This window comes from Wolbachia endosymbiont (group A) of Pipizella viduata, from assembly GCF_964028555.1.
Lineage (GTDB): Bacteria > Pseudomonadota > Alphaproteobacteria > Rickettsiales > Anaplasmataceae > Wolbachia.
Map to the genome: position 1 here is coordinate 230,686 of NZ_OZ034787.1, position 57,671 is coordinate 288,356.

Here is a 57,671-nt window from a genome sequence, read left to right on the forward strand (position 1 = left end):
CCTTAGCTCAAATAATTGAGAAAAAAGAGAAAATCAAAGATCTTAACAATAATTATAAAGGTGACCAGCTAGGGCGAGAGATATCGAAATTATTGAACGCTGGTTCGCAAAAGGAAAATATAAACTCAAACCCTGTAAGCAAAAAACCACTTGCACCACCAGTACCTCCTAAAAATTATACGGAAAAAGTTACGCAAAATAGAAATAATAATATTATTGAAAGAGGAGGTCGAAGATTCGTATAATTTCTTGCATATCCGGTTCATGGTACATTGTTTCAACTTACACTTCTTTAATCACTGTGCTAAATTATATTGTAAAGCAGCCAAATCAATATAATAGAATGCGCTAAGCTTTAAGCATAGAAACCACTTTATCGTAACTTGGCAATGATTTAATTTCTCCAATTGCAGCTAGAGTGGTTTTTTCATGCTGAGATAACAATTCTTTTGCTGCTTTTTTTACGTTAGCAGTGGTAACTGCACTAATTTTTTCTATTAATTCATTTTTACTGATGTACCTATTATAGTTACCATAGTAGTGCCCCAATGTTTCAGCGCGTGAGCTAACACTTTCGCGTGACATTAAAATTTGGGATTTTATTCGCTCTTTCACTCTATTTACTTCTTCTTCCCTCAGATTATCTGTAGACAGCTTCTTCAACTCTGTCGTCATAGATTTTAAAAGCTTATCTAAGTTACTACTATCTGTGCCAGCAAAAATGGAAAACATCCCTGTATCAGTGTAGCTGGAATTAAATGAATAAACAGAGTAAGCTAATCCCTGCTTTTCCCTTACTTCCTGGAACAGACGTGATGACATTCCGCTCCCTAATATAGAATCAAGCACTTGAAACGTGTGATATTTATCGTCATGGCGAGAAACACTAGGTAGACCAATTAGCAAGTGTACCTGATCTAATTTACGATGTTCTAAATACTCACCACCAGTACAGCTCGCATTTTGGCTTTTTTTCAGCTTTTTAGAATGAATCTTTGAGAGAAAATCTTTGGTTAATGCAATAACTTCTTCATGTTCAACATTTCCTGCAACGGTAAATAGCATATTCTCGCCAAAGTAATGTTCATTTATGTAATTATCTAGATCTCCTCGAGTAAAAGATTTTACAGTATCTTGCGTGCCTAAGATTGACCTGCCAAAAGGTTGATCTTTATAAGCTGCCTCAAAATATTTATCGAAAACAATGTCACTTGGTGAATCATTAGTTTGAAAAATCTCTTGTATTACAACTCCCTTCTCACGTTCCAATTCATCTTCTGGAAATGTTGAATTCATCAATATATCTATTAATATATCAATACCAGTTTTTATGTCTTTCTTGAGGACTTTTGCATAATAGGTGGTGCTTTCCCTACCGGTGCTGGCGTTGAAAACCCCACCTATGTCGTCAAAAGCTTTTGCAATTTCAAACGCAGTTCTTGTCTTCGTTCCTTTGAAAGCCATGTGTTCTAGAAAATGGGATATTCCATTTTGATTTGCACTTTCCGCTCTACTGCCAACACCAACTCGTATGCTTAAAGCTACGGAATCAACATCACGCACCTGCTCAGTTATTATGCGCAGACCATTATCTAATTTTGTTACCTGAGGTGTATTCATCTTATGTATTCTTTTTTAAATTTTCTTCTGCAAAATCCCAATTAATCAAATGGTCAAGGAAAACTTTTATGTAGTCAATTCTACGATTTTGACAATCTAAATAATAGGCGTGCTCCCAGACATCCATAGTGAGTAATGGAACTTGGCCATAAATTAATGGCAAATCTGCATTTGGAGTTTTGGTGATTTTGAGCTTTCCTTTTTCGAGCACTAACCATACCCATCCACTACCAAATTGGCTTACTCCATGATTGGCAAATTCCCCACAAAACTTATCAAAACCACCGATATCATCTTGAATTTTTTTTGCCAGAAAACCATCATCTTTAGGTTTACCACCACCATTCTTCTTCATTGAATTCCAATAAAAAGTGTGGTTCCAAACTTGCGCTGCGTTATTAAATATGGGAACTTTATCGCTATTACCATGCACTTTTGTTATTATTTCCTCAATTTTCACATGTTGATAATCTGTATTTTCAACCAGCTCGTTGAGTTTATTTAAATATCCTTTATGGTGCTTATCATAATGAAAATCTAAGGTTTTTGCAGATATGTAAGGCTCTAAAGCTGTTTTATCATATGGTAATTCAGGTAAAGTAAAACTCATGACAATCTCCTTATTTTTGACCTACTTGGATGGTATTGTAATATGTGCTCTTGTGCAACATATAATTAATAGCTAAAACACTTAGATATCTATTGCATTATTCTAAGTTTTATATCACAATAATGATTATTATATAAGCCATAGAAACGGATTGAATGCAAAAACTTCCTTGACAAACTCCGCCAGCCCCCTTATCATGAAACTGAAGGTATTCAGTTATCTTCATCTGTGCAGATTAAACAGCAAGAAAACAACGTAGTTGGCGTCTTATTTTTAATTTTTTGCACTATGTGCACCTTATGTCTTCACAATATTTCTAGGTTTTTACCTACACAAGCTGAAACGCGCTTATAAGTCGTTTAAGACAGTATAGTACGCCAATTTGCAGGATTAGAGAGTGACAACTAGCTAACGCGGGGTTTCTTTTGCCTTTTTTTTATTTGGTAAATTTCTTAATGTTTGTAGCTAAAGCAATTTAAGAGACCGAAAATGGTGTCATTCCAGCGCGTGACGCTGGAATCTAGTCTTTATTATGCAGCCACTTATTTAAAGTTAAGTTTTCTGGATCCCAGTGTCTAGGCACTGGGATGACACCTTGACGATTTGAAGAATCGTCATCCCGCTACTTGTTAGCGGGATCTATGCTAAGAGATACCGCGAATGAATCGCGGTATGACGGTTAATTATTCCGTGACGGTATGACGGTTGTCAGTAAACCTGAATTACTTTAGCTATGCAATGAGATTTCCTAAAAAACACTTTATAGCTCTTGAGTATAAAAAAAAATTCCTTTAATAATAAGGCATGCTAATCAGGAATTTAATCAAACAAGCGACTAAAGTAGGAAGCAGTGAAAATGCAATACGATATATTGAGTATCTCTATCAATTTGAGAAGTTTAGAAACACATTAAACCTCACTTTATCACTAATAAAGCAAAATAAGCTTTCGTTTGAAATATACCAAGAGGGATTAGTGGATATGGAAGAAGGGGTGTGTAAGACAATCAGGTCTTCCGGTGTAAATAGGTATGTTATTGTGCTGAGAAGGTCAAATCCATACATTATAGTGCATGAACTTTCACATATGGTTGAAAATGAGCTTAACTTGAGCCTAGAGCAGGAATTTCTCCATAAGGTTTACCAGGATATTGAGCAGAATTTAAGGCAAGCAAATGTTCTTGTGCAGAAAATTATTAGCCAAGTTATATTTAAGGAGATACAAGCTTATCAAACTGCAAAGTCACGCGCATCTGAATTGTTTGCACGCTATTTTGAGCTATTTGCTTGGGCACAAGAGGTTTATCCTAAGGATAAAGAATACTTAATTCGCACTCAAGATTTAAACAAAGTGTTCCTTGCTACTGATCAATGGAAAAAGAGCTGCCTGGATCCACAAATGATGGATAGAATAGATAAGGAAATCAAGGAATACAGCAATAAAACCGCCACTAAAGACGTAACCAAAGTGCAAAGCAGTTGGACTAATAAATTTTCTCCTGGGGGCAAAAAAATTAGCTCTATATTTGGAGATGACAATTAGCTTAGTATAGCTATTGCAGGTTTTCCTACGTCATACCGCCGCGGTGCTAACACGTAGCGGAATGACGGTTGTCGGTAAATCTTTTAGCTATAGAAGTTAACTTTGCAGTTAACTTTGCAGTTAACTTCTACAGCGTTTCAAGGTATAGTTTTTATAATAAAGTGCTCGAATATACATGAAAACCATTTTAGCTGTTGAAACAAGCTGCGATGAAACTGCAGTAGCGATTGTAAATAGTGACAAGCAAGTCCTTGCTCACGAAATTCTCTCCCAAGCAGAGCACAAAAAACGCGGTGGGGTGATCCCTGAAATAGCCTCACGTGCTCATATGGAGCATTTAAGTGGTCTAATAAAAAGCGCCGTGGAAAAATCTAACCTTAACTTTTGTGATCTCAATGCAATTGCAGCAACATCAGGACCAGGACTCATAGGTGGATTAATAGTTGGTACAATGATGGCTAAAGCAATTGCACATGTAGCACAAAAACCGTTCATTGCAGTGAATCACTTAGAAGCGCATGCATTAGTTATTAGGTTACTGCATGAGGTGAAATTTCCGTTTTTAGTCCTACTAATATCAGGTGGTCACTGTCAATTTTTAATTGCACAGGATGTAGGTAAATATATTAAACTCGGGGAGAAACTTGATGACTCGTTAGGAGAAGCATTTGATAAAGTTGCTAAGATGCTGGGTTTAAGCTATCCCGGAGGGCCATTAATTGAAAAGTTAGCTAAAAAAGGCAATGGTGCAAGATTTAAACTGCCAAGGGCGATGATAAAACGTTCTGGATGTAACTTTTCGTTTTCTGGAATCAAGACAGCAGTAAAAAACTTAGTGCAGAAACTCGAAATGAGCGAGCAAGATGTGTGTGATGTGTGTGCTTCGTTTCAAGAGTGTATTAGTGACATACTGCTGGACAGGGTTAGTAATGCGATTATTATGGCCGAATCTTTAAATATCAAAATCAATGACTTTGTGATTACCGGCGGAGTTGCAGCAAATAATTTTTTGAGAGAAAAACTGAAAGAACACATAAACTTAAACATATTTTTCCCCCCTAATAATCTATGTACAGACAATGCAGTAATGGTTGGATGGGCAGGAATTGAAAGGTTAAAGAAGAATTATATAGATCCACTTAATTTTGCACCAAGACCTAAGTGGGAGTTAGAAAGTTATTAAAAACTCTCAATTCTGAATTATAGCTAAAGTGACTTAGGTTTACCGACGATTTGAAAAACGACAAATTCGTCATTCCGCTACTCGTTAGCGGAATCTATGCCGAGATACCGCGAATGAATCGCGGTATGACGTAGGGAAAACCTTAGCTATAGGCAATGAAGGAAATATTAACTATACTTCTTTTTACCATTGTTTATATTTCCTATTCACATATATTAATATTTTACTCACTTAAAGTAAGCTAACTGCCGTTATTAATATTTTTGTAATAAAAATTGTATATGGTGCATGTAATTAAATTAAGAGGAAGATTGTGGAAATTACGCCATCAATAAAAAAAGAATTGAAGCAAAGTACTCTATATATTTGCCTAGAAAAATGCAAAAGTGCATTTTGGTTTATCTTTTGGTTTAGTGCGGGAATCAATTTATTAATGTTATTTCTACCACTTTATACCTCTCAAGTGCTTGATCGGGTGATATCAAGCGAAAGTGTATCAACACTAACTATGCTGACAATTATCACTTTATCTGCATTTGCATGTTCTGCAATGCTTGAAACTTGTCGATATTTAGCCATGGCAAAAATAGGTGATTGGATCGATAAAACTGCAACACCAGATCTGATAGTAAGGTCAATCAGGCTAACGTCAGTGCAGAGCTCAACTTCAAGTGGTGAAGCAATACGAGATCTCGGGGTAATAAAAAATTTCATTACAGGAAATGGTATATTCTCACTGTTTGATACTCCATGGTCGTTAATTTACCTTGTTGTGATTTTCATGATACACACCTCCACGGGGTTTATAGCTATTGCTGGAATCATTATATTAGTCTCTATGGCAATATGGAATGAACTTGCCACTAAACGAATATTACAAGAAACTAACGAAGAAACTATACGGAATATCAATGCTATAGATGTTGCAACAAGAAATGCAGAAGTAGTTGAAGCTATGGGCATGTCAGAATTCATAGTCTCTGATTGGTGTAAACGAAATGATCAGAATCGAGCAATGCAAATTAAAGCACAAAATCGCTCTAATGTAATTACTGGAATCACTAAGTTTTTGCGCTCAACTCTGCAAATATCAGTAATTGGAACAGGTGCATTACTTGCAATTACAGCTCATAAAACTGCTGGTAGCATCATCGCTGCTTCAATTTTAATGGGTAGAGTATTAGCACCATTTGACGCTGCGGTTCATACTTGGAAGTTTTTAAATCAGGCTAGAATGTCATATGGAAGGCTACAAAGACTTATATTAACATCGCCAAAAAGAGAGCAAACGATGGCTCTACCAGAACCTGAAGGAAAATTGGAATTTGATAGAGTATTTTTTACTCCTTATGGAAGCAATAAGCCAACAGTAAAAGGAATATCATTTATTATAGAACCAGGGGACGTAGTAGGTGTGATTGGTGCAAGTGCTTCTGGTAAATCCACTATCGCAAAACTAACTGTTGGTGTATGGAAGCCAATATCTGGTGTAGTCAGACTAGATGGCGCTGATGTATATACTTGGAATCGAGAAAATTTTGGTAATTATGTTGGCTACTTACCTCAAGATATTGAGTTATTTAACACTAGTGTCAAAGCTAATATTGCTCGCATGAGACCAGATCCAAATCCTGAAGAAATAATCAAAGCAGCAAAAATTGCAGGAATACATGAACTAATACTAAGCTTACCAAATGGATATGATACAACAATAGGAGGTCCTGGAGGAGTAACGCTCTCTGGCGGCCAAAAACAGCTTCTTGGACTTGCCAGAGCTTTTTATGGTCACACAAAACTTTTAGTACTTGATGAACCAAACGCTAACTTAGATAGCAATGGAGAGGCATGCTTAATTAATGCAATTGGCATTGCAAGAAAGCAAAATACTACTACTGTTATCATCACTCACAAGCTACCGTTATTGTCCGTAGTTGATAAGGTGATCCTCATGTCAGATGGTGTCATTTACGCTATGGGACCAAAAGATGAGATTTTGAGCAAATTAGTTGTTCCATCATCAAATACCACAGAAGATGAGCGCTCTTCAGCAAATGGTTAGTTTACTTACACTAAATTCTGTATCTGAAATAACAACTGTTCCAGTATTACTAGAAATGTTTACCATTAGAAATAATATTACAAGAATAGTAAATAGATTAATAACTCCTATTAATTAAAGTTAATCGGCAGATAGTGTATATTTCTAATTAATGAGTTTTCTTAATTTATTAATTAAATAGCTTAATATTAGTAGTAATTTTATAAAAAAATTATAATATAAATAATGTTGCTGCGAAAATTTATAACAATATTTCCCTCTAACGTTTAATGAATTTCAATAAATTGCCTTTTTAATTCTAGATAAGTATATGCTTTGTTAATATGTTTAGTTCAAAATCCAAAAGTAAGTTTATGCTTTCTATTGGAGAAGAAGGCATAATGTTACTATATTTTAAAAATAATACTTTAAATAAAAGGTATTTTGTTAAGGGCAAAAACGATAAAGCAGTTTCCGATTTAATTTCATGTCTTTCATCAGACAAAAAAGCACCTTTATACCTGGTGCTTAATCATGCAGATCAAAATTACTCGCTACAGTTTATTACAAGGGCAAACAAGATTAGTGCCTATCTATCAGCAAAAACAAAGATGGAGCATTTTTCTCGTAGTAATGACATAAGTTCAGTTTTTTTGGTTGAGAAGCCAAACAAATTCAATCAAAACTGGTGCTATCTTCTTGTTTCATCAAAAGCAAAGCATTTAGTAGAATATTGGTTGAATGTGTTTATTGAGATAGGCTCCAACTTTAAGGGAATATTAATGTTTCCTATAGAAATAAGTAATATAACAAAAAAGATTCTACATAAAGATCCCAATAATTGGAAAATTATAGTTGCTGCAACTAAAACGGGAGGCTATAGACAAGTGGTTCTTAAAGAGAATAAAATGATATTTACGCGTTTAGTACCATTTACTAATGATAATTTACCAGGAATTATTGCTGGTGGAATATATCAGGAAGTGCAAGATACTATTCGATCCTTAACTAAGTTTGGGTTTGAAAAAAATAACCCTATCGACCTTTGCATCATAGTGTCAGAAGATATTAAAGCTAGTTTATCAGTCATAAATTTTTCAGAGAACAGTGTGAACATATTAACTCCATATGAGTTAGGCAAACTATTAGGAGCAGAACTAGCTATAAGTGAAAAAGATAACTTTTGCGATACCATAATTTTGTTTCATAGCTTTAAGAATAAATTAGCAGCTATTTTTAATACAAAGGAAACTAAAGAATTTTATCTATTCAATTATCTTTATTTAAACTCTCCTCAAATTTTTCTATACTTCGCTTTGGTTTTAGTTATAATTAACGCCCTTTGTTTGCTAAATTTGTATTCAAACTTCAGTGTCGCTGATAATTTATCCGCAAAGCAGAGCACCTTAAATAACCAATTAACAAAACTTAGCCAAAGCTATAATGTAAAAAAAATAGATGAAATTTATGATTTTATTAATATCAATAATATTTTATCAAAAATAGAATACTCTCCTCTTACACAAGTTAAGTATGTAGAAAAGTTAAAAGTACCAGGTATAGAGCTTCGATCATTTGAATGGAATTATAATGAGGCAAAAAGTTATATTACCACAACTTTAAGGTTTAATTTTCGATCCGGTAAAAATATTTCCTATCAATACGAGAAACTACGAAAAAATTTAAACGATAATTTTCGTACCTATGACATTAATATTTCTAACTTACCTGCTGCTAAAGGGCAAAATCTATCTATTGATGTTAAAATAGGAGAGGCAATGTAGATTAATGACTATCTCTCAATTAAAAAGAAAAGCTACAATTCAGTTTATATCGTATTTGTTATTATCTGTTGGATTAATAGGGTTATTAACATATGTTATTATCTATAACGAAAAGGTTTATAATAAAAACCAAATTGCGATTGATAAAATACGTTCTATTAATTTACAGATTACTGGAATTCAAAAAAAGGAAGTTGTTCTAAATAAAAACCTAGATTTATGGAAAAAAATTTCTTCTTCAAATTTACACAGTAGCAGATACATTGCAAATTTAAGTTTCGAGCTTAGCAGATTATATAAAAAGTACTATATATTAGAACCTGAAATATCAATTTCTATACCCGAAGAAGTTGAGCTCCACAACAAAAGTGAACGCACAAAAGTAATAAAAAGTGAAGTGGTCCTAAATTTAAGTTCAATCAGCGATAAGCATATTTTTTTATTTCTACAGTCTATTCCAAATCTGCCCGGTTATGTTATGATCAAATCTCTTATTTTAAACAAGCAGAGAAATATTGATGCTGCAACTATGAATCAAATTTTGAATGGTAATATGATAGAGATAGTGAGAGTTAATATAGTCTTTGATTGGTATACTATATTAAGTAGATAAGGTGATGAACATAAAGCTGTTTTTTATTTTTACGCTACTCATTTCCAATGTTAATGCATATTGCAGTTGTGAAGATATCATAGAAAGCATAGAAATTTGTAAGGAGTATTCTTGCCGACAATATATTGGCAATGAAGATTTTATTGAGCATAAAATATTAGGATTAAATAGTGGAAATTTATGCGTATATATAGAAAAACAAGGTGATGATGAAATGGTTTGTCATCATTCTCAGTATGGAATGATGATAGAAAAAAGATATTTTGAAAGTATTCTTAAAGTTGGCAATCAAGAAATCGATGATTTTATTGATATAGCAAATTTGCGTGCAAAAGAGTGTTTCTTTATTAACAATCAAAAACTAAGCTATACAGATCGGGACGATATAATAAGAGAAGCAGTGGAAAGTGACTTTGACGTTTTGTCACAATATAGTAACGTAAAAAGCATTTTTTTTGATGAAGAGCCAGTTAATAGAATGGTCAATGAAATGGAAAAGTTCAATTTACGGTCTTCAAGAGCTGCAAAAGAGGAGGTATCAGATAATTTCAACTGTAAGGTAGTGAGTTTAGACTCAATTTTATATCTTTCTTCCGATACATGGAAAATATGGGTAAATGGAAAGCTGTTTATAAATACTAAGGACTTAAAGGTGCACTCAGTCACTGAAAATTGTGTGACTTTTGTATGGGCCGTAGATCAAAAAGCAATAAAAAAGCATGCGAATGATTCTCAAAATGTATATCTTGGACATGGGAGTGTTATGTTTACGCTTTATCCAAAACAAAAATTTGACTTGGATAGCTTATCTATTAAATAATTTAGTATATAGCCAAAGTGGCTTAGGTTTACCGACAATTTGAAAAACCGTCATCCCGCTGCTCGTTAGCGGGATCTCAACATAGATACCGCGGGTGGGTAGCTATATATGCGCTTGTAGCTCAGTTGGATAGAGCGTTGCCCTCCGGAGGCAAAGGCCGTGGGTTCGAATCCCTCCAAGCGCACTTTTAATTAAATTTGACAATAGTACTTTCACATAAGATAATAAAGGGATTTATTTAGAGCATAATTATGTCTGGTGGTACCATAAACAAAGTCATATTAGTTGGTAATTTAGGAAAAGATCCTGAAATTAGGACTACACAAAATGGAAAAGAGATGGCAAGTTTTTCAATAGCCACGTCTGAAAGTTGGACTGACAAACTTTCCGGTATGCGCTCTGAAAAGACAGAATGGCATAATATTGTAATTTTTAGTGAAGGATTAGTAAAAATCGTCAAAGATTTTGCATGCAAAGGCAGTAAAGTTTATGTTGAAGGTTCTTTGAGAACTAGAAAATGGACTGACCAAAACGGTAGTGAAAGATACACAACAGAGGTGGTTCTATATAATTTTAATAGCGCTCTTACTCTCCTCGATTCACGACCAAATTCCGATTACAAGCCGAGTGAATACAAGCAAAATGAAACAGAACAAAAAAATAAGCACGAAAGTTTTGACAACGATATAAAAGATGAACTAATCGATGATGAAATACCATTTTAACAATTTAAATTGAAATCTACATTTTTATGGACTGCTTGTGTTACTCCTTTTAATTGCAATGGGGATAGCATAGATTATAGCAGTTTGCAGCGTTTACTTACAATACAAGCTGAAGCTGAAAATGGTGTAGTGTTGCTAGGTAGCACAGGTGAAAGCTTATCGCTTACTGATTCTGAAAAGCGTACATTAGTTGAATTTTTATGTAAGCTAAAATTAAATACGAAAATTATAATTGGTGTACCAGGAGTGAATCTATATCAAACTCTTGAATGGCTTGATTTTTGCAAGGGTATGCCTATTCATGGCTATCTAATGACAACTCCCATTTATGCAAAGCCCGGAATTATGGGGCAGACTTTATGGTTTGAAAAGCTACTTGAAAAAGCACATGTGCCGGCTATGTTTTACAATATTCCATCGAGAGCAGGAGTGAGTCTTCACGCCGAAACTGTACGCAACTTATCCAGCCACGAAAAATTTTGGGCTATCAAAGATTCAAGTGGCACCGTTGATACTTTAGCTCAGTATAAGAAAGTTGCTCCAAATATTGAGGTCTTTTGCGGAGATGATAATATGATATCTGATATGGCCGCTTATGGTGCGGCTGGTCTGGTTTCCGTTGCTTCCAATGTTTGGCCACGCATAGCGCGTGAATACGTTAAGCAATGTCTGAACGACGAACTCTCTTCACTGTCATTCCAGCGCGTGACGCTGGAATCCAGAAGGAAACCTGCTCAAATGACAGGAAATGACATGAAAAGTTCAACAGATATCTGGCAACAAGCTTGCAAAGCTCTATTTATTGCCAGCAACCCAATACCCACTAAAGCGCTATTACATGATATTGGGCTTATAGAACACAAAACTGTCCGCCTACCACTCAGCACAGAAGACTTGCCATCTGTTGAAGCATTAAGGCAAGTAAATGCTTGGATGGAGAGGATTGACTAATGGCTAGGGCCAGGAACATGACCTGCACTAGCACCATCAACTTTCACACCGCTGTCAACCGAGCCACTTAGTGGTGTTGGTGGAGAAGAAGAGCGTTCAGTTATTGCACTAAAAAGTGACATAATAACTTTGCATGCTACTGCAGCTAAGACGGCTATAGCTAGGGGCGATTCAAGGCCAAGGGCAGCTAAACCTGCTCCAACTCCAAAAGAAACAACAGCCCCTACTATAAGAGGTAAAACACACTTACTCAATTTATCAAACAATTCAGCTTTTTCATTTATCTTTTTTTGGTCATATATATTACCGTATATTTTATCGAGAGAGCTTCTATCTATAAGCAATAAAATGCCAACAAGCGTACACGCAACTAGCGGGAGCATAGAGCCAATCATCCCCCCTGCGATCAAAGGCGGTAAACTAGGATAATATTTAAGAGCTGTGATACTAGCTATAAGCCCTACAGACCCTATGGCTATTGCTGCATATGATGCAAACTTTTTTAGGTTTACCGACGATTTGAAAAACGACAAATTCATCATTCCGCTACTAGTTAGCGGAATCTATGCCGAGATACTGCGAATAAATCGCGGTATGATGTGTTGCTTGGGTCAGCTATAGGACCTGTACCAGCACCATGACCTTACCCAGAAAAAATGGAGAGAAAGAAAGGAGTTTTTTTGTGGTAATCCAATCAATCCAATTAACAGCTTGCTCATTATAGTCTTGCAACTTTGATTTAATATACAATCCAAGTGTCATTTGAACACTCCCGAACTTATCACTTTATGCCACTGGTCTTCATCTAAAATTTCTACACCTAATTCCACTGCCTTTTTATATTTGGATCCTGGTTTTTCTCCTGCAATTAGGTAGTCAGTTTTAGCAGAAAGATGTGAGCTGACCTTTGCTCCTAGAGTTTTGGCTCTTACTTTTGCCTCTCCTCTACTCATAGCAAGTAGCTTACCAGTAAACACTATAATTTTATTATTTAAAACAGAGTCACTAGAGTTGGAGCTCACAGGAAGAATGTGAAGACAAGCAGTAAGATCATTTAACATTTTGATGTTATGTTCCTTAGAAAAAAATGATTCCAAAGATTTAGCCCCTTTTTTTCCTATGCCGTCTATACCGACTAGCTCAGTATTATCTGATGACAGTTCAATCATCGAATTATACCAATTATCATAAGAAACATAATAATCTGCAAGCAATTCTGCTGCAACTTGGCCAATAAATCTAATACCTAAAGAAAATATAAACCTATCTAGAGTTATTACCCTTCTGCTTTGTATAGAATTTAACAAATTAGCTATAGATTTCTCGCCCCAGCCAGACTGTCCTTCCAAATTAAATTCATCCAACTTTTCTTCTAAAGTAAAAATATCATGGATTTGTTTTATCAGATCAAGGTCGTAAAAAAACTCTATCTGCTTATCACCAAGGCCAACAATGTCAAATGCATCTTTCGATACAAAATGCTTTAGTTTTTCTATTATTTGAGCTTTACAGGCAAATTCCTCAGGACATCTTACTGCCGCCTCTCCCTCAACCTGACGTACTTTACTACCACATTCAGGGCATACTCCAGGAAACACAAATTCAGGTGTATTTGGAAGACGAGAATCTCTGTTCACTTCAATGATCTGGGGGATTACATCTCCTGCCCTTTTGATTGTTACAATATCTCCCTCTCTTATGTCTTTACGTTTTATCTCATCTTGGTTATGCAGACTTGCTCTACTAACTAGCACCCCACCAATATTGACTGGCACTAAATCTGCAACTGGAGTTAAAACCCCTGTTCTGCCCACCTGTATAAATATCTTATTTAACTTTGTTTTTGCATAAACCGCAGAAAACTTGTATGCAAGTGCTGAGCGCGGTGCTTTGTGAGTATTCCCTAGACGATTTTGTAGTACCAAATCATTTACTTTATAGACTATTCCATCAATATCATAATCCAAGTTATAGCGACAATTATAGACCTCGTTATAGAACTTCAGCATTCCATCCAAACTACTCGTTAAGGACTGATGCTCATTTACGCAAAAACCAAGTGCCTCAAGCTTATTTAGTATTTCACTTTGACTTTTCTCTGCTCCACCAATCAAAGAATAAGCAAAATATCTAAGTGGTCTACTTGCTGTAATGTTTGCATCCAATTGCTTTAGAGAACCAGCAGCTGCATTTCGAGGATTGGCAAATTCATCGTTTTCATTTAACTTTAAAAAGTCGCTGTTACTGATGTATATTTCACCTCTTACTTCTAGTCTTCCTTGCACACCTTGCAAAAACTTAGGAAAGCCTTTTATTGTTGCAACATTGTGAGTGACATCTTCCCCTAAAAAACCGTCACCTCGAGTTGCAGCTTTAACAAATCTCCCATCCTCATAAATTGCAGAAAACGACAACCCATCAATTTTTGGCTCACATAATATCTCTATTTTGTCCTCAATTAAAAACCTCTTTATTTTAGACAAAAATTTCTCTACATCTTGTTCGTCATAAGCATTCTCAAGAGAAAGCATAGGTTCTTGATGTTCCACCTTAGAAAACCTCTCATCAGGTGGAGCACCAACACTATCTTGTGTTGCATAAATTTCTGGAAATTGTGCCTCTATTTCAGCTAACTTTTTCTTCAGTTCATCATATTCAGCATCACTTATTTCTGGCTTATTTTTTTGGTGATACAAAACATTATAATAATTTATTTGATCTTGCAGTTTTTCTCTCATCTTTTCTAAGTTAGTCATGATATCAATATAATGCTACATTAGCCTTTGTCGTCAAGTTGTGAATTTTCTTGAATTTATCATATGGTCTTAATCCATCAAATATCAAAGGTGCCACAATGCTATAGCCATACTTATTCTTCTCTTGCTCAATTGTATTAGCAGATCTCACTTGCTTTAGCCGTATATTTATATAAAATTAAAATAAATTAGAGTAAATAAGTTATTATTTTACAATATTGCTATTTAAATGTTAACAAGATTCGCTCCAAGCCCAACTGGCTATCTCCACGTAGGAAACGTACGGACTGCTTTGGTTTGTTGGATGTACACACGCAATCAAAATGGAAAATTTTTACTCCGTTTTGATGATACTGACCTTCAGCGTTCAGATGTCAAATATATAAATAATGTCATAGAAGACCTAAAATGGATTGGTATCGATTGGGATGCAAGTTTTAAGCAATCAGAGCGCTTTGAGCGCTATAACGAGGTGTTCTTGCAGTTAATAAAAGAAGGGCATATTTATGCATGCTATGAAACAAGAGAAGAGTTAGAAATTAAACGAAAGTTGCAATTAAAACAAGGACTTCCTCCTGTTTATGACAGAAGTGCATTGCTTCTAACTGAGCAAGAGAAAATCCATTATGAGCAAGAAGGACGAAGACCACATTTCAGGTTTAGATTGGATAGAAATGAAGTTGTTAAATGGAATGATGAAGTTAAAGGTGAAATAAATATTGCAACAAGTCACATCAGCGATCCTGTGGTAAAAAGAGAAGATGGAATTTATACATACATGCTACCTTCTGTTATTGATGACGTTGACTTTAATGTAACCCATGTTGTACGTGGGGAAGATCATGTAACTAATACCGCAGTTCAGATCCAAATGATTAAAGCATTAAAAGCGAAAATCCCTATATTTACTCACCTTTCTCTACTACATTTTGATGATAGCAAGATATCGAAACGGAAAGGCGGGCTGGATATCAAGTCCATAAGAGAAGATGAGACTGAACCAATGGCGCTAACTAGCTATTTAGCAAAACTTGGAACATCTGATCCGATAGAAGCTCATGTTGACATACAGTCTTTAATTGACTCATTTGATATTAAAAAATTTAGCTCAGCATCTGCACAATTCAGCTTGAGTGAAGTATACAAGCTAAATAGCAAAGTGCTGCAACAAATGTCATTTGAAATTGTACAAGAACGTTTAAATCAAATTGGAGTGGGCTCCTCAGAGTTTTGGTATTTTATAAGGAACAATATAGAAAGGTTTTCTGAGGTGGCCAAGTGGTGGAAAATATGCAAATCTGATATAGAGCCTGTGATTCTTGATAAGGAGCTTATAAAAATTGCGTTCAATGCATTGCCTCAAGGCGATTGTAACGAAAATACATTATCAGGGTGGGTAAAAGCTATTCGACAGACAGTGGATATAAAGGCAAAAGACTTATTTATGCAGTTGCGTTCAGCTTTAACAGGAACAGAAACAGGACCAGAGCTCGCTAAATTATTAATTTTTATCGGCAAAGAAAATATCATTGCAAGGTTAAAAAAAAAGTGAAAATCAAAAAATTATATAGTAACCAGACTGCATTCTGTGAAAAACACGATCTTTCATTTGAGCTTTCTTCAATTTAAAGTAAATACAGAAACTAGCTATCTTCAAAAATATAGTTGAATAATTGTTAATAATAGTGTATAATTATTAATATTTTCCAAGCATTATGGCTCTTTCAAAATTTCTCGATCCTCGCAATGATTTGTGTTTCAAAAAAATCTTTGGAACGGAAAAAAATAAGAATATCCTTATTCACTTTTTGAACGATATTTTAGGATTTGCTGAGGCAAGTGCAATACAAGAAGTAGAATTCTTAAGTACTATCATGGATCCCGAAATTGCCTCTGATAAACAAAGTATTGTTGATGTTCTCTGCAAGGATTCTATTGGTAATAGGTTTGTGATTGAGATGCAACTGGCTCGTGATAAAGGTTTTGAGAAACGCGCTCAACTATATGCTGCTAAGGCTTACTCAAGACAATTAGATAAATCTGGCAACTACATTGATTTAAAGAAAGTCTTCTTTATTGCTATTTCCAATTGTAACTTACTTCCTGAAGAAGTTGGTTATATCTCTACTCATAATATACGTGATATAAAAACCAACGGCCATTACTTAAAAGATTTTCAATTTGTCTTTATTGAGTTACCTAAATTTACAAAAAGCAAAGTAGAACAGCTAGAAAGCATAGTAGATCGTTGGCTATTTTTCTTTAAATATGCTGAAGAAACGACAGATGAAGATCTAAAGAAAATTGCAGAAAAGGCACCAATAATAAAGCTAGCATATGATGAGTTAGATAAGTTTCGTTGGAACGAAAAAGATTTAGTAGCTTACGAAGAAAGAATAATGGATCTACGCAAAGAAGAAGCCATTCTTGAATACAGACTTGATCTTGCTGAAGAGAAAGGTATAGAAAAAGGTATAGAGAAAGGAAAGATTGAAGTCGCAAAAGCAATGCTGGCTAATAATGTTGATGTCAACACTATTGTCAAGTTTACTGGCCTTTCTATTAGTGAGATTGAAGAATTAAGTGTGAACGGTTACATTACATAAAAGGTTTAAATATACTGGACATACTGATATACTTTCGTATTAAAAAACACCCAATAAGCAGAGTTGTGAGTGGAATAAACCACAAAATGTAAGTGCTAGGTGGGGTAGTTATAATTGAATTGCCGTAAGAATTTTTTAACTCTGAGATTATCTCTTCATCTGTGTATCCATCATTGATTTTTTTACGAATTGCTTCTCGCATATCATACGCAATCTGAGATCCAGATTCAGACAATGATTCGCCAGAACATATTGGACACCTTATTATTTCAAATAAACTGGTTGCTCGTTTTTCCATGCTTTTATCTCTGAGTTTATTATCCAGAGTAAAAGCGTTTACGCCTGAGTGAAATATCAATATGAAAAGTAAACTAACTACTGCTCTCATCCTTGGTTAATTGGGTTATTTTACTGAGTTGGTTCATAAAATCAGTGGTGGATAACTTTCCAATAAAGCTTGACCCTACATCATCATCGTACTTTATTGAAAATTGAACGCTGTCATCAGTTGTTTTTTCTGATAAGGAAGACATTAATTTTTCAAACGCATCTGAAGTTTTTGAGTCACCAATCATAAACGAGATTAATTCTTTATAATTTGATATAGCCACGTTGATTTTGTCTTTAAATGAAGACGTAACCAAATTATAATTTTGCATTCCACCATCTGCAGCAAGAGAAAAATTATTACTTTGAATTAAAAATTTCTCTATGTTGAAATTAACTCTGGAAGCTGAGATGTGGTTTACAAATTCGTAATCAAATTTAGTGTCGATACTAAGGTAACTTTCAGGACTTGCAGTATTTTTATACCGATAAGTATAAAAATCAAATCCTAGTTTAGTATTTCCACTTGGTTCTTTATCGAGGTGAAATTGAATGTAATTGCTTTTATCATTCACTTCAGTTATAACACTTTGCTGATTTTCTGAAACATCACATTTTAATCCATAATCTGCGTAACGAAGTGTATCTATATAGTCTATCACGGTACTATTTGTGTTGAATCGCAATGAAGATGGTAAATCATTTAGTCTAACAACAAAGTGGCTGCTATCGTTTGTGTGGCATTTTATATTCTTTTTCTCATCACCATGAACAACAATGTTGACTTCATTGCTTGGTATGTAGATATATACTGATTTATCAAACAATCTATTTTTTATCAATAAAGCATCAGATGAGATGGTTAATTGCTTATTGGAAAATTTTGGGTTTGTCACACGGAAAATTAGGTTAGAAGGAAGTCCACTGAAATCATGTGAAATATCAAACTTTTCGTTGTTAATGTATAGTATTGCTTCAGCTAAAAGATTTTTTACCTTACATGCGGAAAAATACCAAAAACCACCATACGCTACAGGAATAAACAAAAGTAAAGAGATGATAATATAGATAAAAATCTTACGCATAGCTAATCATTCCCCTGTTTATCCAATGATATATTTCTTGTACCCCTTGGTATGGTTACACACAAACCGTCGATATCTTTTGTGATTTTTATTTGGCACCCAAGTCTTGATGTCTCTGTTAAGCCGAAGGCTAGATCTAACATATCGTTTTCCTCATCAGATATGGGATTATGCGTTTCTACAGCATCATAAAATTCTGGATCAACAATCACGTGGCATGTAGAACAAGCAAGAGAGCCTTCACATGCACCTTCAAGCAGATCTGGATCACTTCTGTGGGCTAAATTAAGCAGAGTTTCTCCCTCTGCAGCTTCATAGCTTTTCTTACTCCCATCAGGTAAAACAAAAGTAACAGATGGCATATTATTCCTATTAAAATCCTTACTAATTTCTCTGTATTCTACAGGTAATAACTAATATTTGCAAACTCTTTGCAATTCCAGTGCCTATTTTTTGTCATCCAAGTACCCCTTTCTTGTCATTCAAGTAGCTGACTACTTGGATCCAGATTGGATACTGAGTTGGTGAGTATAAAAGTATAGCTTCTACGTCATACCGCCACGAACCGTCATACCGTGATTTATTCACGGTATCTCATCCGCTAACACGCAGCAGGATGACGAGGTTATCGTCATGCTGCCGCGAACCGTCATACCGCCGCAGACCGTCATACCGCCGCGGTATCTCTAGATCCCGCTAACAAGTAGCGGGATGACGAATTACTTAACCGTCATACCGTGATTTATTCACGGTATCTCACATAGATCCCGCTAACAAGCAGCGGGATGACGAGGTTATCGTCATGTCACCACGAACCTTCATACCGCCGCAGACCGTCATACCGCCGCGGTATCTCTAGATCCCGCTAACAAGCAGCGGGATGACGGTTGTCATGGTGTCATGAAAGTAGCTGACACTGGTTTCCATCCAAGAGGGTGTCATCCCAGTGCCCTGACTACTTGGATCCAGAAAACTTAACTCTACACCAAGTGAATGTACAATAAGAACTAGATTCCAGACTGAAATGACAAGTTCTCGGCAACCCCTACGTCATACCGCCGCGGTATCTCATCCGCTAACACGTAGCGGGATGACGGTAAACCTAGATTACTTTAGCCATGAATATTTAAGAAATTTACCAAGCGAAAAAAAGGCAAAAGAAGACCCGAGTAGCGAGTTTTGACTCTATATTACTGTAAGTGGCGCTGTAATAATGTGCTGACGCTTAGTTTAAGCGCGATTTGGCTGAATGTAGAAAAAATTTAAAAGACATGCAGCCGCTATAATTTTATGTAATCCGCCAATAAATACCTGAGTTTTTTTACTGAATTTTGTTGTTGAGCCCGCGCGGATCAAAAACAAGTTTTGAGTCATAAATACCCTTAATACTACAATAAGGGGGCTGGCGGAGTTTGTCAAGGAAGTTTTTTCGTTTCTACTGAATGACAGTTGTGACCTATGCAAGAAGTCTGTTGTAGTTTGTACGATATCTTTATAAAATGGTTCGCATAAGTTATCTAGCAGTGCAACTAAACAAATACAAAAATCAAAACGTCGCGGTTTTTGGTCTTGGTAAAACTGGTTTATCCGCCATTAACGCTCTGATAAAGAGTGGTGCAAGAATATATGCATGGGATGATCATGAAGAGCAAATAGCAAATGCAAAAATGATGTATAAAAAATGTAATTTTATTCATCCCAAGGAATACAATTGGCATGAGATCAGTGCATTGGTTTTAAGCCCTGGAGTGCCAACAGAGCCACATTGGATAGTAAAACTTGCAAGGAGATTTGATTGCAAAATAAAATCAGACATTGAGCTATTTCTTGAAGCTAAAACTACAAACCAGAAGGTAATAGGCATCACAGGAACAAATGGTAAATCAACCACTACATCACTAATAGGGCACATATTAAAATCTGCAGGGAAAAGAGTAGCTATTGGCGGAAATTTAGGCGTTCCTGTTTTGGATCTAGAAAGAGATGCAGAAATTTATGTAATTGAATTTTCCTCTTTTCAATTGGAGTTGATGAATGAAATTAACGTGGACATTTCAGCACTGCTCAATATTACACCAGATCACATAGATAGGCATGGAAGTATGGAGAACTACATAGCAACTAAATTAAAACTGATAAACGGTAGTGAGGTTGCCGTAATAGGATGTGACAATGAGATTACTGCTGACATATTCAACAAATTCACTGGAAACAAAATTCCAATCTCAGCTTCGATGTCATCCTCTTTGTCATTCCAGCCACTTCTTTTGTCATCCCAGTGCTTGGCTACTCGGATCCAGAAGATCTCGTTAAAACTAGAGAATCATAGCTTATCAGTAAGCGACGTGAAAATAAACCTAATATCCAATGCAGAAAACATATCAGCCGCATATGCCGTATGTAAGCTACTTGGAGTAGATAGCAACACTATTATCAATGGAATCAAGTCCTTTTCAGGACTGAGGCATAGGAATGAACTGCTTGGCAAAATAAGAAATGTGTTTTTCGTGAACGATAGCAAAGCAACTAATGCAAAGTCGAGCGAAAAGGCGATCTTATCTTATGAAAACATAAATTGGATCGTTGGTGGAAGAAGCAAAAAAGGTGGAATAGAATCATTAAGCAAGCATTTCACGAGGATTAGAAAAGCTTTTCTTATTGGGGAATCAACCGAAGCCTTTGCAAACACTATGGAGAATAAAGTAGATTATGTTAGATGTTGCAATCTAGAAGATGCATTCAGATTGGCTTTTGAAGAGGCCTTAAATAGCGCAGAAGAAGTAACTATATTACTTTCTCCCGCGTGTGCTTCTTTTGATCAATGGAAAAATTTCGAGGAACGTGGTGAAGCATTTTGTAGAATGTTTGAAAATCTCAGGTACAATCACACATGCTGTTTAGTATAATGTTGCGTGGAACAAGATGAAATAAAGTTAATAATAGATAAGCTAATTAGGGTTATTCCATTTGAAGGGATAAGCGATGAAACCCTATTAAAAATTTGCACAGACCTTAATCTAGCTAATAGCTTTTGCAAATTTCAGAATGGAATATATAGCGCTTTGGAGCACATAGCAGAGGACTTAAATAGCTCAATGGAAGCTGAACTAAGAAATTCCAATTTAGAAGATATGAAAGTGCGAGAGCGGGTAAAGTTAGCTATTCAAATACGCCTTTCAAACTACGCTAAGCTACCGAATTATAGAGAACTTTTAAAAAATGTTTTATCATTCTCTGTATCACCAAAAAATACATATTTTTCTAGTAAACTTTTATACAGAACTATTAGCACGATTTGGTATGGCATTCATGATCAATTAACAGATTTTAACTACTATACAAAAAGAGCAATATTAGCTGGAGTGTACTTAAGTACGATACTTTTTTTTATCAATGATTATTCAGAAGATTTTGCGGATACTTTATCGTTTCTTGATAACCGTATCAACAATGTCATGACATTTCAAAAATTCAAAACTCGCTTAAAAGGAATCATAGGAAATTTCTTATAAGCTTTTCATCATACTGGTTATTCATATTTATATTCTCTTGTTTTTTTTTGATCTTTATGTTAAAATAACTAAATATTCATTAACGATAAAATGAAAGTTATTTATCATACCAATAGTGATATCAAGCCAGAAAAAAATACAAAACACGTGATAAACTTTTTTGGAGTACTTGGGTGTATTAAGGTTAATGCACTTGGTAAAGGTGCACCTAATGGGCAAGAAAGTAAGTTAGTTAAGCATTATTTTGACTATCCCTATTTCTCTAGAATTGTTAATCCAAGATTCTTTCAAGAAGAATTAAATGCTGAAGAAAAAAAATTCAATAGGAGAATAATCTCACTATGGTTATGTTCTGCTATATTTTCCACTGCTTCTATTGTGTCGTTATACTTGGCATACCAGAATCAAAAATCAAAAAAGGTACTTACAGGGTTAGCTTTTGCATCAGTAGTGCTATCAATTTTGGCTACCATATGTTTTATCGTACTTTGCCTATGGATGCTTTTTGACTTTATTAAGAAGAGATTTGTAGTACACAGAATTAAAAGCTTTTTGGAAAATGAAGTCAGCCCTGAGTGGATAAAGCGTTATAAAAAAGAACTTATAGATAAAGATTCGAAAAGAGATGCAGAAGCTTGTGATCAAGAGTTGGAAAAAGATATAGAGGATATTATAGAGTTCCTCTTGGAAAGAAAGAAAATTGTAGCGCTATATGAATTTCTAACAAACGGTGAAAAGTTAGTTCAAGCTGGAATGGCAATGGTAAACATGTTACTTGTAAAAGGTGTGCATCCAAACAATATAATTTTGGATACTAACTCTCTTGGAGGAGGAATTGCAGCAGAAGTTTTAAAAAGATTTGAAAAACAAGGTATCTATTTAACATTAATTCATAGTAATTCTTATAGCTCACTTAAGGATGCAACTAATAACTTTCCTCATGGGGTAGGGGATTTTTTCATGAGACGGCTTCCTGCAAAATTCTTGAATTTTTGGTTTAATCGTTGCGGATTAGAATTTAATTCACGAGAGATTATAGAGAATACAAAATGTCCTGTATTGATTGTTGGTAGAAAAGGTGATACTGTAATTCCACAGGAAGCACAACTCGTCGGTAAACTTGACGATGATCAATCCACTAGCAAAACGTTCAGACAAAATATAGTGCTTGAACATGATCCTACAATACCTTGCGAGAGTAAGAATATTCATGCTGATCACAAAGAACATTTGATTTACCGTCAGGATAACGTTAATGCAACAAGATACGAAGAAAAGGAGAAGCAGTTTATCGAAAAAGCACATAAATATTTGTTGGAAGGTGAATTTAATGGAAATTTTAAGCTAAAAGACTACTGTAAAAGTAGTATCTCCGGAAGCTTGACGAAAATAGAACTGAAACCCATCAATGAAGAGTATATGCAAGTTTAAGTTAATAGAGAAAGAAAAATTATTCTTGCTATACCGTAGGTACGTTCCAAGATTATACTGAAGTTTTTATTGCACTCAAAACCTTCGTTTTTCCTAATCTCTAGAATTATCAATGCATCATCACTTAACCAGCCTGAGTGAGCTAGTCCATTCAACATTGATTCAACTAGATTGCTATTGTAAGGTGGGTCTATAAAAACTACATCGCACTTTGAAATAGGTTGTGGCAATTTGTTAGCACTGCAACAAATTAGCGTGACATTGTTCGTAATTCCAAAATCTTCTGCTGTTTTTTTAGGCAGTTGCAAATTGTAATAATCTGAATCCACCATGAATGCATGTTTAGCGCCGCGAGAAAGTGCTTCAAATGAAAAAGAGCCACTTCCGCAGAATAAATCAAGTACATTCAAGTTATAAATAGGTTTTCTTGAGGAAAGTATACTAAATATTGCTTCTCGGACAACACTCATAGTTGGCCGTGCAGCTAAATGCTTACCTGTAGTTATTTTTCTTCCGCGATATTTGCCTGCAATGATGCGTAGCATACTAAATAAGCTCCAAAATAACTAATTATTTAATACTATATGATTAATGTCAATATGGCTTTAGCAGTTTAATAGAGAGAAGCTATCGAGTCGCTTGTAAGAAAAACACAAACACAAAACTCATCCGTTATTTTTTTCTGATTTGCCTACTGCATTAATTGCTTGACCAATCTCATCTTGTAAACCACCATAATCATTTCTTTCATCATGATTTATCCCTTCAATTCTGCTTTCTAACTCCAGCTTAATTATAGTATTAATTTTATCTATGTTATCGAGAAAGCTTTTACATTCTTCATCACTATACTCTTCGCCAGATGCTTTTTTTTCAACAAATAGGTTTTTAAATCCTACTAAATCGGAATTCTGATCGGTATTCAGTACAACATTTCTCTCTACGAAGCTAAGATCTGATAGTAATAAACTAACCTCTAATAGATCTTCACTTTTAATGTTTGCAAGATTATCAAGATTGTCTAAAATATTAAACACCTTAAGCCTTTCTTGTGCAATCTCTTTGTCTTCCTTATCAAATTCAGACAATAAACTATGATTATCTACAAATTTCTCACTCAAAGCTTTATTTAATTTAGTGAGGTCGATATTGTTGTCTAGTGTGTTGTCTAATAGTAGATCTACTCTTGCCCTACGCGCATTTAAAATGTCATCGTAGTCATTTAACTTTATATTACCATCACCGTCTTGCTGCAGACCATAATAATTTAATCCTTTAAAGTTATGATTCTTCGTCATTATCACCCCTGTTATCAGCCCTTTCATTATTCTCACGTTCTGTATCTTCTCCAAAAAGTAATGAGGTGTCGTAATTTTCGCCTTCTTGATCTCTTTCTTTTTTTCTTCTAGCTCTTTCAGCACGTTTTTCTATAGCTTCCGGAGTATTAGTGTATTTTTCTGTGCCTAACTCTCGTGCTAATTCATTTGATTGATCAGACTTATTTTCCTTTAGTGGTTGATCAAGCTTGTCTTTTTCTGGTTCTCTCTTACGTCCGATAGTGTAATCATGAAGTTTTTCTAAGAAATCTCGCCTATGCGATTTTGCTCTACAGAGCAGATTACCTTGGTAACCATCTTTTTCTCCTGTACGGTGGCTAACTCCTATAGAATCAAGGCCATGCTCCCAAGTAAACTTCATAGCATCTTCTATTGTATAGCCCAAATGTGACCCTACATATCCTTTATAATAATCTAAATATTTACCAATCCTTCTATGTGTAATATCTTCTTTATCAACTCCAAATGCCCTGTAAATTTTTTCCTCAAGCTTATCAATGTCATTTTCAGGCGATGTCACAAATTTTGTTGCTTCAATAGTAGCATTTACAAGTTTACGTGGCGCATCAATAGCATGTTTCAGTACACCTCCAACTCTTGGTATCCTACCCAGTAGATTAGCTGTACCTCCGGCTAATCTGTCTGGTAAATGAGTAGCCCAACTGCCTAAAGACTCTAGTTTTCCACCAGCAAAATCTTGCCACTTCTGCTTTAATCCTTCTGCTACACCAGCTAAAGGTGACGCATGATACATGCTAGATATGCTGTAAACGCTGTATCCACCACCGGCAATACTTGAGCCCATTTGTTGCACAAACTCACGTAAGGAGAACATTAAGAATGAGAGCAAGAATAATACAAAGATTTCCCCCGCATTGATTAAATAGCCCCTCTGTATGTCTTGCACCCTTTGGTAATCGCTATTTTCTTGATAATTTTTGCAATCCTCACAATCTTTACATTTCTGACAGTATTCACTGTTGGGATCCCTATATAATTTGTGCAAATCCTGTAATTGGCAATGTGGCTCTCGTCTAATAACATCCTGCACCAAAGACTTTATCTCTCTTTTAAGATCTGGTCTTATGGTACCTTTTCTGTAGTCATCCACTATTTTCCTATAATTTTTACATTTTTCTTCATCTTGCTGAGGTTGACAGTAAAGCTCTGTTATTTTACTATTCATACCACCTATCTTTTTGTCTATATTGTTGATCAGTAATATAATGTTAGCCCTCTCTGATGCATGAGATAAACTATTTGTTAAGCGTACTAGATCCTTTGCACTACAGTTATTATCCACTACTATATCACTTTCCGCAATATAGTGGTCTGCTGGATTATCTTTAGTTCCAGGAATTGGATTAAAGAAAGGATAATCTATATAACGAAACCCTTTTATATGTTCACCATTTTTATCTTTAGGGTAATCCGGTGGAAGCGGGATATATCCAGCGCCTCCAGTAAATTTTATTGTACCACCTTCTCTGCTTATCTTTTCTATACCTTCTATGTTCTTATCTACGTTCAGCGGAGAAGCTTCTCCAAGAGTGTAAGGTACGAAAATTTGCCCTGGGGTCCAACCAAAGTACTGCTTATCAACGATACAAAAACCGCCAAACACCCATTTTGGAGCACATAACCTTACCTCAAACCATTTATTGTAGCATACAGTAAAACCTAACTGCCTATAAAAGGTATTCATTATAATGGAAGCCAGTAATGACAAGAGAGCAAATATCATAATCGACTGTAAACAAAAGCTGATGCAGAATTTTATCCAACCTTCAAACAGACTTTTCAGCGGTGAAAATAAAATAGAGATCAGGAACAATGGCATGATAGCTATAAGAAAAGCTATACCCATAAAACCAGAGAGAAATATTATGTAAGCATATAAGCACAGCAAGAAATATAAAACTATCCCTATGAAAATTGCTGGTATCATAAGTAAGCTTGCCCACATTTGGTAATGTAAAAACGCTGCAAACTTTTTCCAAACAGAATAAGCAAAAAACTTATTGAACATGTCCTCCATGAAGCTAAACAACTTAGCTTCATTTCCTTGAGCAATACTTCCGGTGTTCATGTTGGGAGCAAAATTAGTAATTATACTTATCAGTTGTTCAAGAACTTTAACGAATAGAACGAGAAAATGATCATAGAAAAATCTAAAACTTCCAGGAGATATAAGCACTATTACTAGAGTGATTTTCATCATTCTGATGAGCATATCATGCTTAGTTTCTCGTATCATGCCAAAAAGATAAAGAAGCGATGAAATCATTACAAATAGAATAAGCAAGGAAAGAACAAAATTGTGAAAACTTGAACCTTTTTTAACTATATTCTCAAACATAGTTTGCGCAGCCGCACACTCACTACCTTTACAATCTTTATTAGGTGAGATCAATAAAGTGTCTTTTAGATAATGATAAACTTCATTGAAAAATCCAAAGGTACCTGGTTTTTGTACTCCACCCAAAAACTCAAAAGAGTAGCCACCTACATTATCTAAGTAATATCTATCTAATATTTTTACATATATTTTCCATCCCTTTTCTAACTTCAACTCATTACAATTTCTGTCCTTTAATTTAGTATTATCTCTGTCTAAAGTAAAAAATCCATTGTCGCCCTCTGCTGTGGAGTTATAACCTAGATGTACAGTAGGATATTGAGGATCGCGCATTAACTTTAGATTTTCGTTAGGATCATCTTTCCCCGTTTGAAACAAAAGATAAGCACCATGACCATTGGTAAACCAACATGGAGCACCACGTGATACTGTATTTGCGCTATCATCTTCATTAATGCACTTGCACTTTACAGTGCAACTTGCATCAGGCTTACTTGAAAATTTTTGTATGCTAGGTTTATAATCATTACAAACTAAGTGAAAGTCAGGTAGACTATTATCACCTGACTTGCCTTCAAATTTAGTTGCATATTTTAACTGCTCCAAGCTTTGTAAGGTATAACTGCCTTTTTTAGATTCCTTCTTGTTATTATTACTCCAAGATGTCCATGCACCATTTACTCGCACTATTAAGCTATCTCCATTGGTTTCTAATCCAGTATCTTTCCACTTCACCACTTGGTTATGGTGGAAACCATAATTAATTTCTCCAGTTTCAGGATCAATAACTTCTCTATCTTTTGGAATAAACGCATCGTGATCGTTTGTAAAATGAGCGCTTACTGCAATAGGTTCAGGACCAAAATAATCGGCAGATATGCACCTTGGGAAAGGCATATCGTTCTTACTACAACCTGTGATCAGCACATAAGCTGCAAGAAGTAATACCCTAAACCAACATTTGCCTAAGCGTGATTGCATATCTAAACTTTTTCCAAATATAGAAATAAATTTCTAAAACTTTACTTAAAATATCTTTTTAATTAGTTACTCCATAACATCATTCATATCTTACTTCTCTCCATTTCCTTCCTTGTTTTTAGCTTTATCACTAGGATCACTTCTTATTGTTTCATCAGGATTTTTTTGCTGACCTGATTGTTTTGGTGCTTCAGGTTTAGAGCTCCCCCTCTCCTTTTTATTAGGACCTTCTTGCTTACCTGATTGTTCTGGTATTTCAGATTTAGGGCTCATGGAATTATCCTTCACGTCAACTTCCGTCCGATCTTTACCCACTTGTTGCCTAATGTTCTGTATCATACCTTGGGTGTTATCATCAAGGCCAACAGCCGACAGTATAGATTGTGATGCGCTTGTGGCAACTTGACCAACACTGCCAGTAACTCCCCAACCAGAGCTGAATAGTGCTTGTGCCATAGTTTCTGATATAGTAACAAAAGCTTCCATTGCATTAGCAATAATTAAGTACATAAATGCTTGGATCAGATCTATGGGCAACGCTGCAAAGTGCCCACCAGCCCTTTCTCCGGTACTGAGTGCAACATCAACATTAGTGCCAGGACTGTATCCAAGAGGCAGTATTGATTTCATCAAGCACAGATCATACGATAAGAAATTTACGCTAATTAAACATTGATAGCATGCAGAAAAATTTGTGAGATTGTATAGAACTGAATACATCAACTGATTTAAAAGAGATAAAGATGAAAATAAAATAACTGGTTGTACTGCAACGTGAGCCAGCGTTTTTATCCAGTTATCAAACAAGGGTTTAGTCTGTTGAAATAAAATAAACACGATAAACAAAGGTGTTAATGACAGTAAAAACGCTACTAGAACAGTAGATATTACATATTTAAACGTAGCGCTAATAATGCATTTTAAAAACGCAAAAGTAGCGTAGAGTATTGCCAAAAATGCAATAAAGCCAAAAGGACCAGAGAGCATCAACGATAAAAACTTTAACCAAGTTTCTGCTGTGAATAATATTCCTGCTGTCAAGTCTAAGAATGCAAATTTTCTCCCCCCTTCCCCTATATAGCCAGAAAAGCTATCAACTAAATAAGTGCTACCATCTATAAAAAGTCTGGATAAAGTTGTACCAAAAAGTTCCCAGCTTCTATCGCTAAAGGCAAAAGCTATAAATGCTATCTTGAACATTCTTACAATGAAATCAAATTTACTTAGCTGTATTGTTCCAAGCATATAGCCAACGACAGTAAATATAACGTATAGAGTAAGCAAAGCTCTTACTCCTTGAAGAAGACCTCTTGCATATCCTTTGTATGAATCTTTAACGCTGTCACCAATTACTTCTTTTTTCATAAAACCAAATATCTTGTTTATATTTGATGAAATAAAATCATTAATTTTTCTTTTGACAAATAAAGTTACACTATACTTATTGTTTTCGTAATATTTGCCATTTTTGTCCGTAATGTCATCTTTCTCTACGTTGCTTACATCAATACCAAAATATATCTTCTTAGATTCTTTGTTCTGAAAGTGTTTTCCGCTTATTACATCTGGTATGGTGTACTCATCTTTTCCGTCCACTCTTTCTCTTACCACTTTGAAATCATTAGTTCCTACACCATGCAAATCTTTAGGTGGGTTATCACCCAAATACACATACAGTTTTTTGCCATTAATATATTCACATGATCTAGTCACTTTAACATGGTACCCACCCCTATTAGCTTCATAGTGACCATAATCTGCTATAGCAAGCATCACACTACTACCAAGTGTTACACTTCCTATTGGATAGTCATGATTTAACCTCAGAGAAAAATCTCCAAATTCATCTTTAATTTGTGAACACACATTATCCCCTTTTGCACCCTTTTCCTCTGGAAGACATTGAATACCTTTAGCAGCATCATGATTATCAAGATCACCAATTTTTGCAACAAGAGCCTCAGCCCATGAGATATCTTCTTCAGTGTTTGATGTAAAATCAACGTTAATCTGCATGGGACCCCCTTTATTTTCTTCTATCCTCTTAAGCTTATCTTCAACTCCTTTAAGGTGAGAATACATGTCACATTTATTTCCTTTATCGTACTTCTTATACCTTATAGAAGAGACACAATTCCGTTTGTTTCTTTCACCTAAACTCCAATTCCATATACCTTCTTTAGTATAACATATGTTCTGATAGTAACAGTTAAGCTCATAAGAGCTGTACTTTTTTATCTCGTTAAGATCACAGTTTTTTCCGTTACATAATTCATTCAATCCTATTTTAGTGCGACGTAAATCGAGCAGCGAGCCATGCATCCATGGTTCGTTGTCTTCAATGTAACTTTTATTAAAATGTACCTTATTATCATATGGGGTGTAACCATTGCCAACTAGCACTTTGCTTTCCTTTGTTTTTGTTTTATCAAGAGGTAAAAATTTTATTTTATTTCTCTTTCCATCCTTGCCCTCACAAAAAAATTCCTCTCCCTCTTGCTTGCTAACATTCAATATTTCACTTGCTGACACTTTTTCACCTCCTTCTTCAGCTCTATAAAAATTGTCATCAAAGCTGATGCCTTTCCCTCCTGGATTATCATAATCAATTGTTATCTTCCTGGGAATTAAGCTGAAGCTTAACTTATCACCAGGATTTACTTTAATTCCAGTGTCCACATAACGTCTATTGCTGCCAAATTCTTTACCGCCGCACAATTCGTTTTCATTTACGCCTTTTTCATCAACGCCATAATTATTAGGCACATCGTTAATATTTGCAGCTTTACTATAATTTGGTTCTGAGCCATTAGCACAAAAGCTAGCTGGCACAAGTACTTTCCTTGGATTTTTACCTTCTTTAAGAGGGCAAAAATTTACTGATCCATCGAGGGTGAATTTGATTTCCTCACCCTCACTAATTACCTGACCAGAATCAACCCAATGAATTTTAACTCCTTCATCTGCTTTATGAACTGGAACATCCACATTAACGCTGGTGTTTCTGCTCTGCAACCCAGGCTCAACACACTCCATAGTACAACCAGTGATTGCAAGACACAGTATCAATAATAGTGATCTTTTACTTATCATTGCTGTTTTCCTGATTGTGGTATCTGAGGCGTTGACCTTTGAGTCCCTTGTGGTATTTGAGGTCTTGACGTACCTGACTGTTGAGAAGCACCTCCTCTTCCTCTTCTTTGAACGCTTTGTTCATCTAACCCTACTGTTCCCATTAAGCTTTGTTGATATTGTCCTCCAGGTTCGTTTTGCACATAAACACCAAACAACGAGTCAGATATTGTCGAAGAAGCTTCCACTAAAGCTTTCATAGCGTGTCCCAAAATAACAAAAGCCATCATAGCGGTAATATTAGGTGTATATTTGGAAGCATAACCATAGAAGATACAAGGGTTAAAAATCTTTAGGTTAATACTAAGTATACACGTAGAGCAGACTTCAAAATCAAATACTGAATATATGATATAATCCATAATCTGACTTATCAGTGATATAAAAATTAAAAGCACTACTGGATGAATCGCAAATCTTGCTAAATTTTTAACCCAGTTGTGAAACATCTGCCTAGTATACGCAAATAAAAGACAAATAATAAAAATAGGTGCTAAAGAAAGCAATAACGCAACTATTGCTATAGATGTAATAAAAGAAAATAAGGCATTAAAAATAGATAAGCTCACTGTGATTAAACCCCAAATCACCAAGCAAAAAGATACAATGCCCAAAGGGCCAGAAAATATAAGAGATACTATTAACAATACTGAATGCGATGACAGAAATCTATTTAACGGCAAATCAAGAAACTCAAAAACATTTGAAGTAGTGCCTCTGAAATTTGCTATTTCTATTAACTGTTTTGGGGTGTTAATAAAAATAGAAAATGCATTGTTATAAAAAAAATTCCAACTGTTGTCCTGCAGCAGCTGGGTAATAACTCCTATCTTTACGCATATAATTAGAAACTCATATATAGAAATATGAGTTAATCCAAAAAAGTAGTAAAGGGTATATAAGATTATGTATAATACTAACAGCGATATTATCGTAGATCTAATGGTGTTTGTTTTGCCTGATTTTAGAAAACTTTCGTAAAGATGCTTTACAGGACTAGTATCAGAGTGAATCGCGTTGGAGTCTTTATAGCTGGAACCAAAAAATGCAGTTTTTACTTTTTCGTCAAAAAAATTATAGATTGCACTAAAAGTTCTTGTAGGTGGCTCTTTAGTTGTTAGGTTAATGCTAAACTGACCTTCATTTTTGTAATCGCAGCCATGGTCTCTTATTCCGTAATATATGGTGCCTGTTTTGTCTTTTAACTTTTCTTTTAAGCCTTCCATGTACTCAGTATCATGAACTTGGCTAATATCCACAGATATATCTCCCTGAGTTTCGTCAGGCTCACGCTCAGGAAGTTTGTCAGAGACGCTTATATATAAGCTATTCTCCAGACTATGGTTTTTTGTTACCCTAATGTTGTAACCGCCCTTGCCACCACCATCACCTAACGTAAAAATTAATTCTGAGTTTATTGCATGGCTATCACTTATCTCGTGATTACAACTAGTACATATACCACCATCTTGCGCATTTTTAAACTTTACACCATCCATATAAACACTTAAGTGTTGAACATCAGTTTCTATTTCTGCATTCTTTAAAATGTCACTAATATCCTCACCAACAGATTCTTTACTAACAGACTTTAAAGCACTTTTAATGGATTTACCCAGATTGCTTTTTGTAGCATTCTGTGCAAGACTAGGCAAACAAAGCTTTTCTCCACGATTATCAAGAAAGCATGCATATTTACAGGTTAGGTCTAAGATATATGTATCTATCTTGCTTGCTTGATTACTTGAAAGCGAGCTGCGGTCTATATCTTTTCCTTGTTGTTTTATAGAATTGACAATATCTTCGATCTCCTTTCTTCTTTTATCTTGATCTGATCTTGAAAAATCTGGACTCTGATATTCTTTTCCATTTTGATGCAGCCAGTATTCATTGCTTCGTATGTACTTATTAGGACATATTCCATCCTGACATCCTTCTCGATTTAAAACATGTGCAAAATACTCCTCTTCTTTCTCGCTGCACTTTTCATCAATTTTCACGTACCTGATTTTTGTCTCACTCTCTTTATCTTTACACACTTTACTTCCAATAACACTAAAGCTTATCGTATCGTCTTTTTTAAGTGCAAATGGTAATGTAACGTCATTTCTCCCAGGCCTAATTGCAAAATCTGCATACTGCTTAGGACAAAAATTAACCTTACTAGGCACTATATTAATCTCTGTTACGCTTCTTATCCCATCTGAGATGTAAACACCAGAATCAACCCACTTCTGCTCTGTTGACACTATATCTAGTTTTTCACGCAAACCTGATAAATTTTCTGGCTTAATACAGTGATCCTCCCCGCATCCAGACAATAAAAAAAGTACCACAAAACTTATGCATAGCTTACCCAAGTTTTGGTTACTTAAACGTTTAAGCATCTGTTACTTACCTTAACTAGCATCACCGCCACCTTAGTTAATCTTTTCGCTGGAACCTTTACCACTATCTCCACCTCCTCCACCAGTACCTCTTGCCTTCTTGACAGCCGCAGCAGCAGCTTGACCAACACCTCCAGCAGCAGCTTTGGCAGCAGATAAAGCTTTGTCCACCATTTGTCCAGGTGTACTACCAGAACCGAGTAATGCTCTATGGTTACCAGCAAGTTCAGCAGCCATGCCAGGAAGAATGTTTAAAAAGTGGTAAAAGAGGAATAATACTAAACACAATTTTAATAATTCTCCGATGAGAGAGCTGCCAAACTCCATGTATGTAAAGTCGAATAGACCAAGTATGCTGCTCTTTTTAAAGCTATAATTTTGCATCATACATGCAAGAGTAGTTTCATTTTTATCACATTCCCCATCTTTCAATTTAAACCACTGTTTTTTCTTACTATATGAGATTTCTGCTTGTTTCTTTTCATATGACTTGTCCGGTTGTTCATTTTTATATGACTCGTCCAGTTCAAAATTTAAATTTTTAAAATAGATTTTATCACATGCTATGAACATAAAGGACAAAAACGCAAAAAGGATAACCGGGTATAAGCTATAGGTAATCAACTCTTTCACCCAGCCGTCAAAATATCCTTTGGTGTGTTGGAATAAAACCATAGGAATAAACAAAGGTGATAGAATAACAATTACACTTAAAGCAACTAGAGATAAAATAAATACATAGCACAGCCACAAAATAACCATCATCATCAGAACGGCCATAAATATACAGACAAGAGCTACTAAAATTTGTCCACCAGCGAAAATAATACCAATCACCGAACCTGCAACTAACAAGACAGGAGCAGCACCAAGCAAGACTGCTAACGTTGCAACACCTCCAGTACCAATTTTGCCACCGATTCCATCTAAAGGTGCTCCTAAATAAAATAAAATTCTGCAATCAAGCCTATCCCAAGGTGCAAGATAACTGTAAGATACCTTCTTTCCTTCACGAGTATATTCATAATCTGTACCTGCTTTATAATTACATATGCCTTTACTTTCAGATGACGCTTTTAGCACTATCTCTGACAAACCATTTGAGAGACGAGTTAATTCTCCATAATAATGAGACATGGTACTGCCTGTTGTGAAGTAAATCACTAAAGCGAATTTAATAATCAACATGTACATCTCTTGTGGACTGCGAACTCCACCAGACATAGCTTTTATAGAGAACAGTATTAAAGCTAAAACCAAAACAGCAGTTACAGTGTTTTTCAACCTCTTTTGTGCTACAGATAAGAAACTGCCCTTGTTATGTCCATCTTTATCTTTAAGTGGGCTGCCACTTGAATCAATACCTGCAACTAAATTATCTAACGATTCCTTAATGCATTGCACTATCATAGAAGTCACGGGAATAGGAGCTAATGATTTACTCCCTGCCTGGTTATAGCAAGCTTTAGAGACATACGAGCTAAAACAGCGAGCATTATCATAACCTACAAAAACTTTTCCTTTTTCTTCCGTTTCCCTTATCAGAGTTTTGTAATCTTTCTTGGGATCAATTTCTATTGGCTTATCAGTATTAACACTGGCCTTATCCTTGAAAATCATCATAGATTTTTCACACATAGGAGCAAGTGGGTCAGGTGGCAATTCCGTGCACCCCATATCAACCCCTTGCGGCCAAGGAGTCATTTTGATACCAAGCATGCTCACACTTCCCAGCTCCACACACAACCTGCCCATTTTTCTTACTGCTTTAAATGTTGACCCATGCATGATTTCGCTTTGCCCAGCTTTAAGAACTTTACATTTCAGCTCACCATCGACCGTCGGGGACCATGACCCATCTACATATCCAGTATCTTTTTCCCTTACATCAAAGTCTATGTATCCAGGTTTTTCTCTGGAATCAAAGTCTTTCTTGTTAAAAAGATTACCAAAAGTTAAAGTATTTCGATGACATATTTCTATATATTCACTGTATTGCACACCGTTTTTTGGCCAGTAATAACTTTCTGTACTCTCCTGAACGTTAGAATTTAAGGCTTCTTTTTCTGCTCTTTTCCCGTCATAGTCTTTTTTGTTCACCTCTTCCCGAGCTTTATCTTGCAAACAAGAAAAATATTCATCTTCTGTTTGGTAATTTTTATTGGTGCAGCCACTATAACCTGTGTCTTCTTTAAAATTTTTGTATTTTCCATCATGACCACGTGCAACTGGGTGTTTAACAAAACTATGTTCACAAACAACAAGCCCCCCTATTGCTTTCCAGACTCCAACAATTGCAGCTATCATTCCAACAATAACAAGAGCGGTAAACAAACCAGCAGAAGAGACGATTAAGACAATGCCAGTAAATATTGCGCCAACAGCAATCGCTATTCCAGCAAGTGCTGCAGCTGTTTTAAACGCCCCACAATCAGGATTAGAGGCACGACTGAAGCTGCCAGTGGAATTAAATCTGCTAACAAATTCTGTCTTGTCAGTACCACTTACTCCATCTGCAAGCACTGGATATGAGAGTAAAAAGTCTATATTTAGTAAAAATATCGCAATTAATAGCAATGACAGCTTAGTCTTAAACATTTTTTACCTTCTGATAAAATATAGGCAACCATACTTTTGGGTTGTCCCCAACTTCATTTAATATATCGTGTAACAATAGAACACTTTCTGCACGTCCGGATAATACGTTGATTATATCATCTAAGTCTTTTAAGTCTATTCTAGCTACCACAGCATTAACTCCTTGTTTCACCAAAAAGAATCTAGTACTCGGATCTGTGTGCTTAATTAATATATATTCACGTTCAGTTAACATAAAAACATCCCGATAGACACTAGTAGCTTTCAGATTTGGTAAAAAAATCTGTGTCGCTGTTTGTTGTACAAGCGTATCGCTAATAGCACTTTTACTTGCATCCTCAACACTCTGAGTAGCAAAAATCACAAAAGCATTTAGTTTTCTCAGTACCTTCAACCAGTCTTTTATCTTGGGTGCAAAAACTGGATTATCTATTAATGCCCATGCCTCATCAAGAACGATAATAGATGGAGTGCCATCAAGAGATATACTAATCCTATGAAATAAATAAATCAATACTGGTCCAAGGGCAACAGGATCTTTGAGCAAGCTAGCCATCTCAAAACCAAATACTCTTGCTCGTGAAAAATCTAGCAAATCTTCTTTATTGTCAAATATTGCAGCATGAGAACCATTATCATGCCACATAGATATTGCCCCAGCTAGAGTATCAGGACCTGCAAGTCCTAAAAACGGTACAAGGTTTCTCAAGAACCTGTCTTCTTTTCTTAATTTAAAATTTCCTTCAATTGCATCATTAATTCGTGCAATATCTTCTGAAGTAAATTTATCATTATATACCGAAATTAAAGACTTTATCCACTCCATTAAAAATGTTCTATTATCAGAGGTGTCATCAAGTTGCAAAGGATTAAAATTTGTTTTAGTTCTTGGTTCTATTACAGTATAGATACCACCAAGTGCTCTTAAGAAAATCTCTGCACCGCGATCTTTGTCAAAAAAGAATATCCTTGGAGAAAATTTTATCGCTTGAGCACATAAGAAATTCATTAAAACAGTTTTACCAGCACCAGTTGGGCCAATTATCATAGTGTGTCCAACATCCCTTATATGAAAGTTGAAAAAAAATGGAGTACCAGATGTCGTGTCGAAAACTGTAACGGCATCTCCCCAGTGGTTATTGAATTTATTACCAGTAGGATAATTATGTTGAGATGCAAATCCAGCCAAATTAAGACTACTTATTGTAGCTTTTCTCACTATATAATCGAAATTACCAGGAATTTGCGCCCAAAATGCTGGTTCAAGGTTAACTCTCTCACGGACAGGGTAAACACCGCAATTAGAAAGCTCTGATTCTACCAACGACAGAGCGTTATCCAATGATTTAGGACTTTTTTCTATACATAAAATAGTCAGGTGATGTTGACCAAATGCAATCTTACCACTCATTGCGTCATCAAGCGCTTGAGAAATTTCTGCTATTTGAGAAATAGCTTTATCTGCAGACTGTATCATTCGATTTTGCTGTATCTGCATTTTTCCAATCGCCATTTGCCTGTTTATAAATTGAAAAGATTGCGTAATTATAAACTCGTAAGGAAGTTGTAAAAACGAATCAAGCATTCCTGCAGAAGTATGATTTCCATATTCTTTGATACTAACTACTCCAGCATATTTACTCTCATTATGAGTCACAACCTGTATCATCTTACGGCCAAAGAATAACCTATGTACTGGTAAGTATCTTGATATTTCAGTTCTTAGCGGAAAAAGCGTATTTGTAACGAAGCCACAATTTACGATTCTAGATAGAAACTCCATTATTTCGCAGAACAAACCATCTGGAGTTTCTTTTACTCCAAGAATTTTAGGCGAATAATTTCTAAGGCTTGTCACTACACGATTTGTCGTTTCCTCTAAATCTTCATACGTGGCACGCATATCACTTTCCCAAGCATGTTTTGAAGTTACATGTCCGAATTTTTTTAGTAGATATGACAAAAATTCTACTCCTTTTGTGTCTGCTCTACGGATAATCGTAATGTATAGGTCATTAATAAATGATTGCCTTGTTGCGTGTTTTTCTCTCCATTTTAGATTTACGTGATTAGCGAAAAAATTCGGCAAACCTTGACTTGCAAATTCATCAGAAAAAATATTTTTTTTACGTCTGATAGTATGAAAATACAAACTAAATGCCGGAGATGAAATGCTTCTGAGCATCTGATTCCTGATATTATTTTGTATTACTAAATCCTCGTCATCGGCGGTTTCAAATGCAAAGCCACTTAATTTTATAACCTTAACCAACCAATTTTCTTTTGTCATCAAGGTTGTGCTATTCCAATAGCAAGAATAAGGAATAAATTCAGCAGCGTGAACTTCCTTGCTCAGAGTAGATTTACTCTTTGATTGAATAGCCCTAAACCTCAGCATCACACAACATTAAGCAATATCATAAGAATTGGCTCCATGATAAAAACGATTTAAACATTTCGAGCACTTTCCTAATTTTACCATAAATAATTCAATAAACAAAGGTTCTTTTGCAGAAGCTATATAGCCAAGTCCATGTATACCTGGTAACATTAAAAGAATCACTCTCAAATCATTTGAATTAATGAAAATTAGCAGGCAAATCAGGACGTTTAATATTGCAAACATATAACTCACACCAAAGAGCATTGCAGGTCTTGTAAGACCTTTAAATAATTGATCTGTTTGTATACTACCTGTGGACATATCTTTAACCTTCTAATAATAGCTCTAACACTAATACTATATCATTATATTAAAAATCCATTGAAACTAGTAGCACTTTAAGTTAAGATACATTGATTAATAATTTAACCCAGATAATGACAAGTTGGCCATTTCAAGAAGCAGAAAAAATATTGCAAGAGTTTCCTAATAAAAAAGAAATAATATTTGAAACTGGTTATGGACCCTCTGGTTTACCCCACATAGGAACCTTTGGAGAGGTTTTCCGCACTACAGTTGTTGTAAATGCATTAAAAAAAATAGCTCCTGGTATAAAAACCAAAATCATTGCAGTTTCAGATGATATGGATGGTTTGCGAAAAATACCAGATAATGTGCCAAATCAAGAGATGCTAAGGGAGCACTTAAATAAACCATTGACTATGATACCCGATCCATTTGGCACTCATGAGAGTTATGGTCATCACATGAATTCGTTGTTGTGTAAATTTCTTGATTTGTTTGAATTTGAATACGAATTTAGGAGTGCAACAGAGTGTTATAAATCTGGCGTTTACGATGAAAAACTTTTACTCCTGCTGAAAAATTATGATAAAGTGATGGACGTAATGCTTCCATCATTTCGGGAAGAAAGGCAGCAGACTTACAGTCCATTCTTGCCGATATGCCCAAAAACTTCCCAAGTTTTACAAGTTCCAGTAATTGAAACAAATACAGATAAAGGAACAATCACGTATGAAGACCTAAACGGGGAAAAAATAGAAGTTCCAGTGACAAAAGGAAAATGTAAACTGCAATGGAAACCTGATTGGGGAATGAGGTGGGCCGCATTTGGAGTAAATTATGAAGCTCACGGAAAAGATTTAACTCCATCTGCTGTGCTTTCAAGTCAAATATGTGAAATACTTGGAGAAAAGCCACCACTTCTGTTTTGCTACGAGCTTTTCCTTGATAAAGAAGGAAAGAAAATATCAAAATCAAGAGGAAATGGCATTTCGATTGAAGAGTGGCTAACTTACGCACCAACGGAGAGTTTATCACTGTATATTTTTCAGAGTCCTAAAAAAGCTAAACGTTTATATTTTGATGTGATACCAAAATCAACCGATGAGTATCTAGAGTTTGTAAGGTGCTATAATGAGAGTAAAGAAAAAGATATAAATAATCCTGCATGGCATATTCATCAAGGTGAAGTTCCCAGTATAGAAACTTCAGGTATAAATTTTACGCTACTTTTAAACCTAGCGGCGGCTTGTAACGCTGAAAACAAAGAGATTCTCTGGGGTTTTATATCCACTTATGCACCAAGCGTCACACCAGAAAATAATAAAATGCTTGATAGACTTTCAGACTTTGCAGTAAAGTATTACCACGATTTTATCAAACCAACAAAATCATATAAAACTCCAAATGCAAAAGAGAAAGAAGCGTTACTAGATTTGAAGGACACTTTACATTCTCTATCTACAACTGTTACTGCTGAAGAAATTCAATCTCAGGTATTTTCTATTGGAAAAAAATATGATTATACCAACTTACGTGACTGGTTTCAGCTATTATATGAAACGTTACTTGGCCAAAAAACCGGTCCAAGAATGGGATCTTTCATAAAGCTTTATGGAATAGATAATACGATTTCTCTCATAGAGAGCGCTACTAAATGTATACTTTAGAGTTTACCTTCTTTCATTTGAGCTCTTTATTTTTTAGTTCTGCCTTCTAAGGCTTTTACTCGTGACAACCACTGTGCCTGCGATCTTGTCGTGCCAAGTTTGACAGCGTTTGTTGAAATTTGACCATAAAAAGCCCAAGAATAATGGTGCAGCTGACAATATAAAGGAAAAAAATCTCTTTGTTGCTTGTCTTAGGGTCATCTTTTCGAAAGTTTGTGCATCCACAACTCTAAGCCCAAGTAATAGTTTTCCAGGTGTAGCAGCAAACCTTACCCACATATATGTTACATAGCAAAAGAGCATAATGCATTGGACTATTTGATTTAGGATTTGTAATTTTATAAGTCTACTCTGCGTTGTCTTTTCTTCTGCAGACAGTGGCGCTTGCATTTGGTATTTTGCAGCAATTTGACTTAATATTTTGCTATCCTCTGAGTTCATAAAGAGCTTATTTAAGGCTTGGCTGCAAAACTGCAAGAACAAAACGATAATAATCAAATCAAGCAATACTGATATATAGCGCCTAAGTCCTGTTACATAACATATCCCATTTTCATCTTTCTTTACCTTTTGAATAACATTGATAGAAGAAAAAATAGAAAATAAACGATTAAAAAATTTATGTAACATATATATACTTTCCAATATTTAACGTGCCCCTGGCCGGACTTGAACCAGCATGCTTTTGCAAGCAACAGATTTTGAGTCTGCCGTGTCTACCATTCCACCACAGGGGCATTAAGTTTTAATGCTATAGGCAACACGGAATTAGTCAAATTTTATATGTCTTTCAAATGAGGACTAAATATTCTACAATAATCAACAGTTACTCTCAAAACTTAAAATGAATGAATTAGCTAGTCTCCTCAGTTCAAGAAGTGTAGATAAGGAAATATGTAAATTACCGCATAATTTAGAAGCTGAACAGATGCTTATTGGTGCAATGATTCGTGATAATAGAATCTGTGATGCAGTTGAAGACACAATCACAGCAGAAAATTTCTATGATCCATTACATCAAAGTATTTTTACGCAGATATCCAAAACCAGGAAACACGGTATAGTTGCCAATGAACTAAGCCTCAAAATGTTTTTTGAGAACGACCAAGCGTTTACCGAGTGTGGTGGGGTAGAGTACTTAGCAAAGCTTGCAGCAAAGGCAAGTATTGCACTTGATATCTATAGTTTGACTAGAATAATCCGTGATACTTACTTAAGGAGATGTTTAATTAAGCTCGGGCAAGAAATAGTTGGTGATAGCTACAACTACGATATTGAAAATCCTGCACAGGCGCAAATTGAACAAGCAATGACAAAATTGTTCAACTTAGCAGTAAAAAAACAAGGTGAGAAAACATATATAAAACTTGCAAGTTCAATTAAAGACGTAGTTGAGAAGATCAGCACACTGAAAAATAATCCAGAAGCGCTGGGAGTTACAACCGGACTTCAAGATCTAAATCAGCTTCTTGGTGGCCTACAAAAATCTGATTTATTAATTTTAGCTGCAAGGCCTTCTATGGGTAAAACAGCACTGGCGCTAAACATCGCACTTAATGCTTGTAAGATGTTGCAAAAAAGAGCAGATAAACAACATTATGTAGCGTTTTTCTCACTTGAAATGTCAGCAGAACAATTAACCGCAAGGCTGATCACTATAGATTCAGGGATTAGTTATTATAAGGCATTAACCGGGAGAATTAGTGATTTTGAATTGCATGAATTTATCAATGCTAGTACAGAATTATCTGAACTGCCTTTCATCATAGATGACACCCCTGCGCTATCAATTAGTGCCCTTCGCACCAGAATACGCTTGCTGTATCAATTATATAATGTAGAAGTGGTATTCATTGATTATTTGCAGCTAATCAGAGGAACAACAAAAAGAAGTAATGAAAATAGAGTACAAGAAATCTCGGAAGTGACGCAGGGTTTGAAAGCAATTGCAAAAGAGCTGAATATTCCCGTTGTTGCACTATCTCAGCTCTCTCGTTCTGTTGAGCAGAGGGATGATAAAAAACCACAACTTTCTGATTTACGTGATTCAGGAAGCATAGAGCAAGACGCAGATATAGTAATGTTTCTCTATAGAGAAGAATACTACGAATTGAGAAAGCAACCAAGTGAAGGAAGCAATAAACATCGAGAGTGGCAAGAAAAAATGGAAAAAATTAGAAATATTGCAGAGCTTGTTATTGCAAAGCAGAGAAATGGTCCAATTGGCAGTGTGAAGCTATATTTTGACTCTAACAGAGGTTCGTTTAAAGATTACACGGAGAGGCATAGTGTGTAGCTTGGCAGCAATCTTCTTATTTCTAAATTTACTAGCTTATATCTTATCGTATCAAAATTAACTTGACTTTACTTCTTAATTGATGTTAAACTCATTTAACATAATACGTGAGGAATAATCATGATAAGTAAAAACAATGTACCCTATCTTGTAGCTGGTGCTCTGGCTACTCTAACTTTATTAGCATCTGGAGTGTTTGCTGCAGCTCCTTATATTGGTTTCTTAGCTCCAATTGCAGCATTAAGTGTTGGCCTGCCATTTATTATTGGTTGTGCTGTATTTTCTGTTGTAACTATTGCACTTTCGTATAAAGCAATTAGTAAGAACAAAACTATTTCTGAGAAAGATGTTCAACTGGCTGAGAAAGTAGAAGAAATATCTAAAAAAGATGCTCAACTAGCTAAAGAAGAAGATAAAGTACAGGCTCAAAAGCAAACAATTTCTGGGCAAAATGACCAACTGACTAAAAAAGAAGCGGAAGTAAAAGCTAAAGAGGAGGAAAATTCTAAGCAAAAAATTGAAATTAATAAAAAAAATGAGGAGATTGATAATCAAAAAAAAGAAATAGAAGAACTTAAACACAAGAAAACTTTTGTTCCGCAAGCAATGAAGAATATCAAAGAAGCATCTCAAGAAGTATTTGCATATGTAGCAGAAGCCTACAGTAGTGGGCGCGTTCATAGTACTATTAAGCAGCGCCGTAGTGATGTTGCGAATGACTTAAAAAATGTCGTAGGTAGTGCGAAAAATGCTTGTGGCACATCAGTTGAGTATGTAAAAGGGAAATTTAATAGTGCTGGAAATAAATTAAAAAATGTTTATGGTACATCAGTTGAGTATACAAAAGGAGCACTTAACAGCGTTGGAAGCAGCTTGTACAGTGTACTTTATGGTACTAAGGTTTCTAGTCCGGAAGAGCAGTTTAAGCGTGAAGATGGATCTAAACCTAGCATGCAAGAACTAACTCGTTTGGATTACTTAGATCTTGCAGTTTCTTCCAGTGAGCAAAAGCAACGAGCTAATAGTTTGGATTATTTAAATATTGATAACGACGTTCCTAAGCAACCTGATCATTTAAGTATTGATGCTGCTAAAAGGTATTTAATGAGTCTTTCTGAGGATCAGGATGTATTTTATGATGCAGAATCTGGTGATGAAAAAGATCCTAAGATTTCTAGCCCAGAAAGTCAGCCAACTAAAGAAGAAAATGGTCAAGGCTGGTTTGCATGGAGCCTAGGAAAGGCTAAGTCGGTAATGACTGAAGTAGTAGTGGTAGGTGCTGATGTTACTAAACCATATTTTGCTAAAATAACTAAGGCACTTGCACCTAACTTGAATATGTAGACAGCGGTGTGCACTGTCGTTAACTAGAGATAATCTCATCCAGGAGAAATAGTGTAAAAACTATTTCTCCACTTTAACATCAAACTTCGAAAAGAACGGCGTAGGTTTAGGCAATGTTATGCCTGAACTTACGCATGCGTTGCACAGAGATTTTAAATCTCGTTGTTCTTTTGGAATTTGCAATTGATCAAGTATCATTTCCGCTGACTTGGGAACGATTGGCTGCAATAAAATGCCTATTATTCTTATATATTCCAGTAATTTGTAGATTACTAAATTCATGCGTTCTCTATCAGTTTTGCTTAATGTCCAGGGTGCACTTTTGTCTATATAAGCATTGGCTTCAGAAGAGATGTTGATAATTAGAAGTATAATCTGGTTAAACTCATACTTTGATAGGTGATTCATCACCTGATCGAGTATAGCTTTGCAACCTGGAAGACTTTCTTCACCTTTAAGTAGGCTTTGATCGATTGTTGGTACAATTCCAGAACATTGCTTGTGTAAAAATGAAATTGTTCTTTGTACTAAATTGCCTATATTGTTTGCAAGTTCTGAGTTTATGCGGCTGATCATGTTTTTCTTACTAAAGTTGCCATCCTGGCCAAAACTTGCTTCTCGAAGGAGAAAATAGCGTAGTTGATCAGCACCAAACTCTTGAGCGAGGCCAATTGGATCTATGACATTACCAAGAGACTTGGATATTTTTTCTCCTTCGTTTAGCCACCAACCATGAACTGCAATTTGTTTTGGCAGTGGCAAATCTGCTGCAAGGAGAATCGCTGGCCAATACACAGCATGAAAGCGCAATATGTCTTTGCCGATTACATGAACGTTGAAAGAGTTGTCAGCTAGGTTTGCAGTGCTTGACACTGGAATCTGTATTTCTGGTTCTGCCCAAAACTTCTTATATTCTTCACCTTCAGTACTAGGGAAACCTATTGATGTAAGATAATTGGTTAATGCATCTATCCAGACATAGATTACGTGTTTGTCATTACCTGGTACTTTTATTCCCCAGTTAAAACTAGTGCGAGAGATTGAGAGGTCAATGAGCCCTGATCTTACAAACGATACCACTTCATTTTTTCTGCTCTCAGGAAAGATAAAATTTGGCTGATTTTCATATAGTTCTAGTAATTTATCCTGCCAATTCGACAAACGAAAAAAGTAGCTCTCTTCTTTTACCCATTCAACCTCAGCACCTGTTGGTGCTTTGCCATCTATCAGCTCTGATTCCTGATAAAATGCTTCATCACGAACTGAATACCAACCCGAATAGGAATCCAAATATATTTGTCCTCTCTCTTCAAGACTATTCCATAAAGCTACCACTGCTTTTTCATGACGTTCCTCCGTAGTGCGAATAAAATCGTCATACTCAAAATTCATGAACTTAGCTAATTCTTTAAATGAAACACTCACTTCATCTGTAAATTCTTTTGGCTGCATTTCCTTTGCTTTAGCTGCTTTTTCTATTTTTTGTCCATGTTCATCTGTACCGGTGGTAAATTTGACATTTTTCCCAGCTAGTTTCATGAACCTTGCCACCACGTCACACAAGAGAGAAGTGTATGCATGACCGATATGCGGCTTATCGTTTACGTAATATATTGGCGTGGTGATGTAAAAACTCTCAAATCGATCCATGGTTTAGCATTTTGATAAAAATCAACTGAGTTAATTATAGTATTAAAAAGGCAGTAATAAATAAATATTGATTGGGTTAAGCATAATTTTTGAAAAAAGCTATTTACTGAAATTTTATTAAAATAAGAAACAATCAGGTATGATTATTGAAAGAACAATGGGAAATTTTCTTGTAATTCTATTTATAGTTTTCTATGCATTTGATGCACACGCTGATGGAGCAACAGATGTAATGTGTAATGTAATAGGTTACGTTCATGGAATAGGTGGACCAATGATTACAGTGGTAATAATTGGTTCAAGCTTGCTTGCAATATTTGGCAAAATGCCTTGGCCTGCGCTTTTCTCACTGGGTATGTTCGTTGCAGTGTTTTTTGGTGGTCCCCAAATTACAAAAGCGATAACAGGAAGGGAAGTTTGTTGTCTTTTTAAAGGTCAAACCTTGGAGAATGGAAAGTGTGTTGCTGCTACTGGGCATGAACTTGTGGGTAAACAGTGTGGTATATCTCCTGACAAACATAATAAGGGACAATATGTTTGTTGCCCTCCTGGCTCTATGATCACTAATCAAGGAGGTTGTACTAATAATCCTTCAAGAGTGTGGCAATGAAGTAGTGCTTTATATAAAAAAACATTGTTATATTAAAGATCTACTATGCACTGAATCTGACTATTTACAACAGAGTTCCCCACAAAGTATATAATTAACATCCATACCTTTAGTTAAATTCCACTCACGCTTTATTACGTTGTACTCCATGCCAGCCATGTTTTGCAGCGTTACATTATTTTCTCTTAAGTGATTTGCAATTTCTGACGGTTTGAGAAATTTATTCCAATTATGCGTACCCTTAGGCAGCCAATTTAATATGTACTCTGCGCCGACTATTGCAAGACAGAAGGATTTGATAGTTCTATTTATTGTGGATATAAAGATTAGCCCTTCTGGTTTCAGCAATTCTATTGCTCTTCTCATAAAGAATTCTAAATTATCTACATGCTCGACTACTTCCATCAGCAGAACCACGTCGTACTTCTTGTCATTGCTTAGCTCTTCAATGCTAGTGTGCATATATTCTACATTAAGCCCTACTTTTTTCGCATGTGACTGTGCCACTTTGATGTTTTCTTCACATACATCTATTCCCACAACATTAATGCCAACGCGTGCCATTGATTCTGATAAAATGCCACCACCGCATCCAACATCAAGCAATGATAATTCTTTTAAATCGCATTTTTTTAACTCTTTTATTTTCTCAATAATGTAAGATACTCTAATAGGATTCATCATGTGCAATGGCTTAAATTTACCATTCTCATCCCACCATTCACCTGCCATTTTAGCGAATTTTGATATTTCATCTTCGTTATAAGTTTTTGTTTTTTTTTTCTTAGAGGTTATATTGCTGAGTTTATCAAGGCGTTTTTTATGTCTGCTTTCTTTTGAAAATTCTGTTTCGAGGAATTGTTTGACTATGTCTTTTGCTAATCCACTCGCAGTAAATCCTGCACCAAGACACAGTACATTTGCGTTGCCATGCTCGCGAGCTAATTTTGCGATCTCAACACTATTGCATAAAGCAGCGTAGATTCCTTCAAAACGATTTGCCACAGTACTCATGCCCAAACCTGTACCACAAATTAATATCCCATAATTTGCTTTTTTGCTTGTTATATCTTCTACAACTTTAACAGCATAGTCTGGGTAATCTACACACTTTTGCTTAGCAGTGCAGCCTTGATCTACCGCTGTGTAACCCAGGGTTTCCAGGTAGGATTTTATTTCTGATTTTAATTCATAACCAGCATGATCTGAGGCAATTGATATTATATCTGACATATAAAAAGTTGATCTTGCATAACTTAAGGATATTTATATGGGTAATTTATTTTGATCTTTCTGTCAAGCCGTTTTAATACTCCTGATCTTTCGGGAGTCCTAAAGCTTGAAATAAATTTCGAGTCAGATGTGTATAAATTCTATATAATTTTTATCCTACTACTAATTCAATAAGATGGATCACATAGATATTATAAAATCAAAATTATTATTATCTGACATAGTAGGTAAAAAAGTCAGGCTAATAAAAAGAGGAGATAGTTTTGTTGGGCTCTGTCCATTTCATAACGAAAAAACCCCATCTTTTTCGGTGAGCAATACTAAGGGGTTATATTACTGTTTTGGTTGTTCAGCTAGTGGTGATGCATTTGAATTTATTTCACAAACTGAAGGATTAAGCTTTAAAGAAGCATTGGAAAGATTAGCATCGGTTACAGGTGTTGAACTGCCCAAAAGTCTTAGTATTACAAAAGGGGACAATAAACTATTTTTAGCGCTTGATTTAGCTGCAAATTGGTTTGCACAAAAAAATCAGGGCATTGTAGATTATTTAAAGCAGCGCAAGATTTTACCTGAAATCATAGATAAATTTAAGATAGGTTATGCACCAAGCTCTGGTTTGAAAGAGTATTTAAACTCTTCAGGTATTGAAGACAAAATTTTAATTGATATTGGATTAGTAAACAAAAATTTTCATGATTATTTTTATGACCGGCTGATATTTCCTATATACAACATTGCAGGAAGAGTTATTGGTTTTGGCGGACGTGCGCTGAGTTCTGAGCAACAGCCAAAATATTTAAATAGCCCAGAGAGTCAGCTCTTCAAGAAGAGGGAGAATTTATACGGATTAAACTTTGCTTTAAGCGAAATACGTAAAAAACAGCACATATTTGTTGTTGAAGGATATATGGACACTATAGCGCTACATCAAGCGGGAATTAGTAATGCAGTTGCTCCACTTGGTACCGCAATTTCTGCAGAACAGATAAAAAATCTATGGAGATTTGCTAAAGAAATCTCCATCTGTATGGATGGCGATAGTGCTGGACGTCATGCTGCTACCCGAGTTGCAGAACTTGCTCTGCCAATATTAGAGCCTGGATACACGTTAAAGTTTGTGACTTTGCCGAGTAATAAAGATCCATACGATATATGTAACGAACTGGCATACAAGAAAGAAGACGTGTTGACTGCTCTTGACCATTCAACAAAACTGCATTCTGAATATTTATGGCGTCACATAATCGATAGCAACTTTCAAAATTATGAAAAACTTGCTCCGGAAAAATATTCAATTCTTGAGCACAAGTTCATGGAATATGTAAATACTATTAGCAACAGCAGTATTAGAAGGTATTATAGAGATTATTTTTACAATAAGGCTAGTGAACTAAGAAGTAGCTTCAAAAAACAGATTTTTAATAGTAAAACTAGAGCAACAAAAGGTGAGTATCTTCATAACAAATCTCCAGAGCTAATTGAGGCAGAGCAAAATCAGGCCATAATTTTGCGTATAGCCGTAGAATTTCCTGAAATCTTGAACCGTCCTATATTTTTTGAGCAATTTTCTCATTTTGAATTTACTAATGAGATGAAAAGATTACAACAGCGTGTAATTGATGTAATAAGTAACAAAAGCAAACTTGGTAAAGAGGCTTTGTTACAAGAATTGAAACAGTTTGACGTTATAAAGTATGTATTTGAAAAAACTAGTGTACTAAATAGCCAACTGAACGAGAGAAAATCTGCAGAAATTGTGTGGAATAATATAGTGTTACTAAAAGAATTAAATGCGTTACGAAAAGAAAGAACCGAAGCGAGGCTGAGCGGTAATCTTGACTTAGAGGAAAGGTTGATAGAACAAATAGAGCAAATAGAAAGTAATATACAAGAAATGCAAATGGAGTTTATTGAAAAGTAGGCTGCTACAGTTAATTATTTTTAGGTTGTTTGTCATTCTGCTGCTTTTTAACGGAATTTATACTGCCTCTTAGCAATAAAAAACTTACTTATTGTAGGAAAATCTTGTGTTTGTTCTCATATAAAACTATTTATGGAGTGACAATGGTGCATGTATTATACTTACATTTTTGATTCGAAAATTTATGCAGTTGTTTCTAACAAAATTAGTCAACAAATTCTATTGTTTAAAGATGAGAAATAAAGTAATCATCATTTCTAGTATTGCTTTTATTCTACTGTTTTTTATCAGCAGTGCATTTTTAAAAAAAGATCAGGCGGTTCATAGTGATAATGCAACTAGCAGCTTTTCAGTAAAAACTCAAGAATGTGCGCCGCAAAACCGCACTATATATTTAAATTTTTCTGGTACAGTAAATCCCTTACATAGAGCTAGCCTTGTCTCAAAAATAAGTGGTAAGATTATTGCTATTTATTTACCTGATGGTGAAAAGGTAAAAAGAGATGATGTAGTGTTAAAGATAGAAGATTATGACAGGATTGAGCAAGCTCAGAAAGCCAAAGCTTTATTAAAGCAGCGTGAAATTGAGTATGATTCCTCTCACAAACTGAATAAAACAGGCTATGGAGCACAAATACAAGTAGAAGCAGCTTTTACTGCGTTACAAAGTGCAAAAGCTGACCTAAAAAGGCTAGAATTGGATTTAGAAAATACTGCAGTCAAATCTCCTATAGATGGTTATATTGATAAAATCAATGCAAACGAAGGGGATTTTGTTAATGCTGGGCAAAAAATAGCTGACGTGGTTGATTTCGATCAAATTCTTGTGGTATTATACGTTTCGGAAAATGAAGTAAATAAAATAGAGCTAGGCAGCACAGCTCAAATTAGTTTACTGGACGGAAAAGAATTGGCAGGTGAAGTAAGTTTTATTAGTAAAATTGCTGAGCCTAAAACTGGGTCTTATAGGGTAGAGGTAAAGGTAATTAATAATAAAATGATATCCTTGCAAGGACTGACTGCTAGTGTAAGCCTCCCTTCAGGTGAGAGATTTGCATATAAAATTCCTTCTTCAGCCTTGAACTTAAGTGACGATGGTGTTCTTGGAATAAAGATTATTGATGACAATAATTATGTAATATTTGTACCAATAGAAATTGTTGATCATGAGAGCGATGGGGTTTGGATAGTAGCAAATAACGAAGGTAAACCCATAAAGTTAATAGTATTGGGCCACCTATTTGTTAAGCCTGGTGATAAGGTTTAAGACATAAGATCCTTTTTCATAGCTTATACTACGTTATACCAATCCCAGCGTCTGGGCACTGGTTTCTTGGTACTTATTCCGCAATAATTTTCTTTTCCTTCAATAAATTTTGCAGTTCGCCTTTTTCGTACATCTCGCGAGTGATGTCGCAACCACCGATAAACTCTTCCTTTATATATAATTGTGGAATTGTTGGCCAATCAGAAAACTTTTTTATAGATTCACGTATTTCATCATTCTCCAACACGTTAATATACTTAAACTTCACGTTCAATTTTTTTAGGATTGACACGACGAGTCCAGAGAATCCGCATTGAGGAAAATCAGAAGTGCCTTTCATGTACAACACCACATCATTTTCCGCTATATCTTTTTTTATTTGTTCAAAACTGCTCATAAATTCACCTTATTTTTAAGTATTAGTTTCCAGTTGCAAGGCGTGTATAGACTGACCTTCCAGAGCTTTATATACCATTTTATGCTGTTCTATTTTTGTCTTTCCAAGAAAGCGCTTGGAGGTTATTTTTAAATGATAATGATCATCATCTCCAGCAAGGTCATGAACCTTTATATCAGCGTCGGGGAACGATTGTTTAATGATCCTTTCTAATTCGTGAATTGCAATAGTCATTGATTTGCTTTAAATTACAATACTTTCATTATAAATCTAAAACGACTGGGTGCAATTGAATTATTGATTATATGGTTACTAATATTGTGAAGACAGTAGATTCAGCGTGTTAAGTGCACTAGCAAGGCGAGATTTCAATTGATTTTCATATTTACTCCAATCTTGTATTGCCTTTCTTGCAATACCTGAATCAACTGCGGCTTTTGCAACAGCAGGAGATACTATAGAAATTAATCTTGGGTCAAATGGAGTAGGTATTATATATTCACGTCCATAGCTCATTTTACGACCGCCATAGGCTGCAGATATCTCGTCAGACACTGGCTCACGGGCAAGCTTTGCTATTGCATCTGCAGCTGCAATTTTCATCTCATCATTTATTGTTGTTGCATGTACATCAAGCGCTCCTCTGAATATATAAGGAAATCCCATTACGTTGTTGACTTGATTGTTGTAATCTGACCTGCCAGTTGCGATTATTGCATCTGGCCTCACAGATTTTGCAAACTCAGGCCTTACTTCTGGATCGGGGTTGGCGAGAGCGAAAATAATCGGGTCTTTGCCCATACTCTTTAACATCTCTTCATTTAACACATCTTTTGCAGATAATCCGATGAATACATCAGCGCCTTTTATTGTATCAAGTAGAGAACGTTCGGAAGTATCAATTGCATATTTTTCCTTCCACTCATTCATGTCCTCGTTTCTACCTTTGTATATTACTCCTTGCTTATCACACAGCACTATATTTTTAGCGCCCATGGACTTTAGTATTTCTAAACATGCAATACCGGCTGCTCCAGCACCATTCATAATGATCTTAACGTCCTCTAATTTCTTTCCGGCAATATCAAGAGCATTTTCTATACCAGCTGCAACAACCACTGCAGTTCCATGCTGGTCATCATGGAACACTGGAATATCCATCAGTTCATTCAGACGTTTCTCTATTATAAAACAATCGGGAGATCTTATATCCTCTAAATTTATCCCCCCCCAACTTGGCCCAAGGTACCTTACTGCATTGATGAAATCTTCTATATTTTCTGTACCAACTTCTATATCAACTGCATCAATATCAGCAAAACGCTTAAATAAAACAGCTTTGCCTTCCATGACAGGTTTTGCAGCAAGAGGACCGATATTACCAAGCCCAAGCACTGCAGTGCCATTTGAAATGACAGCTACAAAATTGCTTTTTGCCGTATAATCATAAACAACCTCAGGATTTTTAGCTATTTCAAGGCACGGAGCTGCAACGCCAGGAGAATAAGCAAGTGACAAATCATACTGGGTAGATAAAGGTTTTGTTGGCATGATTGAAATTTTACCAGGGTTACCACCTCTACTGTGATACTTAAGTGCCTCTTGTTTTGTGGTATTATCTAAATCATCGTTCATTCTTATATTTTAAGCTTGTAATTTTTAAGTATATGGAGTTTTTATAAATGTTCAATTGTAAACTATTAGCTTGTGAACTCTGTTGTACTTCTGTATAAGTTTACCTATTACGTAAGATGATATTACATGCTTAAGAAAAACGTGCCTAATTTGCTTACAATTTCTCGTGCACTTGCAATACCAGCAATAATATTAAGTTTTTATATAGAAAATAAATATGCAGGACTGATAACAATATCAATCTTTGTGTTTGCGTGCATTACGGATTTTTTTGATGGTTACTTGGCGCGTGCGTGGAAAGTCCAATCAAAGTTTGGCAAGCTATTTGATCCAATTGCTGATAAATTAATAGTGGTTTCAACGATAATTATGCTAGTTTATAAGCAGAAGATAAATGATTTTACAATAGTACCATCGATTATCATCATCTGTAGGGAAATATTAGTTTCGGGTTTACGGGAGTTCCTTATAGCTATAAATGTTAGTCTACCTGTAAGCAAAGCTGGCAAAATTAAAACATTTTTGCAGATGGTTGCTGTAGTAGCGCTAATAATGAACGATTACGACACAACTCAATATATAGGTGCGATTTGTTTATGGGTTGCAGCTATTATAACTATGTGGTCAGGCTATAATTATATCCTAGCCGGCATCAAACAGGTTGACTGAATTTCTTGAGAAACAGTTAATATACAAAAGTGGTTAACATTTTTATAATATTGACTGAATAGTTAAAATCCTGTATAATATATTAGTTAATAGGGTTTATATGACTGATAACTTTAAGACTACGTTTTCTCCTGAAGATTTTTTTGGGGATTTTTGGTTGACAGTTGATAAGGAAGTCAAAAAAGAAAGGTCAGAACAAGAGTCATTAACACTAAAAGAAGAAGCAGAAAAAAAGAAGAAGCTCGAACAAGAGCTATTAACACTAAAAAAAAGAGAGCTATATAGACAATGTGTATCATTGGTAACAATGGTTCCATTTGCATTATTTATGGCTATTGAACTGGAAAAAATATGTAGCGATCAGGTATTACTTGGCGTGATAAGTGGCGCGCTAAGCCACACTATATTACCTTCTATGGTCTTATCTCTTATTTGTACGCTATATTTAATTTACAATAATAGGAAAATAGCACAAAAAGAACGAGAGTTGGAGAATATTGAAAATGGAGAGGAAGTAAAGGAAAAAGAGCACAATATTTCTGATATAGGTCAGTGTTTGATCTATATTGAGGCTATAACAACTGCACTGATTATTGTAGGTATGATAATGGGTGAAACATCTTCACTTGAAGCAGCAGAGGATGCAATTTTATTTCTTGCCAATGCAATTGCTTTTCTTGTAACTCTTGTTTCTTATATTGATGAGCATGAAAAAAATAAGAAAAAGGAAACAGAAAAATCTAATCTTGATGAAAAATCTAGCAAGAAAACTAGCAATATGTCTGTAGCCGGATTGGCGCTTGCTGGTTCTTCTATATTTTTAATAAGAAGGATAATGTTAATGGCATTAGCATCGTCCTTAAATCCTGCTGTTGGGACTACTTTAGGCTTGATAGGTATTGCACTTTTTATGGTTGTACAGATATTAACTACACATTCCTACAGCAAAACGCTGAAAGATCCAAAAGTGGAAGGACAAGGTAAATCGAGGAATGCAGGTAGTTCTGACCGTAGTTATAAAGAGGAAGGGCCGGCTATTGCCTAAGAAATTTATTTATTTAAGTAATATTTAGGTCTATACTTTATTTTGATCGAAAAAAATCTTATGTATAAGACTTTAATCACGTGCTTTATTTTCCTAATTTGCTCCTTTACACAATCGTATGCGGATGATCTTGAAAAAACTGAAGCTGAACTATATGAGGAAGCAGTTGAACTTTTTGACCAGAAAAAATATAAACAAGCTATTAGGGCATTTCAAAAGATAGAAGATTTGTACCCTTTCTCTTATTGGGCAAGGAAAGCAAAATTATTATCTGGGGTTTCTCACTATAATATGGGTAACTACAGTAGTGCTGCAAGTGATATGGATGATTATATATATGTTTATTCAAATGGTGAAGATTTACCATATGTATACTACTTAAGAGTATTATCTTGTTACATGCAAATTAATAAAGTGCAACTTGGACAGCAAACTGCATATAAAACTTTAGAGCTGGCTACAGAGTACATTAACCTTTTCCCAGACAGCGAATATATAGATGAAATCAAGGAAAAAGCAAAATTAATCACAGAACATATATCAATAAAAGAGTATTCTATCGGTAAATTTTACCTGAGGCGTGGTGAATATTTAGCAGCAATTAAGCGTTTCCAGAATATAGCAAGCTATAAGGATTCTAAATATTTTTCTAAGTCTATTAACTATTTAATAGCAGCCCATTCAGCTCTTGGCCTTGACTTAGAAGCTGAGCAGTATGAAAGTATGTTATTAGCAGAAAACCTGCAAGATGCCAAGCCGGAGGCTTGAAAATTTGCTTTAGTTTTTTCTATGCTTTGATATATAATTAGGTTTTTAACTATTTGAATATGGCTGGTCATTCACAATTTTCAAATATAAAACATCGGAAAGGCACTCAGGATGCAAAGCGCTCTCAAAAATTTACGAAGCTGATTAGAGAAATAACAGTTGCTGCAAAGCAAGGGCTACCCGATCCCGAACTCAACCCGCGCCTTCGCTCTGCTGTATTTGCTGCACGCAAGGAAAATCTACCAAAAGATAAAATAGAAACAGCAATAAAAAATGCAACTGGTAACGTTGCTGGAGAAAATTATGAGGAAATCCAATATGAAGGTCATGGGCCTTCTGGCACTGCACTTATTGTCCATGCCTTGACTAATAACCGCAACCGTACTGCTTCTGAGGTACGTTATATATTTTCTCGCAAGGGTGGAAACTTGGGAGAAACAGGAAGTGTTAGTTACCTTTTCGATCATGTAGGCTTAATCGTCTATAAAGCAGAGGGTGTGAATTTTGATGATTTATTTAATTATGGGATCGAGTTAGAAGTATTGAATGTTGAGGAAAATGACAAAGAAGGATTACACGTTATAACTTGTGAAATAAAAGATTTTGGTAAAGTACGCGATGCCTTTTATGCAAAATTCGGAGAACCAGAACTTGCTCGTCTTTCGTGGCAACCAAAGGATCTAGTTGAAATTAGCGATAAAGAGTTGATCGATAAATTATCCACATTGGTTGAAGAATTAGAAGATAATGATGATGTACAGTATGTTGAAGGTAATTTTACTTTTGTTGATGCTGTTTAAATGATGAAGCTGATTATATTTATACTGCTTTGTATTTTACCAATATTTAATATACACGCCCTTAAGACTCCAGATAACAGTAAAGAGACTTTTTTAATATCCAGCACCATAAAATCTTCTTTTTTTGCCACGGGAATTGAGCAAGGGTTGGCGCCAAATACAGTGGTAAAATTGATCAACATATATAAAGATTTTGGTGTTGATTTTAAAAAAGACATTGTGCCGAAGAGTAAATTGGAGGTTCTTTTTGAGAGATCGCTCAGTAATCAGAAGACTGAAGAAAAGATTTTATATGCTTCACTGACAATAAACAAGAAAGCTATTAGTTTATATCATTATAAATCGCAAGACGGCAAAGAAAAGTATTTTAATAAAGAAGGAATAAGCTTAAAAAATGGCGAAATTTTTGCAAATCCTTTAAATGGAGATTATCGCATATCCTCAAAATTTGGCAATAGAAAGCATCCTGTTCGCGGTAAAATTGCTTTTCATAAAGGAGTGGATTATGCAGCTAAGCTTGGCACTCCCATATACGCTGCTGCAGAGGGTGTGGTAGAATATATAGGAAAGAATGGTGGCTATGGAAATTACATCAAAATAAAACACAAAAATGAATATTCAACCTGTTATGCGCATATAAGTAGATTTAGTGGCGATATAAAGTTAGGCTCTAAAGTAAAGCAGGGGCAGGTCATCGCCTATGTTGGTAGCACTGGTGTTGCAACAGGACCCCATTTACATTACGAAGTTATATATAACGGCAAACACGTTGATCCGCTTACGATAGCGCATAAAACTGAAGTAAAATTGCCTGATCATGAATTAAGAGAGTTTAAACTATTTGTAAATAAGATAAATAAAACGATCAACAGAGAGGGTTCAAGTGAAAAAGAAGTTTAAAGACAATATGGATAAGAATACGATAAACGATAGAAATTTAAGTCAACTCCGGTTTTTTCCTGTACTAATAGCGCTAGGATTAATTTTATCGCTGCTTTTTTTTGCATATGACAGCACAATTGCGCTTGGAGTTGCTGCTGTTTCAATTTTGACTTTTCTTCAAGGATTTTTTATTAATGACCCTAATGAAGCAAGAGTGATAGAGTTTTTTGGTCATTATATTGGAACTTATTTTAAGTCTGGAATATGTGTAACGCTTCCCTTTTCAAGCAAATATATAGTTTCCCTAAAATTTCAAAATATCAACACAGAAAAAATAAAAGTGAATGATGCAAATGGAAGTCCAATAGAGATTTCTGCAGTAATTGTTTGGAGAGTAA

At 35.3% G+C, this 57,671-nt stretch carries 49 protein-coding genes and 2 tRNA genes (2 of these 51 only partly in view); 28 read left to right on the forward strand and 23 right to left on the reverse strand.

The features are described 5' to 3' along the window. Positions 1-245 carry the final stretch of a hypothetical protein gene (locus tag ABWU50_RS01130; protein WP_353275997.1) on the forward strand. It extends 1,249 nt beyond the left edge of the window, so only the last 245 of its 1,494 coding nucleotides appear in the window; the start codon falls outside the window, past its left edge; its stop codon occupies positions 243-245. 103 nt (positions 246-348) lie between these two features. Here the strand turns inward: ABWU50_RS01130 and ABWU50_RS01135 are convergent, their stop codons facing one another. Beyond that, positions 349-1,620: a M16 family metallopeptidase gene (locus ABWU50_RS01135; protein ID WP_341822879.1), complete on the reverse strand. Its 1,272-nt coding sequence runs from the start codon at positions 1,618-1,620 to the stop codon at positions 349-351. A 1-nt stretch (position 1,621) separates the two neighbouring features. Then, a complete protein-coding gene (locus ABWU50_RS01140; RefSeq protein WP_064125010.1) occupies positions 1,622-2,230 on the reverse strand; it encodes a superoxide dismutase in 609 nt (202 codons plus the stop codon). An 804-nt stretch (positions 2,231-3,034) separates the two neighbouring features. On the opposite strand from ABWU50_RS01140, the gene ABWU50_RS01150 reads away from it, so the two are divergent. From ABWU50_RS01150 to dapA, 10 genes are all read left to right on the forward strand, one after another. Continuing rightward, complete coding sequence (locus ABWU50_RS01150) at positions 3,035-3,772, forward strand: hypothetical protein (protein WP_353275998.1); 738 nt, start codon at positions 3,035-3,037, stop codon at positions 3,770-3,772. Positions 3,773-3,947: 175 nt separating this feature from the next. Next, entirely contained in the window at positions 3,948-4,955 is a 1,008-nt protein-coding gene (tsaD, locus tag ABWU50_RS01155) for a tRNA (adenosine(37)-N6)-threonylcarbamoyltransferase complex transferase subunit TsaD (protein ID WP_353275999.1), read from the forward strand. Between the two features lie 313 nt (positions 4,956-5,268). Continuing rightward, entirely contained in the window at positions 5,269-7,014 is a 1,746-nt protein-coding gene (locus tag ABWU50_RS01160; protein WP_353276000.1) for a type I secretion system permease/ATPase, read from the forward strand. After that, positions 7,007-7,132, forward strand: coding sequence for a hypothetical protein (locus ABWU50_RS01165; RefSeq protein WP_264687919.1), 126 nt, complete (start codon positions 7,007-7,009; stop codon positions 7,130-7,132). The genes ABWU50_RS01160 and ABWU50_RS01165 overlap by 8 nt, the downstream gene beginning before the upstream one ends. Before the next feature lie 205 nt (positions 7,133-7,337). Further along, positions 7,338-8,777, forward strand: coding sequence for a hypothetical protein (locus tag ABWU50_RS01170; protein ID WP_353276001.1), 1,440 nt, complete (start codon positions 7,338-7,340; stop codon positions 8,775-8,777). A 4-nt stretch (positions 8,778-8,781) separates the two neighbouring features. Further along, positions 8,782-9,390 (forward strand): hypothetical protein, encoded by a 609-nt coding sequence (locus ABWU50_RS01175; protein WP_353276003.1) that lies wholly within the window; start codon positions 8,782-8,784, stop codon positions 9,388-9,390. Between the two features lie 4 nt (positions 9,391-9,394). Beyond that, positions 9,395-10,210 carry a hypothetical protein gene (locus ABWU50_RS01180; protein WP_253309204.1) on the forward strand — a complete coding sequence of 272 codons (816 nt, stop codon included), beginning with the start codon at positions 9,395-9,397 and terminating at the stop codon, positions 10,208-10,210. A gap of 110 nt (positions 10,211-10,320) precedes the next feature. Beyond that, positions 10,321-10,394 (forward strand) — tRNA-Arg (locus ABWU50_RS01185). A gap of 67 nt (positions 10,395-10,461) precedes the next feature. Then, a complete protein-coding gene (gene ssb / locus ABWU50_RS01190; RefSeq protein WP_182159629.1) occupies positions 10,462-10,935 on the forward strand; it encodes a single-stranded DNA-binding protein in 474 nt (157 codons plus the stop codon). 9 nt (positions 10,936-10,944) lie between these two features. Continuing rightward, positions 10,945-11,886, forward strand: a complete 942-nt coding sequence (dapA, locus tag ABWU50_RS01195) for a 4-hydroxy-tetrahydrodipicolinate synthase (RefSeq protein WP_410542064.1) — start codon at positions 10,945-10,947, stop codon at positions 11,884-11,886. Here the strand turns inward: dapA and ABWU50_RS01200 are convergent. The 3 genes from ABWU50_RS01200 to ABWU50_RS01210 all read right to left on the reverse strand — a co-directional run bounded on the left by ABWU50_RS01200 (position 11,883) and on the right by ABWU50_RS01210 (position 14,793). Beyond that, a complete protein-coding gene (locus tag ABWU50_RS01200) occupies positions 11,883-12,428 on the reverse strand; it encodes a hypothetical protein (RefSeq protein WP_353276004.1) in 546 nt (181 codons plus the stop codon). The genes dapA and ABWU50_RS01200 overlap by 4 nt on opposite strands. A 216-nt stretch (positions 12,429-12,644) precedes the next feature. Continuing rightward, complete coding sequence (gene ligA / locus ABWU50_RS01205) at positions 12,645-14,642, reverse strand: NAD-dependent DNA ligase LigA (RefSeq protein ID WP_353276005.1); 1,998 nt, start codon at positions 14,640-14,642, stop codon at positions 12,645-12,647. 4 nt (positions 14,643-14,646) lie between these two features. Continuing rightward, on the reverse strand, positions 14,647-14,793 hold the full coding sequence (locus ABWU50_RS01210; protein ID WP_264329277.1) for a hypothetical protein: 147 nt from the start codon (positions 14,791-14,793) through the stop codon (positions 14,647-14,649). 78 nt (positions 14,794-14,871) lie between these two features. Here ABWU50_RS01210 and gltX point away from each other — a divergent pair, with 78 nt between their 5' ends. Both gltX and ABWU50_RS01220 read left to right on the forward strand, forming a co-directional pair. Next, positions 14,872-16,194: a glutamate--tRNA ligase gene (gltX, locus tag ABWU50_RS01215; protein WP_353276006.1), complete on the forward strand. Its 1,323-nt coding sequence runs from the start codon at positions 14,872-14,874 to the stop codon at positions 16,192-16,194. Positions 16,195-16,357: 163 nt separating this feature from the next. Further along, positions 16,358-17,248 (forward strand): Rpn family recombination-promoting nuclease/putative transposase, encoded by an 891-nt coding sequence (locus ABWU50_RS01220; RefSeq protein WP_353276007.1) that lies wholly within the window; start codon positions 16,358-16,360, stop codon positions 17,246-17,248. Here ABWU50_RS01220 and ABWU50_RS01225 read toward each other — a convergent pair. Genes ABWU50_RS01225 through ABWU50_RS01235 form a run of 3 tightly spaced genes read right to left on the reverse strand, consistent with a single transcriptional unit; the run spans position 17,241 to position 19,022 of the window. After that, positions 17,241-17,636 (reverse strand): cytochrome c-type biogenesis protein CcmH, encoded by a 396-nt coding sequence (locus ABWU50_RS01225; RefSeq protein WP_264735675.1) that lies wholly within the window; start codon positions 17,634-17,636, stop codon positions 17,241-17,243. The genes ABWU50_RS01220 and ABWU50_RS01225 overlap by 8 nt on opposite strands. Next, complete coding sequence (locus ABWU50_RS01230) at positions 17,620-18,660, reverse strand: hypothetical protein (protein WP_353276008.1); 1,041 nt, start codon at positions 18,658-18,660, stop codon at positions 17,620-17,622. Before ABWU50_RS01230 ends, ABWU50_RS01225 begins: the two co-directional genes overlap by 17 nt. Before the next feature lie 2 nt (positions 18,661-18,662). After that, complete coding sequence (locus ABWU50_RS01235) at positions 18,663-19,022, reverse strand: ferredoxin family 2Fe-2S iron-sulfur cluster binding protein (protein WP_353276009.1); 360 nt, start codon at positions 19,020-19,022, stop codon at positions 18,663-18,665. A gap of 1,137 nt (positions 19,023-20,159) precedes the next feature. Here ABWU50_RS01235 and murD point away from each other — a divergent pair. From murD to ABWU50_RS01250, 3 genes are all read left to right on the forward strand, one after another. Then, a complete protein-coding gene (gene murD, locus ABWU50_RS01240) occupies positions 20,160-21,566 on the forward strand; it encodes a UDP-N-acetylmuramoyl-L-alanine--D-glutamate ligase (protein WP_353276010.1) in 1,407 nt (468 codons plus the stop codon). A gap of 6 nt (positions 21,567-21,572) precedes the next feature. Continuing rightward, positions 21,573-22,172, forward strand: coding sequence for a COQ9 family protein (locus tag ABWU50_RS01245; protein WP_353276011.1), 600 nt, complete (start codon positions 21,573-21,575; stop codon positions 22,170-22,172). A 90-nt stretch (positions 22,173-22,262) separates the two neighbouring features. Next, entirely contained in the window at positions 22,263-23,603 is a 1,341-nt protein-coding gene (locus ABWU50_RS01250; RefSeq protein WP_353276012.1) for a hypothetical protein, read from the forward strand. Here ABWU50_RS01250 and rsmD read toward each other — a convergent pair. The 8 genes from rsmD to ABWU50_RS01290 form a co-directional block, all read right to left on the reverse strand. Then, on the reverse strand, positions 23,600-24,148 hold the full coding sequence (gene rsmD / locus ABWU50_RS01255; RefSeq protein WP_353276013.1) for a 16S rRNA (guanine(966)-N(2))-methyltransferase RsmD: 549 nt from the start codon (positions 24,146-24,148) through the stop codon (positions 23,600-23,602). The genes ABWU50_RS01250 and rsmD overlap by 4 nt on opposite strands. Before the next feature lie 120 nt (positions 24,149-24,268). Then, positions 24,269-24,901: a hypothetical protein gene (locus ABWU50_RS01260; RefSeq protein WP_264735679.1), complete on the reverse strand. Its 633-nt coding sequence runs from the start codon at positions 24,899-24,901 to the stop codon at positions 24,269-24,271. Continuing rightward, entirely contained in the window at positions 24,885-28,280 is a 3,396-nt protein-coding gene (locus ABWU50_RS01265) for a type IV secretion system protein (RefSeq protein ID WP_353276014.1), read from the reverse strand. The genes ABWU50_RS01260 and ABWU50_RS01265 overlap by 17 nt, the downstream gene beginning before the upstream one ends. 90 nt (positions 28,281-28,370) lie before the next feature. Continuing rightward, on the reverse strand, positions 28,371-31,373 hold the full coding sequence (locus ABWU50_RS01270; protein ID WP_353276015.1) for a type IV secretion system protein: 3,003 nt from the start codon (positions 31,371-31,373) through the stop codon (positions 28,371-28,373). Next, complete coding sequence (locus ABWU50_RS01275; protein WP_353276016.1) at positions 31,370-33,799, reverse strand: type IV secretion system protein; 2,430 nt, start codon at positions 33,797-33,799, stop codon at positions 31,370-31,372. The genes ABWU50_RS01270 and ABWU50_RS01275 overlap by 4 nt, the downstream gene beginning before the upstream one ends. Before the next feature lie 33 nt (positions 33,800-33,832). Beyond that, positions 33,833-36,397, reverse strand: coding sequence for a type IV secretion system protein (locus tag ABWU50_RS01280; RefSeq protein ID WP_353276017.1), 2,565 nt, complete (start codon positions 36,395-36,397; stop codon positions 33,833-33,835). Further along, a complete protein-coding gene (locus ABWU50_RS01285; protein ID WP_353276308.1) occupies positions 36,390-38,795 on the reverse strand; it encodes a VirB4 family type IV secretion/conjugal transfer ATPase in 2,406 nt (801 codons plus the stop codon). Before ABWU50_RS01285 ends, ABWU50_RS01280 begins: the two co-directional genes overlap by 8 nt. Positions 38,796-38,804: 9 nt before the next feature. Next, positions 38,805-39,101, reverse strand: a complete 297-nt coding sequence (locus tag ABWU50_RS01290) for a type IV secretion system protein VirB3 (RefSeq protein ID WP_253307377.1) — start codon at positions 39,099-39,101, stop codon at positions 38,805-38,807. Positions 39,102-39,217: 116 nt separating this feature from the next. Here ABWU50_RS01290 and ABWU50_RS01295 point away from each other — a divergent pair, with 116 nt between their 5' ends. Continuing rightward, the gene (locus ABWU50_RS01295; RefSeq protein ID WP_353276019.1) at positions 39,218-40,753 is read left to right on the forward strand and encodes a lysine--tRNA ligase; all 1,536 of its coding nucleotides are present in this window, start codon (positions 39,218-39,220) and stop codon (positions 40,751-40,753) included. 33 nt (positions 40,754-40,786) lie between these two features. On the opposite strand, the gene ABWU50_RS01300 is transcribed toward ABWU50_RS01295, so the two are convergent. Further along, positions 40,787-41,383 carry an RDD family protein gene (locus tag ABWU50_RS01300; protein WP_253309168.1) on the reverse strand — a complete coding sequence of 199 codons (597 nt, stop codon included), beginning with the start codon at positions 41,381-41,383 and terminating at the stop codon, positions 40,787-40,789. Between the two features lie 24 nt (positions 41,384-41,407). After that, a tRNA-Leu gene (locus ABWU50_RS01305) sits at positions 41,408-41,490 on the reverse strand. Positions 41,491-41,597: 107 nt separating this feature from the next. Here ABWU50_RS01305 and ABWU50_RS01310 point away from each other — a divergent pair. Together ABWU50_RS01310 and ABWU50_RS01315 are read left to right on the forward strand one after the other, a co-directional pair. Then, complete coding sequence (locus ABWU50_RS01310) at positions 41,598-43,049, forward strand: replicative DNA helicase (RefSeq protein ID WP_253309169.1); 1,452 nt, start codon at positions 41,598-41,600, stop codon at positions 43,047-43,049. A 120-nt stretch (positions 43,050-43,169) separates the two neighbouring features. Beyond that, positions 43,170-44,393, forward strand: a complete 1,224-nt coding sequence (locus ABWU50_RS01315) for a hypothetical protein (protein WP_353276021.1) — start codon at positions 43,170-43,172, stop codon at positions 44,391-44,393. 60 nt (positions 44,394-44,453) lie between these two features. Here the strand turns inward: ABWU50_RS01315 and metG are convergent, their stop codons facing one another. Continuing rightward, a complete protein-coding gene (gene metG, locus ABWU50_RS01320) occupies positions 44,454-46,043 on the reverse strand; it encodes a methionine--tRNA ligase (RefSeq protein WP_353276023.1) in 1,590 nt (529 codons plus the stop codon). Positions 46,044-46,182: 139 nt separating this feature from the next. Between metG and ABWU50_RS06830 the strand changes: the two genes are divergently transcribed. After that, positions 46,183-46,653 carry a TrbC/VirB2 family protein gene (locus ABWU50_RS06830; protein ID WP_410542065.1) on the forward strand — a complete coding sequence of 157 codons (471 nt, stop codon included), beginning with the start codon at positions 46,183-46,185 and terminating at the stop codon, positions 46,651-46,653. A gap of 60 nt (positions 46,654-46,713) precedes the next feature. On the opposite strand, the gene ubiG is transcribed toward ABWU50_RS06830, so the two are convergent. Continuing rightward, positions 46,714-47,886 (reverse strand): bifunctional 2-polyprenyl-6-hydroxyphenol methylase/3-demethylubiquinol 3-O-methyltransferase UbiG, encoded by a 1,173-nt coding sequence (ubiG, locus tag ABWU50_RS01330; RefSeq protein ID WP_353276024.1) that lies wholly within the window; start codon positions 47,884-47,886, stop codon positions 46,714-46,716. 175 nt (positions 47,887-48,061) lie between these two features. Between ubiG and dnaG the strand changes: the two genes are divergently transcribed. Both dnaG and ABWU50_RS01340 read left to right on the forward strand, forming a co-directional pair. Continuing rightward, positions 48,062-49,810 (forward strand): DNA primase, encoded by a 1,749-nt coding sequence (dnaG, locus tag ABWU50_RS01335; protein ID WP_353276025.1) that lies wholly within the window; start codon positions 48,062-48,064, stop codon positions 49,808-49,810. Between the two features lie 184 nt (positions 49,811-49,994). Next, complete coding sequence (locus ABWU50_RS01340) at positions 49,995-51,077, forward strand: efflux RND transporter periplasmic adaptor subunit (protein WP_264735692.1); 1,083 nt, start codon at positions 49,995-49,997, stop codon at positions 51,075-51,077. A 73-nt stretch (positions 51,078-51,150) separates the two neighbouring features. On the opposite strand, the gene grxD is transcribed toward ABWU50_RS01340, so the two are convergent. The 3 genes from grxD to ABWU50_RS01355 form a co-directional block, all read right to left on the reverse strand. Further along, positions 51,151-51,474, reverse strand: a complete 324-nt coding sequence (grxD, locus tag ABWU50_RS01345; protein WP_164224629.1) for a Grx4 family monothiol glutaredoxin — start codon at positions 51,472-51,474, stop codon at positions 51,151-51,153. A gap of 15 nt (positions 51,475-51,489) precedes the next feature. After that, positions 51,490-51,708, reverse strand: coding sequence for a BolA/IbaG family iron-sulfur metabolism protein (locus ABWU50_RS01350; RefSeq protein WP_096641415.1), 219 nt, complete (start codon positions 51,706-51,708; stop codon positions 51,490-51,492). A gap of 78 nt (positions 51,709-51,786) precedes the next feature. Continuing rightward, on the reverse strand, positions 51,787-53,109 hold the full coding sequence (locus tag ABWU50_RS01355; RefSeq protein WP_353276026.1) for a malic enzyme-like NAD(P)-binding protein: 1,323 nt from the start codon (positions 53,107-53,109) through the stop codon (positions 51,787-51,789). A gap of 126 nt (positions 53,110-53,235) precedes the next feature. Here ABWU50_RS01355 and pgsA point away from each other — a divergent pair, with 126 nt between their 5' ends. The 6 genes from pgsA to ABWU50_RS01385 form a co-directional block, all read left to right on the forward strand. Next, positions 53,236-53,778, forward strand: a complete 543-nt coding sequence (gene pgsA / locus ABWU50_RS01360; RefSeq protein WP_253309177.1) for a CDP-diacylglycerol--glycerol-3-phosphate 3-phosphatidyltransferase — start codon at positions 53,236-53,238, stop codon at positions 53,776-53,778. 100 nt (positions 53,779-53,878) lie between these two features. Then, positions 53,879-54,823, forward strand: coding sequence for a hypothetical protein (locus ABWU50_RS01365; protein WP_353276027.1), 945 nt, complete (start codon positions 53,879-53,881; stop codon positions 54,821-54,823). A gap of 60 nt (positions 54,824-54,883) precedes the next feature. Continuing rightward, complete coding sequence (locus ABWU50_RS01370) at positions 54,884-55,591, forward strand: outer membrane protein assembly factor BamD (RefSeq protein ID WP_264735694.1); 708 nt, start codon at positions 54,884-54,886, stop codon at positions 55,589-55,591. A gap of 59 nt (positions 55,592-55,650) precedes the next feature. Then, positions 55,651-56,391: a YebC/PmpR family DNA-binding transcriptional regulator gene (locus ABWU50_RS01375; RefSeq protein ID WP_353276028.1), complete on the forward strand. Its 741-nt coding sequence runs from the start codon at positions 55,651-55,653 to the stop codon at positions 56,389-56,391. A gap of 3 nt (positions 56,392-56,394) precedes the next feature. Continuing rightward, positions 56,395-57,291, forward strand: coding sequence for a peptidoglycan DD-metalloendopeptidase family protein (locus tag ABWU50_RS01380; RefSeq protein ID WP_353276310.1), 897 nt, complete (start codon positions 56,395-56,397; stop codon positions 57,289-57,291). A gap of 7 nt (positions 57,292-57,298) precedes the next feature. Then, positions 57,299-57,671: the beginning of an SPFH domain-containing protein gene (locus ABWU50_RS01385; RefSeq protein WP_264688468.1), read on the forward strand. The gene runs 473 nt beyond the window's last position; only the first 373 of its 846 coding nucleotides appear in the window; the start codon lies at positions 57,299-57,301; its stop codon lies beyond the right edge, outside the window.

Coding starts and splice junctions, on each gene's coding strand:
- ABWU50_RS01135 (WP_341822879.1), bottom strand. CDS start 1,620: ATGAATACACCTCAGGTAACAAAATTAGATAATGGTCTGCGCATAATA.
- ABWU50_RS01140 (WP_064125010.1), bottom strand. CDS start 2,230: ATGAGTTTTACTTTACCTGAATTACCATATGATAAAACAGCTTTAGAG.
- ABWU50_RS01150 (WP_353275998.1), top strand. CDS start 3,035: ATGCTAATCAGGAATTTAATCAAACAAGCGACTAAAGTAGGAAGCAGT.
- tsaD (WP_353275999.1), top strand. CDS start 3,948: ATGAAAACCATTTTAGCTGTTGAAACAAGCTGCGATGAAACTGCAGTA.
- ABWU50_RS01165 (WP_264687919.1), top strand. CDS start 7,007: ATGGTTAGTTTACTTACACTAAATTCTGTATCTGAAATAACAACTGTT.
- ABWU50_RS01170 (WP_353276001.1), top strand. CDS start 7,338: ATGTTTAGTTCAAAATCCAAAAGTAAGTTTATGCTTTCTATTGGAGAA.
- ABWU50_RS01175 (WP_353276003.1), top strand. CDS start 8,782: ATGACTATCTCTCAATTAAAAAGAAAAGCTACAATTCAGTTTATATCG.
- ABWU50_RS01180 (WP_253309204.1), top strand. CDS start 9,395: ATGAACATAAAGCTGTTTTTTATTTTTACGCTACTCATTTCCAATGTT.
- ssb (WP_182159629.1), top strand. CDS start 10,462: ATGTCTGGTGGTACCATAAACAAAGTCATATTAGTTGGTAATTTAGGA.
- ABWU50_RS01200 (WP_353276004.1), bottom strand. CDS start 12,428: ATGATGAATTTGTCGTTTTTCAAATCGTCGGTAAACCTAAAAAAGTTT.
- ligA (WP_353276005.1), bottom strand. CDS start 14,642: ATGACTAACTTAGAAAAGATGAGAGAAAAACTGCAAGATCAAATAAAT.
- gltX (WP_353276006.1), top strand. CDS start 14,872: ATGTTAACAAGATTCGCTCCAAGCCCAACTGGCTATCTCCACGTAGGA.
- ABWU50_RS01220 (WP_353276007.1), top strand. CDS start 16,358: ATGGCTCTTTCAAAATTTCTCGATCCTCGCAATGATTTGTGTTTCAAA.
- ABWU50_RS01225 (WP_264735675.1), bottom strand. CDS start 17,636: ATGAGAGCAGTAGTTAGTTTACTTTTCATATTGATATTTCACTCAGGC.
- ABWU50_RS01230 (WP_353276008.1), bottom strand. CDS start 18,660: ATGCGTAAGATTTTTATCTATATTATCATCTCTTTACTTTTGTTTATT.
- ABWU50_RS01235 (WP_353276009.1), bottom strand. CDS start 19,022: ATGCCATCTGTTACTTTTGTTTTACCTGATGGGAGTAAGAAAAGCTAT.
- murD (WP_353276010.1), top strand. CDS start 20,160: ATGGTTCGCATAAGTTATCTAGCAGTGCAACTAAACAAATACAAAAAT.
- ABWU50_RS01250 (WP_353276012.1), top strand. CDS start 22,263: ATGAAAGTTATTTATCATACCAATAGTGATATCAAGCCAGAAAAAAAT.
- rsmD (WP_353276013.1), bottom strand. CDS start 24,148: ATGCTACGCATCATTGCAGGCAAATATCGCGGAAGAAAAATAACTACA.
- ABWU50_RS01260 (WP_264735679.1), bottom strand. CDS start 24,901: ATGACGAAGAATCATAACTTTAAAGGATTAAATTATTATGGTCTGCAG.
- ABWU50_RS01265 (WP_353276014.1), bottom strand. CDS start 28,280: ATGCAATCACGCTTAGGCAAATGTTGGTTTAGGGTATTACTTCTTGCA.
- ABWU50_RS01270 (WP_353276015.1), bottom strand. CDS start 31,373: ATGATAAGTAAAAGATCACTATTATTGATACTGTGTCTTGCAATCACT.
- ABWU50_RS01275 (WP_353276016.1), bottom strand. CDS start 33,799: ATGCTTAAACGTTTAAGTAACCAAAACTTGGGTAAGCTATGCATAAGT.
- ABWU50_RS01280 (WP_353276017.1), bottom strand. CDS start 36,397: ATGTTTAAGACTAAGCTGTCATTGCTATTAATTGCGATATTTTTACTA.
- ABWU50_RS01285 (WP_353276308.1), bottom strand. CDS start 38,795: ATGCTGAGGTTTAGGGCTATTCAATCAAAGAGTAAATCTACTCTGAGC.
- ABWU50_RS01290 (WP_253307377.1), bottom strand. CDS start 39,101: ATGTCCACAGGTAGTATACAAACAGATCAATTATTTAAAGGTCTTACA.
- ABWU50_RS01295 (WP_353276019.1), top strand. CDS start 39,218: ATGACAAGTTGGCCATTTCAAGAAGCAGAAAAAATATTGCAAGAGTTT.
- ABWU50_RS01300 (WP_253309168.1), bottom strand. CDS start 41,383: ATGTTACATAAATTTTTTAATCGTTTATTTTCTATTTTTTCTTCTATC.
- ABWU50_RS01310 (WP_253309169.1), top strand. CDS start 41,598: ATGAATGAATTAGCTAGTCTCCTCAGTTCAAGAAGTGTAGATAAGGAA.
- ABWU50_RS01315 (WP_353276021.1), top strand. CDS start 43,170: ATGATAAGTAAAAACAATGTACCCTATCTTGTAGCTGGTGCTCTGGCT.
- metG (WP_353276023.1), bottom strand. CDS start 46,043: ATGGATCGATTTGAGAGTTTTTACATCACCACGCCAATATATTACGTA.
- ABWU50_RS06830 (WP_410542065.1), top strand. CDS start 46,183: ATGATTATTGAAAGAACAATGGGAAATTTTCTTGTAATTCTATTTATA.
- ubiG (WP_353276024.1), bottom strand. CDS start 47,886: ATGTCAGATATAATATCAATTGCCTCAGATCATGCTGGTTATGAATTA.
- dnaG (WP_353276025.1), top strand. CDS start 48,062: ATGGATCACATAGATATTATAAAATCAAAATTATTATTATCTGACATA.
- ABWU50_RS01340 (WP_264735692.1), top strand. CDS start 49,995: ATGCAGTTGTTTCTAACAAAATTAGTCAACAAATTCTATTGTTTAAAG.
- grxD (WP_164224629.1), bottom strand. CDS start 51,474: ATGAGCAGTTTTGAACAAATAAAAAAAGATATAGCGGAAAATGATGTG.
- ABWU50_RS01350 (WP_096641415.1), bottom strand. CDS start 51,708: ATGACTATTGCAATTCACGAATTAGAAAGGATCATTAAACAATCGTTC.
- ABWU50_RS01355 (WP_353276026.1), bottom strand. CDS start 53,109: ATGAACGATGATTTAGATAATACCACAAAACAAGAGGCACTTAAGTAT.
- pgsA (WP_253309177.1), top strand. CDS start 53,236: ATGCTTAAGAAAAACGTGCCTAATTTGCTTACAATTTCTCGTGCACTT.
- ABWU50_RS01365 (WP_353276027.1), top strand. CDS start 53,879: ATGACTGATAACTTTAAGACTACGTTTTCTCCTGAAGATTTTTTTGGG.
- ABWU50_RS01370 (WP_264735694.1), top strand. CDS start 54,884: ATGTATAAGACTTTAATCACGTGCTTTATTTTCCTAATTTGCTCCTTT.
- ABWU50_RS01375 (WP_353276028.1), top strand. CDS start 55,651: ATGGCTGGTCATTCACAATTTTCAAATATAAAACATCGGAAAGGCACT.
- ABWU50_RS01380 (WP_353276310.1), top strand. CDS start 56,395: ATGAAGCTGATTATATTTATACTGCTTTGTATTTTACCAATATTTAAT.